Annotated in this window: 57 protein-coding genes, 2 pseudogenes and 1 riboswitch (1 of these 60 running past the window's edge); of the genes and pseudogenes, 18 read left to right on the forward strand and 41 right to left on the reverse strand. The window is 37.4% G+C overall.

Annotated elements, in window-relative coordinates; genetic code table 11:
• The first annotated feature begins 235 nt into the window (after window positions 1-235).
• Window positions 236-1,288: an alpha/beta fold hydrolase gene (locus ACLIBG_RS09005; RefSeq protein ID WP_439312435.1), complete on the forward strand. Its 1,053-nt coding sequence runs from the start codon at window positions 236-238 to the stop codon at window positions 1,286-1,288.
• Between the two features lie 157 nt (window positions 1,289-1,445).
• Here ACLIBG_RS09005 and ACLIBG_RS09010 read toward each other — a convergent pair whose 3' ends face one another.
• Genes ACLIBG_RS09010 through ACLIBG_RS09020 form a run of 3 tightly spaced genes read right to left on the reverse strand, consistent with a single transcriptional unit; the run spans window position 1,446 to window position 3,599 of the window.
• The gene (locus ACLIBG_RS09010; protein WP_439312436.1) at window positions 1,446-1,790 is read right to left on the reverse strand and encodes a DsrE family protein; all 345 of its coding nucleotides are present in this window, start codon (window positions 1,788-1,790) and stop codon (window positions 1,446-1,448) included.
• A gap of 32 nt (window positions 1,791-1,822) precedes the next feature.
• Complete coding sequence (locus tag ACLIBG_RS09015; protein WP_439312437.1) at window positions 1,823-1,966, reverse strand: hypothetical protein; 144 nt, start codon at window positions 1,964-1,966, stop codon at window positions 1,823-1,825.
• A gap of 46 nt (window positions 1,967-2,012) precedes the next feature.
• Window positions 2,013-3,599, reverse strand: coding sequence for an RNA-guided endonuclease TnpB family protein (locus ACLIBG_RS09020; protein ID WP_439312438.1), 1,587 nt, complete (start codon window positions 3,597-3,599; stop codon window positions 2,013-2,015).
• Window positions 3,600-3,765: 166 nt separating this feature from the next.
• Between ACLIBG_RS09020 and ACLIBG_RS09025 the strand changes: the two genes are divergently transcribed.
• A complete protein-coding gene (locus tag ACLIBG_RS09025; RefSeq protein ID WP_439312439.1) occupies window positions 3,766-3,891 on the forward strand; it encodes a hypothetical protein in 126 nt (41 codons plus the stop codon).
• Between the two features lie 87 nt (window positions 3,892-3,978).
• Here the strand turns inward: ACLIBG_RS09025 and mscL are convergent, their stop codons facing one another.
• Together mscL and ACLIBG_RS09035 are read right to left on the reverse strand one after the other, a co-directional pair.
• Window positions 3,979-4,467: a large conductance mechanosensitive channel protein MscL gene (mscL, locus tag ACLIBG_RS09030; protein WP_439312440.1), complete on the reverse strand. Its 489-nt coding sequence runs from the start codon at window positions 4,465-4,467 to the stop codon at window positions 3,979-3,981.
• Between the two features lie 346 nt (window positions 4,468-4,813).
• Entirely contained in the window at window positions 4,814-5,410 is a 597-nt protein-coding gene (locus ACLIBG_RS09035) for a TetR/AcrR family transcriptional regulator (protein WP_439312441.1), read from the reverse strand.
• A gap of 147 nt (window positions 5,411-5,557) precedes the next feature.
• Here ACLIBG_RS09035 and ACLIBG_RS09040 point away from each other — a divergent pair.
• Both ACLIBG_RS09040 and ACLIBG_RS09045 read left to right on the forward strand, forming a co-directional pair.
• Window positions 5,558-6,448, forward strand: a pseudogene (locus ACLIBG_RS09040) (ABC transporter ATP-binding protein).
• Window positions 6,445-7,254: an ABC transporter permease subunit gene (locus tag ACLIBG_RS09045; protein WP_439312442.1), complete on the forward strand. Its 810-nt coding sequence runs from the start codon at window positions 6,445-6,447 to the stop codon at window positions 7,252-7,254. The pseudogene ACLIBG_RS09040 and the gene ACLIBG_RS09045 overlap by 4 nt, the downstream one beginning before the upstream one ends.
• 78 nt (window positions 7,255-7,332) lie before the next feature.
• On the opposite strand, the gene ACLIBG_RS09050 is transcribed toward ACLIBG_RS09045, so the two are convergent.
• On the reverse strand, window positions 7,333-8,346 hold the full coding sequence (locus ACLIBG_RS09050; RefSeq protein ID WP_439312443.1) for an NADP-dependent oxidoreductase: 1,014 nt from the start codon (window positions 8,344-8,346) through the stop codon (window positions 7,333-7,335).
• 115 nt (window positions 8,347-8,461) lie between these two features.
• A complete protein-coding gene (locus ACLIBG_RS09055; protein ID WP_439312444.1) occupies window positions 8,462-9,112 on the reverse strand; it encodes an SDR family oxidoreductase in 651 nt (216 codons plus the stop codon).
• A gap of 214 nt (window positions 9,113-9,326) precedes the next feature.
• Here ACLIBG_RS09055 and ACLIBG_RS09060 point away from each other — a divergent pair, with 214 nt between their 5' ends.
• A complete protein-coding gene (locus tag ACLIBG_RS09060; RefSeq protein WP_439312445.1) occupies window positions 9,327-9,704 on the forward strand; it encodes a PH domain-containing protein in 378 nt (125 codons plus the stop codon).
• Between the two features lie 149 nt (window positions 9,705-9,853).
• On the opposite strand, the gene ACLIBG_RS09065 is transcribed toward ACLIBG_RS09060, so the two are convergent.
• On the reverse strand, window positions 9,854-10,192 hold the full coding sequence (locus ACLIBG_RS09065; RefSeq protein ID WP_439312446.1) for a hypothetical protein: 339 nt from the start codon (window positions 10,190-10,192) through the stop codon (window positions 9,854-9,856).
• Between the two features lie 125 nt (window positions 10,193-10,317).
• Here ACLIBG_RS09065 and ACLIBG_RS09070 point away from each other — a divergent pair, with 125 nt between their 5' ends.
• From ACLIBG_RS09070 to yedF, 3 genes are all read left to right on the forward strand, one after another.
• Complete coding sequence (locus ACLIBG_RS09070; protein ID WP_439312447.1) at window positions 10,318-11,289, forward strand: IS30 family transposase; 972 nt, start codon at window positions 10,318-10,320, stop codon at window positions 11,287-11,289.
• A gap of 63 nt (window positions 11,290-11,352) precedes the next feature.
• Window positions 11,353-11,444, reverse strand: a riboswitch (SAM riboswitch).
• A gap of 723 nt (window positions 11,445-12,167) precedes the next feature.
• On the forward strand, window positions 12,168-13,361 hold the full coding sequence (gene yedE, locus ACLIBG_RS09075; protein ID WP_439312448.1) for a selenium metabolism membrane protein YedE/FdhT: 1,194 nt from the start codon (window positions 12,168-12,170) through the stop codon (window positions 13,359-13,361).
• 2 nt (window positions 13,362-13,363) lie between these two features.
• Complete coding sequence (gene yedF, locus ACLIBG_RS09080; RefSeq protein ID WP_439312449.1) at window positions 13,364-13,594, forward strand: sulfurtransferase-like selenium metabolism protein YedF; 231 nt, start codon at window positions 13,364-13,366, stop codon at window positions 13,592-13,594.
• Window positions 13,595-13,981: 387 nt separating this feature from the next.
• Here the strand turns inward: yedF and speB are convergent, their stop codons facing one another.
• The 5 genes from speB to ACLIBG_RS09105 all read right to left on the reverse strand — a co-directional run bounded on the left by speB (window position 13,982) and on the right by ACLIBG_RS09105 (window position 19,300).
• A complete protein-coding gene (speB, locus tag ACLIBG_RS09085; protein WP_439312450.1) occupies window positions 13,982-14,941 on the reverse strand; it encodes an agmatinase in 960 nt (319 codons plus the stop codon).
• Between the two features lie 101 nt (window positions 14,942-15,042).
• Window positions 15,043-15,777, reverse strand: coding sequence for a hypothetical protein (locus ACLIBG_RS09090; protein ID WP_439312451.1), 735 nt, complete (start codon window positions 15,775-15,777; stop codon window positions 15,043-15,045).
• Between the two features lie 65 nt (window positions 15,778-15,842).
• A complete protein-coding gene (locus ACLIBG_RS09095) occupies window positions 15,843-16,811 on the reverse strand; it encodes a metallophosphoesterase family protein (RefSeq protein WP_439312452.1) in 969 nt (322 codons plus the stop codon).
• A gap of 36 nt (window positions 16,812-16,847) precedes the next feature.
• Window positions 16,848-18,464 (reverse strand): APC family permease, encoded by a 1,617-nt coding sequence (locus ACLIBG_RS09100; RefSeq protein ID WP_439312453.1) that lies wholly within the window; start codon window positions 18,462-18,464, stop codon window positions 16,848-16,850.
• Window positions 18,465-18,508: 44 nt separating this feature from the next.
• A complete protein-coding gene (locus tag ACLIBG_RS09105; protein WP_439312454.1) occupies window positions 18,509-19,300 on the reverse strand; it encodes a carbon-nitrogen hydrolase family protein in 792 nt (263 codons plus the stop codon).
• Between the two features lie 171 nt (window positions 19,301-19,471).
• Here ACLIBG_RS09105 and ACLIBG_RS09110 point away from each other — a divergent pair, with 171 nt between their 5' ends.
• Window positions 19,472-19,648 (forward strand): sulfurtransferase TusA family protein, encoded by a 177-nt coding sequence (locus ACLIBG_RS09110; protein WP_439312498.1) that lies wholly within the window; start codon window positions 19,472-19,474, stop codon window positions 19,646-19,648.
• Window positions 19,649-19,940: 292 nt separating this feature from the next.
• Here ACLIBG_RS09110 and ltrA read toward each other — a convergent pair whose 3' ends face one another.
• The 3 genes and pseudogenes from ltrA to ACLIBG_RS09125 form a co-directional block, all read right to left on the reverse strand.
• Window positions 19,941-21,302, reverse strand: coding sequence for a group II intron reverse transcriptase/maturase (gene ltrA, locus ACLIBG_RS09115; RefSeq protein ID WP_439312455.1), 1,362 nt, complete (start codon window positions 21,300-21,302; stop codon window positions 19,941-19,943).
• Between the two features lie 607 nt (window positions 21,303-21,909).
• Complete coding sequence (locus ACLIBG_RS09120; RefSeq protein ID WP_439312499.1) at window positions 21,910-22,284, reverse strand: TIGR02328 family protein; 375 nt, start codon at window positions 22,282-22,284, stop codon at window positions 21,910-21,912.
• 438 nt (window positions 22,285-22,722) lie between these two features.
• Window positions 22,723-23,749, reverse strand: a pseudogene (locus ACLIBG_RS09125) (IS30 family transposase).
• 195 nt (window positions 23,750-23,944) lie between these two features.
• Between ACLIBG_RS09125 and ACLIBG_RS09130 the strand changes: the two are divergent.
• On the forward strand, window positions 23,945-24,178 hold the full coding sequence (locus ACLIBG_RS09130) for a hexameric tyrosine-coordinated heme protein (RefSeq protein WP_439312456.1): 234 nt from the start codon (window positions 23,945-23,947) through the stop codon (window positions 24,176-24,178).
• 209 nt (window positions 24,179-24,387) lie between these two features.
• Here the strand turns inward: ACLIBG_RS09130 and ACLIBG_RS09135 are convergent, their stop codons facing one another.
• The 6 genes from ACLIBG_RS09135 to ACLIBG_RS09160 form a co-directional block, all read right to left on the reverse strand.
• Window positions 24,388-25,260 carry a DMT family transporter gene (locus ACLIBG_RS09135; protein WP_439312457.1) on the reverse strand — a complete coding sequence of 291 codons (873 nt, stop codon included), beginning with the start codon at window positions 25,258-25,260 and terminating at the stop codon, window positions 24,388-24,390.
• A gap of 302 nt (window positions 25,261-25,562) precedes the next feature.
• Window positions 25,563-25,643, reverse strand: a complete 81-nt coding sequence (locus ACLIBG_RS09140) for a putative holin-like toxin (protein ID WP_439312500.1) — start codon at window positions 25,641-25,643, stop codon at window positions 25,563-25,565.
• Window positions 25,644-25,809: 166 nt separating this feature from the next.
• On the reverse strand, window positions 25,810-27,327 hold the full coding sequence (locus ACLIBG_RS09145; RefSeq protein WP_439312458.1) for an FAD-dependent oxidoreductase: 1,518 nt from the start codon (window positions 27,325-27,327) through the stop codon (window positions 25,810-25,812).
• Between the two features lie 135 nt (window positions 27,328-27,462).
• Window positions 27,463-28,431 carry a DUF6612 family protein gene (locus ACLIBG_RS09150; RefSeq protein WP_439312459.1) on the reverse strand — a complete coding sequence of 323 codons (969 nt, stop codon included), beginning with the start codon at window positions 28,429-28,431 and terminating at the stop codon, window positions 27,463-27,465.
• Between the two features lie 170 nt (window positions 28,432-28,601).
• Window positions 28,602-29,201, reverse strand: coding sequence for a hypothetical protein (locus ACLIBG_RS09155; protein WP_439312460.1), 600 nt, complete (start codon window positions 29,199-29,201; stop codon window positions 28,602-28,604).
• A 356-nt stretch (window positions 29,202-29,557) separates the two neighbouring features.
• Complete coding sequence (locus ACLIBG_RS09160) at window positions 29,558-29,968, reverse strand: carboxymuconolactone decarboxylase family protein (protein ID WP_439312461.1); 411 nt, start codon at window positions 29,966-29,968, stop codon at window positions 29,558-29,560.
• Window positions 29,969-30,204: 236 nt separating this feature from the next.
• On the opposite strand from ACLIBG_RS09160, the gene ACLIBG_RS09165 reads away from it, so the two are divergent.
• A complete protein-coding gene (locus ACLIBG_RS09165) occupies window positions 30,205-30,702 on the forward strand; it encodes a hypothetical protein (RefSeq protein WP_439312462.1) in 498 nt (165 codons plus the stop codon).
• Here ACLIBG_RS09165 and ACLIBG_RS09170 read toward each other — a convergent pair.
• Window positions 30,674-31,642 (reverse strand): tRNA dihydrouridine synthase, encoded by a 969-nt coding sequence (locus ACLIBG_RS09170; RefSeq protein WP_439312463.1) that lies wholly within the window; start codon window positions 31,640-31,642, stop codon window positions 30,674-30,676. The two genes, ACLIBG_RS09165 and ACLIBG_RS09170, sit on opposite strands and share 29 nt — an antisense overlap.
• Before the next feature lie 497 nt (window positions 31,643-32,139).
• Here ACLIBG_RS09170 and ytxJ point away from each other — a divergent pair, with 497 nt between their 5' ends.
• From ytxJ to ACLIBG_RS09185, 3 genes are all read left to right on the forward strand, one after another.
• Complete coding sequence (gene ytxJ / locus ACLIBG_RS09175) at window positions 32,140-32,478, forward strand: bacillithiol system redox-active protein YtxJ (RefSeq protein ID WP_439312464.1); 339 nt, start codon at window positions 32,140-32,142, stop codon at window positions 32,476-32,478.
• A gap of 430 nt (window positions 32,479-32,908) precedes the next feature.
• Entirely contained in the window at window positions 32,909-33,799 is an 891-nt protein-coding gene (locus tag ACLIBG_RS09180; RefSeq protein WP_439312465.1) for a glycine betaine ABC transporter substrate-binding protein, read from the forward strand.
• 19 nt (window positions 33,800-33,818) lie between these two features.
• Window positions 33,819-34,076 carry a monothiol bacilliredoxin BrxC family protein gene (locus ACLIBG_RS09185; protein ID WP_439312501.1) on the forward strand — a complete coding sequence of 86 codons (258 nt, stop codon included), beginning with the start codon at window positions 33,819-33,821 and terminating at the stop codon, window positions 34,074-34,076.
• A 121-nt stretch (window positions 34,077-34,197) separates the two neighbouring features.
• Here the strand turns inward: ACLIBG_RS09185 and ACLIBG_RS09190 are convergent, their stop codons facing one another.
• Window positions 34,198-34,389, reverse strand: a complete 192-nt coding sequence (locus tag ACLIBG_RS09190) for a hypothetical protein (protein WP_439312466.1) — start codon at window positions 34,387-34,389, stop codon at window positions 34,198-34,200.
• A 315-nt stretch (window positions 34,390-34,704) separates the two neighbouring features.
• On the opposite strand from ACLIBG_RS09190, the gene ACLIBG_RS09195 reads away from it, so the two are divergent.
• Window positions 34,705-35,511: an ABC transporter ATP-binding protein gene (locus tag ACLIBG_RS09195; protein WP_439312502.1), complete on the forward strand. Its 807-nt coding sequence runs from the start codon at window positions 34,705-34,707 to the stop codon at window positions 35,509-35,511.
• Window positions 35,504-37,126, forward strand: a complete 1,623-nt coding sequence (locus tag ACLIBG_RS09200; protein WP_439312467.1) for a hypothetical protein — start codon at window positions 35,504-35,506, stop codon at window positions 37,124-37,126. The genes ACLIBG_RS09195 and ACLIBG_RS09200 overlap by 8 nt, the downstream gene beginning before the upstream one ends.
• A gap of 48 nt (window positions 37,127-37,174) precedes the next feature.
• Here ACLIBG_RS09200 and ACLIBG_RS09205 read toward each other — a convergent pair whose 3' ends face one another.
• The 13 genes from ACLIBG_RS09205 to ACLIBG_RS09265 all read right to left on the reverse strand — a co-directional run bounded on the left by ACLIBG_RS09205 (window position 37,175) and on the right by ACLIBG_RS09265 (window position 48,027).
• Window positions 37,175-37,603: a hypothetical protein gene (locus ACLIBG_RS09205; protein ID WP_439312468.1), complete on the reverse strand. Its 429-nt coding sequence runs from the start codon at window positions 37,601-37,603 to the stop codon at window positions 37,175-37,177.
• A gap of 375 nt (window positions 37,604-37,978) precedes the next feature.
• Window positions 37,979-38,377 (reverse strand): globin domain-containing protein, encoded by a 399-nt coding sequence (locus ACLIBG_RS09210; RefSeq protein ID WP_439312469.1) that lies wholly within the window; start codon window positions 38,375-38,377, stop codon window positions 37,979-37,981.
• A gap of 723 nt (window positions 38,378-39,100) precedes the next feature.
• On the reverse strand, window positions 39,101-40,006 hold the full coding sequence (locus ACLIBG_RS09215) for a sensor histidine kinase (RefSeq protein WP_439312470.1): 906 nt from the start codon (window positions 40,004-40,006) through the stop codon (window positions 39,101-39,103).
• Window positions 40,007-40,024: 18 nt separating this feature from the next.
• Window positions 40,025-40,774 carry an ABC transporter permease gene (locus tag ACLIBG_RS09220; protein ID WP_439312471.1) on the reverse strand — a complete coding sequence of 250 codons (750 nt, stop codon included), beginning with the start codon at window positions 40,772-40,774 and terminating at the stop codon, window positions 40,025-40,027.
• Window positions 40,767-41,684, reverse strand: coding sequence for an ABC transporter ATP-binding protein (locus tag ACLIBG_RS09225; protein WP_439312472.1), 918 nt, complete (start codon window positions 41,682-41,684; stop codon window positions 40,767-40,769). The genes ACLIBG_RS09220 and ACLIBG_RS09225 overlap by 8 nt, the downstream gene beginning before the upstream one ends.
• Window positions 41,685-41,779: 95 nt before the next feature.
• Window positions 41,780-42,463 (reverse strand): response regulator transcription factor, encoded by a 684-nt coding sequence (locus tag ACLIBG_RS09230; protein WP_439312473.1) that lies wholly within the window; start codon window positions 42,461-42,463, stop codon window positions 41,780-41,782.
• 298 nt (window positions 42,464-42,761) lie between these two features.
• Window positions 42,762-43,292 carry a YceI family protein gene (locus ACLIBG_RS09235; RefSeq protein ID WP_439312474.1) on the reverse strand — a complete coding sequence of 177 codons (531 nt, stop codon included), beginning with the start codon at window positions 43,290-43,292 and terminating at the stop codon, window positions 42,762-42,764.
• Window positions 43,293-43,535: 243 nt separating this feature from the next.
• On the reverse strand, window positions 43,536-44,135 hold the full coding sequence (locus tag ACLIBG_RS09240) for an alpha/beta hydrolase (protein WP_439312475.1): 600 nt from the start codon (window positions 44,133-44,135) through the stop codon (window positions 43,536-43,538).
• Window positions 44,136-44,157: 22 nt separating this feature from the next.
• The gene (locus ACLIBG_RS09245) at window positions 44,158-44,769 is read right to left on the reverse strand and encodes a flavin reductase family protein (RefSeq protein ID WP_439312503.1); all 612 of its coding nucleotides are present in this window, start codon (window positions 44,767-44,769) and stop codon (window positions 44,158-44,160) included.
• 12 nt (window positions 44,770-44,781) lie between these two features.
• Entirely contained in the window at window positions 44,782-45,675 is an 894-nt protein-coding gene (locus ACLIBG_RS09250) for a VOC family protein (RefSeq protein ID WP_439312476.1), read from the reverse strand.
• 23 nt (window positions 45,676-45,698) lie between these two features.
• Window positions 45,699-46,652, reverse strand: a complete 954-nt coding sequence (mhqE, locus tag ACLIBG_RS09255) for a ring-cleaving dioxygenase MhqE (RefSeq protein WP_439312477.1) — start codon at window positions 46,650-46,652, stop codon at window positions 45,699-45,701.
• 93 nt (window positions 46,653-46,745) lie between these two features.
• Complete coding sequence (locus ACLIBG_RS09260; RefSeq protein ID WP_439312478.1) at window positions 46,746-47,186, reverse strand: MarR family winged helix-turn-helix transcriptional regulator; 441 nt, start codon at window positions 47,184-47,186, stop codon at window positions 46,746-46,748.
• Between the two features lie 262 nt (window positions 47,187-47,448).
• Window positions 47,449-48,027, reverse strand: coding sequence for a TetR/AcrR family transcriptional regulator (locus ACLIBG_RS09265; RefSeq protein WP_439312479.1), 579 nt, complete (start codon window positions 48,025-48,027; stop codon window positions 47,449-47,451).
• 148 nt (window positions 48,028-48,175) lie between these two features.
• Here ACLIBG_RS09265 and ACLIBG_RS09270 point away from each other — a divergent pair, with 148 nt between their 5' ends.
• Complete coding sequence (locus ACLIBG_RS09270) at window positions 48,176-49,102, forward strand: DsbA family protein (RefSeq protein WP_439312480.1); 927 nt, start codon at window positions 48,176-48,178, stop codon at window positions 49,100-49,102.
• Between the two features lie 16 nt (window positions 49,103-49,118).
• Window positions 49,119-49,424, forward strand: coding sequence for a monooxygenase (locus tag ACLIBG_RS09275; protein WP_439312481.1), 306 nt, complete (start codon window positions 49,119-49,121; stop codon window positions 49,422-49,424).
• Window positions 49,425-49,657: 233 nt separating this feature from the next.
• On the opposite strand, the gene ACLIBG_RS09280 is transcribed toward ACLIBG_RS09275, so the two are convergent.
• The 4 genes from ACLIBG_RS09280 to ACLIBG_RS09295 all read right to left on the reverse strand — a co-directional run.
• Entirely contained in the window at window positions 49,658-50,863 is a 1,206-nt protein-coding gene (locus tag ACLIBG_RS09280) for a M24 family metallopeptidase (protein WP_439312482.1), read from the reverse strand.
• Window positions 50,864-51,592: 729 nt separating this feature from the next.
• Entirely contained in the window at window positions 51,593-55,639 is a 4,047-nt protein-coding gene (locus ACLIBG_RS09285; protein WP_439312483.1) for an InlB B-repeat-containing protein, read from the reverse strand.
• A gap of 252 nt (window positions 55,640-55,891) precedes the next feature.
• A complete protein-coding gene (locus ACLIBG_RS09290; RefSeq protein ID WP_439312484.1) occupies window positions 55,892-57,022 on the reverse strand; it encodes a response regulator in 1,131 nt (376 codons plus the stop codon).
• Window positions 57,000-57,671: the final stretch of a sensor histidine kinase gene (locus ACLIBG_RS09295; RefSeq protein WP_439312485.1), read on the reverse strand. 1,290 nt of this gene lie beyond the right edge of the window; 672 of the gene's 1,962 nt are visible here — the last part of the coding sequence; its start codon lies beyond the right edge, outside the window; its stop codon occupies window positions 57,000-57,002. Before ACLIBG_RS09295 ends, ACLIBG_RS09290 begins: the two co-directional genes overlap by 23 nt.

The raw sequence follows: 57,671 nt of genomic DNA on the forward strand, positions 1-57,671 counted from the left end.
CCCAAGTATTAAATGTATAATTTTACCAAATGGACAGTGCCACCTTTATTAGGTTGTTATCTTTTTTGTCTTATAGAGAAATAAATAATTTACCGAATAATTAAAATACATTTATGCAACGCTAGTGTATAACTATAAAATCTCAAAATTTCATTTGTTCTATTCCAAATATTCATATAATATAGATATAAGTACAAGTACTTAATACTAGAAATAGAAAGGTAGGAGATAACAAATGATACATAATGATTTTTATACACAAGAAAATCACGGCCCTTATGAGTTTTATAGTCTAGGAAATTTCACACTTGAAGAGGGAGGTACAATTCCAGATTGTCAGTTGGCTTATCGAACATTAGGCAACTTAAACGAAAGAAAAGATAACGTTATTGTAATACCTACGTGGTATTCTGGAACAAGTAAAGATTTGGAAGCTTATATTGGCGAAGATCGCGCACTGAATCCGGAAAAATATTTTATTATCATTATTAACCAAATTGGAAATGGATTGTCTTCCTCACCACACAATAGTCCGGAGCCCATTTCGATGAGCAACTTTCCGCATGTTCGTATTTCAGATGATGTACGGGCACAGCATCAAATGGTCATAGAAAAATATGGGATCTCTGAAATAGCTCTTGTAGTCGGGGGCTCGATGGGTGCTCAGCAAACATACGAATGGGCTGTCAGGTATCCTGATATGGTAAAACGTGCCGCACCGATTGCCGGAACCGCCAAAAATACAGACCACGACTTTCTCTTTACACAAACTTTGATGGATGCTATCACCTCTGACCCAGGCTTTAACGAAGGAAAATATACATCAAGCACCGAAGTTGCAGGGGGGTTACAGAGACATGCGGATATTTGGTCCGTGATGGGATTAAGTACAGAGTTTTACAAGCAGGAAAAATGGAGATTATTTGGAGTAGAGTCGCTGGAGGAATTTACAAAAGGATTTTTACAGCCTTTATTTCAAGCGATGGATCCGAACGCATTGCTAACAATGGCGTGGAAGTGGCAACGCGGAGACGTTAGCAGATTAACAAATGGCGATTTAAAAAAAGCGCTTGGTGGCGTGAAAGCAAAAGTATTTGTTATGCCAATTAATGAAGATATGTTTTTCCCTCCAAGAGATTGCGAAGAAGAACAAAAAATGATACCTAACAGTGAATTGCGTATGATTAATAGTATTTGCGGCCATTTTGGATTATTCGGCGCGGAAGGTCCCGATTTTCATGATCAAGTCGATAAACATTTACATGATTTATTGAACGCATTTGTATAAATATACGTAATATTATTTATAAATAAAACAATCCAGTTTCCGGCGAATAGTAACTATTCACCAGAAACTGGATAAAGACATGTCTACAGTGCTGAAATGCACCATAAAGTGAAACTTCATTTAGTGGGGACCCTTTAATGGGTGATAAAGATCCATTTTAATTCAACTGCAACGTTCTTTCTGCATCCATAATCGCATCGACAACATATTCAGCTTCTATGACATCGGACCCTTTAATTAAGTCTTCCTCAGAGACGTTATTATGTTCCATACAGGAAGAGCATACTTTCAGTTTTTCACCATTCTCCAAATAAGCTGGCAATACATCTTTTATTGGCTTAAACGGCGCTCCAATATCAATCTTATCCGCGTAGCCTTTTTCTGCTAAATGTATCGCATTGGAGAGCAGCATAATTTCCACCTTATGCCCCTTCTCTAATGCTTTCACCCCCATTGTAAAGGCAATCGTCACATTATTCTCATCATTTTCATGTGCTGTCAATCTGATACTCCCACAGCTAACACAGTGGGGTTCTAAAGTCCATTTGCCTTCTCCCGACCGGCAGCCACAGTTGTATGTGCATACACTCGGCATTTGGGGCAGTTCAGGGCACTGGACAAATGTCCTTCAGAACGTTCGACGGCCAAAGCAACCTCCGTTGCCATTAACGACTGCATCTTTTGGCTCTCACAAGCCCGGTGGCATCACACCGCCTAAACGATTCTAATTGGTTAGGATTGGTTGAAACCGTATTCCCGAGTTGAAAATTACTTTTTGCTGATTGACAATTTGTCGGATTTCCTGATCATGCAGGCGTTTAAAAGAGTCAAATGTTGCCAGACATTTCTTTCGGTCTGCTTTAGTTCCCTTAGCATTGGAATTCATCAACAGAAAAGCAGCGTATAGATCGCGTTGAATCCGGTTGCCTCCATCTATTCTATGCCACCGCTCGGATAATGGCTTTTTAATATATGTATGACGTTGATGGCAGTATTGACTTGCTTTAAATCGGTGCGTATTCACCTTGACTAACGAGCCGCCCAATCGCTTGGCCTTCTCCTCCAGTATGCTTACAAACATGGCGGGTGCCCGGTGGACAATTGTTTTGCCGAAACGTTTCTTGCGGATATATTTACCCGTCTTTTCGGAGATCGTTGTTTCCTTTTTTCGCAGGTGCAATGCCTTGAAGTTCATCGTCTCGATATTAAATTGATTCCCGAGACTGAGTATTTCATTGGCCAATCGCTGGTGGGACTGTTTTCGAATCACCGCCTGTTTGCGGTGCAATGCTTTTAAGCTTGACCGGTGGATGTGATAACGTTTGGAAAATACCCATGTTTTCTTTCCTCTTTTGATTGTTCCATCCGCATGAAAATTTTCTGGATTCATCGCCCGTTTCGAGCGGTCCATTTTCCGTTGCAGCAACCTGATTTTGTCGGAAACTGGCTGAACGTCTTCCGCCAAATTAACGAGTGATACATGAGATAAAGAAGAGACGGCAAGGGATGATGTACCAATATCCAGACCTACGCTACCCTTTCCAATGGCCTTTCCTTTTGAGGGTGGGTATCCACTGACAACCAGATCAGCAAAATAACGGATCTTGCCTCTAATTTCTTTTTGAACAATACGAACATATTTGATCCTTGTGTGATCATCAATCGTTTTCGTTTTATCTTTATCCCGGATTGTATAGGAAAACGGCTCTTTTTCCTCGATCGCTGCTATAACTTGCTGTGCATAGGCATCATGCTTCTTGATGATCAGAGGCGTACGCAGATCTTTATATACGATATGCCTGTCGATATATCGCCAGCCGGTGTCATTTGTTTTCCCTTCAAAACTCTTCATCTTCCCTTTTTGAATGAAGTGAACTTGTTGTGCTTTGCCGAATAGCTTCTCGCGAGAGGCAACCCACGCCCTTGAAGCCGTTTTTTGGGCAACGGCGGCGTTGACCCTGTTTCCGAAATGTTGCCGAACGGGTTTCACCCACTGATGGGAGGCATATTCTGTGAGCTGATATTTTTTCCGCAAATCACTTAATTGCGCTTCAATATGTTTTTTATCCTGTATCAATGATGGATTTTTATGATCCTGTCCCAGTTTTTTGGATACAGCCTTCCACTGTCGGATGTATTTCTTATAATTTTTTTCACGTTTCATTTGGGTTTCCAATTTAAGGTATGTGCCAAGGACGGTATTGTACATGACACGGCAGATTTCCAGGTTGTCGGCAATAACGGAGAAAAGCGCCGGATCCTTTCTTAATTCCAGGGACAGAACAAAGCTTGGGGAACGCCTTTTAGCCATTTGAAAACCTCCAATAGGAACATTTGTTCTTATTATAACTTATTAAAGGTGACAAGACAAGCATTTTTCTAATATTTTTTCATTTTTATCGATGACAATTTGTTTACTGGACAGCTTTGGGCGTCCTCACTCTCATCCCATGTCTAAAGACGGGCTCCGTCCTGGATTGGCTTTCTCGTTCGGAAAAACTGTAAATACATCAGAAGCATATGAAGGAACAACCAGAGTGGAAAAAGATACGATGTTGTTGGAAATTACGGCCGTTGGTGATTGGTCAATTACATTGGAATAATCATTACAAAAGTTTCCCTTCTATTGGATTATAGTGGGGAAATTTTGCTTGTGGAATGCGCGCCGCGTGAAGTATGACTTTTAATTATTATTTAATCCGCAGTTTTGGTCTCGACTGATGCAGAGGCTCCTCTTTTTTTAACGAAGAGGAACAATTCGGGCAAATAATAGCCTGTAAAGGGATTGGTGTACAGCAATATGGGCATTCTTTTTTCGCCATGGAATCGCTTGGATGCTGGTGTGGCTTTTTCCAGCGATTGATCTGTCGGACGACTACGAACACAGCAAATAATACAATTATGAAGCGGATAGATGTCGTAATAAACAGTCCATAGTTTATCGTTACCGCGCCAGCTTCTTTTGCCCTGTCCAACGATGGATATGTAGCACCGGTCAAGCTGATATACAAGTCCTGGAAGTTTATTTTAGAATATAAAAGCCCTATCGGTGGCAGAAGAATATCCTTAACGAGTGAATCAATAAATCCACTAAATGCCGCTCCTAAAACAACCCCAACCCCAATATCAACCGCACTTCCCTTGATCGCAAATTGGCGAAATTCATGAAAAATGCCCATACACTAAAAGCCCCCTCTGTCCCCTATACTATGAGTAAATTGGACGAACTAGAACAAAATAGCTTAACAGTGTGCGTTTCAGTTCCGGTATCGGAATTGCACCAATCATTCCTATCGCTTCATGGATCAATGCTTACTATTTAACAAAAATCAAACAATAATATTACGGACACATAGTGAGTAGGTGTAGCATTCATTTTAAAAGGGCTCTCTGAGCACATGCGCCCTCACCCATTCCCCGCTTGGGATCTCATATGTCTTTCTTCCCAAGGTTCTTCGTCGTTTCCAGCGATTTTTCCTGCTTTTTTAAGCACCTCATAATAGCAACTCTACCTTTAGCGGTTCCCTATGACTTTCCGGCAACACCGTAAAAAAACAACTGCATCATATCTTCTATAAAAGCATCTTCGTCACCATAATTCTTGGCATAATCTGTAAGAGCTTCTGCCTTTTCCATAAACAAATTTAAGTAAAACATAATAAGTGACGAAGGAAAATTATGGTGGATTGCACCTTCTTTTCTGCCTTGTTCAATTAATTCAAGGGTAAGGGGAAGCGCTTGATTATGATAGATTTCTTCCACGAAATTCTTCATCTCATCATCCTGCCAAATGAGTGTATCCAGTTTGGATATGCTGAACTGGTGCAGAGTGGTTTTTTTGTTAAAGATAATAAAAGCTACTTTGTCTTGAAAACTTTTGGTGTCATCTTGCAGATAGGCTCGGGTGGCTTCTAAAATTTCGATATACCAACTTTGTACCGATTCACGTATAAGCTTCTCTTTACTACCAAAGTGGTTGTAAATAGTGACCTGTGAAACGTTCGCACGTGCGACGACGTCCGCAATTCTTAGTGTGCGGGGATCCATATCCATCAATAATTCAAGAGTTGCTTGTTTTATACGCTGTTTAATTTTCGCTGTTCTTCTTTCAAATCCATTCATATGTCATCTACTCCTAGAGTATAATTAATGTAATAAAACTGTTTATATATTTCATTATATCATTGACTTTCCATTTCTATAAGTTTAACATTAAAATAAATGTAATGAAATGTTCTATATATTTCATAATTTAAGAGGTGAAACTTAGTGATTCATATAGAAAATCTGACCCAACAATTTTCTAATGGGCGAGGTATTTTTGATGTTTCTTTTCATGTCGAAAAAGGCGAAGTATTTGGTTTTCTTGGTCCCAATGGAAGTGGAAAGTCAACGACGATACGACATTTAATGGGGTATATGAAAGCACAAAAAGGTCATGCTGCAATTAACTGATTGGATGCGTGGGAGGAACAAGCGGAAGCCAGGCGCCATATCGGGTACCTTCCTGGCGAAATTGCTTTTCTCGACGATATGACTGGAAGCGATTTCCTGCATATGCTTGCAGGTATGCAAGGGGTTAATAGCAAAATGCGGAGAGCAGACCTTATTGATAAATTACAATTCAATCTGAAAACACCAATCCGTAAAATGTCCAAAGGAATGAAGCAAAAAGTAGGAATCGTCGCCACCTTTATGCATGATCCGGATATTTACATACTCGATGAGCCAACATCAGGGCTGGATCCGCTCATGCAAAAGCTATTCATCGACCTTGTGCTTGAAGAGAAGGAAAAAGGAAAAACATTCCTTATGTCTTCCCATAGCTTTTCCGAAATTGAACGAACGTGTGACAGGGCCGCAATTATTCGTGAAGGGAAAATAGTCACCGTCAGAAACATTCATGAACTTCAAACGATGCAGCGGAAAGCCTTTAACGTGACGTTAACGAAAGAATCTGATGTAAAAGAACTTCTCGCATCCAATTTAAATGTCGAAAAAACGGACGATTTTGTTGTGCAAGTTGAAATTCAAGGAAATTATGATGCCTTTATCGAAACCTTATCTCATATTCATGTGAAAAACATCAGTGCAGCCGATCAAAGCCTTGAGCAAATTTTTATGGATTATTATAACGTAGAGGAGACGACAGAATCATGAATCTATCACTCTATACCCAAATGATGAAAACCCATATGAAAACATTTTTAGGTTTTGGTGTTGCTTCGGCTGCCTATGTCACACTCATGACATCTCTTTTCCCAATGCTTGATGATAATATGGAGGAAATAGAAGGGCTGATCGACATGTTCCCGGATGCCCTGCTGCGTGCACTCGGACTAGAATCTTTCAGCAGCTATGGACAGTTCATATCAGCGGAATACTACGGTCTGTTTTATTTACTTATTTTAGGTGTTTTTTCGGTCATCATCGCCGTCCACTTGCTTGCAAGGCTTGTAGATCGCGGGTCAATGGCTTACTTGCTCTCCACTCGAGTTTCACGCGTTCAAATCGCTGTCACTCAAGTGATCGTCATGGTTAGCGGTCTTATCATCATTCACGTATTAACATTTGGAGGCGGGTTTCTCGCTGCGGAGTTTTTAATCGATACCGAGAGTACGATCGCGTTTAACGAATTTTTCCAAATTAACTTTGTCGGGTTTTTGCTGTTCTTTACAATAGGCGGCTATTCCTTGCTAATCTCTTCCTTATTGAACGATGAAAAAATCGCATTTGCGTTGGCTGGCGGACTAACCTTTTTATTCTATGGTATGGACATGATGGGGAAAATTGTAACGGATATCGATTGGATTCGTAACTTTACCGTCTTTTCTCTATATGAACCGGGTAAAATAGCGAGCAATAGCGCTGATGTCTGGATGTCATCCATTATTCTTGCTGCAATAGGAGTTTTAACGTGTGTTGTAGCGGTGTTAATTTTCCGGAAACGTAATTTGCCATTATAGCATCATTTATTATTCATCATTTTTCATAAGTATTCCCGCCTATTAAAATGTTTCATCAATAGGCGGGATTTTTTACTTCTATGTCGGATCAGCTACTTTAATCAACTGTTTACCAATGTTTTCCCCAGTAAATAAACCGATAAAAGCATCGGGAATGTTATGAAAACCATCCTTTATCGTTTCTTCAAATTGGATCTCACCATTAGCAACGCTTCTAGCAAGAAATGAATAAGCTTCACCGAAATGATTACTGAAGTCGCCGAATAAAAACCCTTGCATCTTGACACGAGATTTGATCAGAAAAGGCTGTACACGTAAACCGATGTCCTTCTCTCCTTCCTTCAAATTATAGGACGAAATTGCACCACACACAGGAACGCGGGCAAACGTGTTTAATAGTGGCAAGACGGCGTCGCCAATCTCACCACCGACATTTTCGTAATACACGTCGATTCCGTCCGGGCATGTATCTTTTAACTGTTGATGTACATCCCCTTTTTTGTATTGCACTACATCGTCATAGCCTAGCTTATTGATAATATAATTTGCTTTCTCCTCCGATCCTACAATACCGATAACACGAGCACCGACTTGCTTAGCCAACTGACCGGCGACTTGACCGACCGCACCAGCTGCGCTTGAAACTACGACCGTTTCACCCTTTTTCGGCTGACCGATATGCATCATTCCGAAATAGGCCGTTAATCCCGGCATACCGAGTACCCCCAGTGCAGTACTTGGGCTGAGTCCATTTGTGTCAACCTTACTCACGTCCTCAGATTTTCTTACATGATATTCCTGAAAAGGCAAATTCCCTCGTACGATATCTCCCTTTTTCAATTGGTCACTTTCTCCATCGATGACTACGGAAACTACGCCACCATCAAGAGGTTCACCAACCTGAAAAGGCGCAACGTATGAGTCCCTATCTGACATTCTGCCGCGCATATATGGGTCAACAGAAACATAGAGCGTTTTTAGCAGTACTTCATTTGCTCCGGGTTTTTGAATACCCACTTCTTTTAACTGAAAGGTGCTGTCGTCCGGCATACCGTTCGGACGTTTATTTAAAATTAATTGTTTTTGTTTCATCATTTTCCTCCTTCATTTTTATGGCAGTCCATTTTCAAATTGATAAGTGGACCGTACTAAACGGAAAGCATGGCTCGACGGTGGACTCGACCACAAACGTCGCCATGCTTGTTATTTATAGACTTTTTATAGCTTCTTGAATTGGTGTGTGACCATTAATCACTTTGAATTCTTTGCCGATTGTTACATCGTTTTTTAGTGACTCAAAAATAACATTGGCAATATCTTCACGGGAAACATTAGCCACCTTTACAGACGTTCCTACATCTACGTTCCCCGTTCCTGAATCATTTGTCAACATTCCCGGATGAATCATTGTATAATCAAGATCTGCTGCTCTTAACCATTCATCTGCATAATGCTTGGCGATGACATATGGAGCAAAGGATTCTGGTGCTTCTTGGATAGCTTTGCGGCTTGTATCGAATGAACTAATCATAACAAAACGATTGACTCCGGCCTTTTTAGCACCTTCAATCGTTTTCACTGCTCCATCGAGGTCGACCATGATTGTCTTATCTTTCCCGGTTTTCGGTCCAGAACCAGCTGTAAACACCACTGCATCAACGTCTTCAGCAGCTCGAGCAATATCCTCTATTTCACCTTCAAGGTTCGCAATGACCGTCTCCGCACCGAGGTCTTCAAAATAAGCTTTTTGTTCCACTTTACGTAACATCGCTTTTGCAACATGTTCTCCGCTACCCTGAATGGATTTAACCAAGTGTTTTCCGATTTGTCCATTGGCTCCTACAACTAAGATTTTCATGTACTCACCCTTTCTTAAAAAACGTCTTCCATATTGAAAGACACTTATACACTTTACCCTTAAATAAGAGTTTTTAATCTGAAGTTTTTGTATGATTAACATGTTGATATTCGTTCTAAAAACTACTACACAATACAAAAACAAAGATATACATAAAAATGTATATCTTAAATGGTACAATGGTTTTACATTACTTATTAAGGGAGGAACTCGTATGGGATTTTTAAGTGGCGTTTTAGGAAACGCTTCTACAGCAAACGAAAAAGATGTTGAAAAAGAAATTGGACAGCTTTTGATAGACGATGAAGAAATAGAAGTTGCTTTTAAATTAATCAGGGATTTAATTGTCTTTACGAACAATCGTCTCATTTCCGTAGATAAACAAGGGCTAACTGGTAAGAAGGTTGAATATCACTCTATCCCTTACAAAAGCGTTACCCATTTCAGTGTAGAAACGGCCGGAACTTTTGATTTAGATGCTGAATTAAAAGTATGGATATCTGGAGCTGAAACCCCTGCTCTTGCAAAGCAATTTAAAAAAGACAATAGTATCTACGACATCCAAAAAGTACTGGCTACAATGTGTAGTTAATTTCACACGATCGAAATGTGGATAAGGGAAGTACACCTGGATTTTGTAGCATGCTTTTCGATGTAAAGTGGATGATTTTTTACACAGTTCACATCTATTAGGTATAGGCAACGACTATTTAAACGGGACAGGGCACTTGTCCCGTTCCATCAAGTAATCGACGCGCGTTCATCGTCTGTAAATTCCTCCATGCAATAACGAATATACTGACTGCGATCAACTGCATAAGACAGCCCCTGTTCTTCAAACACTTCCAGAAGAAAACGATCCAATGTGTACGCCCCGTGTGACTGCAGTTCTTCCAGTGTCACGCTTGAAACCAACGCTTGATAAGACCCTAACTTTATTAGAGCACGCCCGTCTTCTCGCCACGTCACACTTGACGAAAGTTCAAATTCCATGCCAAGTACTTTTACCACAAACGACACAAACTTCTCATTGTTATAATTTTTTGCTATCAAACCTCTAATCCATCCTTGAGAATTCAATTCCATTCACTCCTTAATAGTATTTATTAAAACCTAGATTGTAAAATTAAGCGAGACACAAAAAACGGACATGTCATGATAAACTCAATCTGTAACCTACCAAAGTTAAGGAGAGTGTATCTGACATGTCCTACACCCATCTTACCAAAACAGAACTGGTATTCATAGAAGAATATCATGCCTTTGGCCTAAAAGGCCGGAAAATAGCTGAAAAGCTAGGCCGCGGCCATGAAGCAATTTACCGTGTCATCAGACAGCTTAAAAAAGGACTAACTGCGTTAGACATTTACTTGCAGTATCGTACAAACAAATCTAAGTGTGGCCGCAAAAGCATTCAATTAACAACTGATGAAGTGGACTATATCACCGATAAAGTCCGTAATGGTTGGACGCCTGATGTTATAATCGGACGGAATGAAAAAGCCATTTCTTGCAGCATGCGCACACTTTATCGAAAGTTTCAATTAGGCGAGTTTGACCTAAAAGATTTACCCATGCAAGGTAAGCGCAAACCAAATGGGCACAAGGAAAAAAGAGGTAAACAAGCCTTCAGACGCACGATTCAGGATCGAGAGAATGAACATCCAAATTACCAAGAAGAGTTTGGTCATCTCGAAGGTGATACCATTGTCGGACGCCATCATAAAAGTGCTGTCATTACACTTGTCGAACGTTTAACAAAATGCATCATTGCTATAAAGCCAGCCGGAAGGCGGGCTTCCAACATCGAAACATCAATGAACCAATGGATGAGTCAGTTGCCACCACACTTATTTAAGTCAATTATTTTTGATTGTGGCAAGGAATTCTCTAACTGGAAATCCATCAGCAATGAACATGACATCGACATTTACTTTGCAGATCCAGGCACACCTTCACAAAGAGGATTGAATGAACATTCCAACGGGCTTCTGCGAAAAAACGGGCTACCTAAGGAAATGGATTTCAACCCTGTGTCACAGGAATATATCGCTTCTGTTGCCTACAGAAGAAACAACGTGCCAAGGAAATCCTTGAATTATCAAACACCGATTGAGTGTTTCATGAATCATGTCAGTCAAGATTTTGATATAGGGATGTTGTCTCGCTTAAATTGACAAATCAAAAAACAAAAAAACTTCCTATCCTAGATAAGAAGTTTCATAAAAGAACCGGTCACCTCCTTATCGATATTTAGCAGGACCACCTTGCCTCTAGAGCAGGTTGGTGCGGGATCATAGAGCTAAACCTCTCCTCCGACTCTTGATAAAGCTTTATTTAATTGTTGCTATATTATAGCACAGTTTTTTTATAAATGTTTGGCAGCAAGAAGCGTCTGTTATACATTTAATGGAATTTCTTCGTCTAAATAACCGCCCTCAACGTGACACTCAGTAGAATTATAAAATTCAGTTTGGCACGAAGACTTATGCAGGCATGAATTTGCTAGATATACAAACTGCACCTCCAAATGTTAGTTAACAGCTAAAATTTGGGGTGCAGTTCATTCATGCGAGATTCTTATTCATTATAACTTATAGCGGTATGTGGCTTACGAATTGTTTAACATTAGTTGCTAATATTGCATGATCATCTACTACGCTTGATAGAAATCTAAAGTGAGACGATCTACCAATCATAATTATAGCGACAAAAAGAACGACCGTAAATGCCACTAATAACCATAAAATAGTGTCTAACATTTTCCCCAACTTTTAACTCACCTCACCAATGAGTATATATACCGGATTGATTAAACTCAAATTATCTACACACCAAAATACCGTTTATGACTAACTTGTGGCCGCATTCTGAAAAATTAAGTACAAAGTTATTATTCTAGCTTTCTACACTTGACAAAAATCAGTTATTTTCACTAAATACAAGGGGCAATAGTCTTCTTGACATCATAGAAAATACTTTTTCTTTCCGTCGATTCTGTTATAATTAATGATGTAACGTTTAAGCAGACTTTTGGGTTAGGGGTTTTTTAGAATTGAAAAATTTCATAGATAAATTGATTAACGAATATTGGAGCCCTTATATCGCTATTGGCATTGCCGGTGTATTAAGTGCAATCTACTTTGGGATAACAAATAGCGTGTGGGCAGTTACCGGAGAGTTTACTAGATTCGGGGGGCATATTCTGTCGGGTCTGGGCATAGATATATCTGATTGGGATTATTTTAATATGATCAATATGGATGGAACAACTCTGTCGCGAACGGACGGCTGGATTATTTGGGGGATGTTTATTGGCGCCTTCATCATGGTCCTATTAGGAAATAATTTCAAAATCCGAAAACCGAATCAAAAAAGACGATATTTCCAAGCACTTATCGGCGGAGTTATTGCCGGGTTCGGTGCGAGACTCGCACTAGGGTGTAACTTAGCAGCGTTTTTCACTGGAGTTCCCCAATTTTCTTTTCATGCGTGGATTTTTATGGTCGCTACAGCGATCGGTACTTATTTCGGTTTCAAAATTATTAACATGAAATGGTGGAAAGGGAAACCGCTGCTAAAAAGAGGCAATGTGACCCAGCCATCCGCCGAAGCACGAGTTATTCAGCCATACATTGGCGGAATTATTGCAGTCGTTTACTTAGGCCTTGTCTTTTACTTTTTCTTTACCGGAAAGCCAATGCTAGGTGTAGCAGCACTATTCGGATGCGCCTTTGGTATCTTGATCGAGAGAGGACAAATCTGTTTCACGTCAGCATTTCGCGATTTATGGGTGAGCGGTAGAGCGACAATGGCAAAAGCAATTGGTGTTGGAATGGCAATAAGTACCGTCTTAACGTTTATCGTTATTATGTACTACGGTTTAGAACCGATCACAAAAATTACGGCACCAAGTACATTGATTGGCGGAATTTTATTCGGACTTGGAATTGTATTAGCCGGCAGTTGTGAAACAGGAATGATGTACCGAATGATGGAAGGGCAAATCGTATTTCTGCCTGTGTTCGCTGGAAATGTTATCGGGGCTACCTTTTTAGCCTATGCATGGGATCACATGGCTGTATATAACATTTTTGTCAAAAGCGGTTCAACGATCAACTTGCTTACAACGATGAAGCCTGCTTACGCACTTATCATCACATTAATCATGCTGGCAGCATGGTACTTAATCGCCAACTATTGGCAAAAAAATTACCGATTTGGCGTTGGATTTAAGAAAGGAGCATAATTATGGACATTAATTTATCATTGGATGTTAGAGGCGAATCTTGCCCATATCCTGTCATTTATACGTTGGAAGCATTAGAAGATATGGAAAAAGGGGAAATTTTACAAGTTGTAGCAGACTGCCCAGCTTCATTTAAAAATGTGCCTGAAGAAGTTGTGAAACACGGGTATAAACTCATGAAAGATCCGGAGAAAAAGGGTCGTGATTTGTACTTCTATTTTTTAGCCGGGTAAATAGGCTGAACAAAGAAAAGCGCAAGCGCCCTGCCTAGAAACGTAGCGACTGGACTGAAGCAACTAAGATAAAGGAATCACGATGAGCACCGCGAATCGATGATGACTTTCACCCAAGGGCATAAGGGCGACTAAGCCTCTGTCTAAGCCAATCGGCAAGTCTTCTTTATCGCAAGGCGCTGCAGGAAGTCGCCTAGTTTCTGGGCGCTTAAGCTAGACAGCTATGCACAAAATTATATACATTCTTATCTTTTTAAAAAAACGGCTATACCACAGCAGGAAACATTGTGGTATAGCCATTTTTATTATTTTGTTGCAACTCTTGACTATAGATTTTGCTATAATCACGGTGAAAACCAGTACTTGTGTCCTTTGCTCAACTGCAATTTATTTCTGGTACCTTGCTAATGATCCTAACATATCAGCTACAAATCTTGCTGCAGTAATCGCTGTAATATCGCTATGATCATACGGAGGTGCGATTTCCACCACATCAAAGCCAACAACATCTAATTTCCCTAACATGTCAATAGCAAGAATCATTTCCCTTGTTTGGATTCCACCAGGTGTTGGTGCACATGTGCCCGGCGTTTGCGAAGCTTCTAAAGAATCCATATCAAACGAAATATAAACTCCATCTGTTCCATCTGTTGCAACTTCAATAGCCTCTTTCATTACTTCTTCAATCCCTTTAGAGTATATATCCCTCATTGTGTGTAAAGAAATATTGTTTTTCTTTACATATTCGTATTCCGCTTTAGGATTCATTGCGCCATGCGGTCCAATAATTACAGCGTTCTTAGGGTCAAAACAGCTTAATTCCATCGTTCTTGGCACAGGACAACAGTGATTCCATTTATCTCCCCCTACATCCTCTGCTGTATCAAGGTGGGCGTCAAATAATATAAATCCATATTTACCCGAAGGATTGAACTTCTCTACTGCTCTTGTTCCGCCAATGGTTATTGCGTGATCCCCTCCAATAGTGATTGGGATAGCACCACCATGTAGTATTTCCAATATATCCTCTTTACTTCGTTCGATAGTTGTAAAAGCATCTCCAATTTTTACATTCACATCTCCAAAGTCATGAACATTAAAAACATCATTGATATCAACATCATAATCAAAATGATAAGGGATTAAACTGGATGATACATCTCTAAATTTCCGTGGACCCATTGTAGAACCGGTTCTAGTAATTGTAGTTCCGTCAAACGGTACACCTATAATACCAGCTTTCACATTATTTTTTTCAATTAATTCTCTCTTAGGTTCCATAATAGGTCTTTTCATAAATGTAGCAATTCCAGCGTGTAATACTGAATTCCAAACATCATTTGACATTTAATATATCCTCCCTGTATTAAATAATTTTATTAGAATCTTCGTTTTAAGAGAGCCTATTTATTTATAATAGATTATATGAACAATATTCTATTACTTTATTAACCGTGCTCTTCTTCAGCTGGCAGCTCGTACCACCTTACTCTTTCACCTACATAGCTACGTAGTTTCCACTTAAAAGACTTAGGCTCTTTCTCGATTGCTTTATTAAGTATATTTATACGATCAACAACTTCATTTTGTAGATTCATTTCCTTAGCATGATATTTAAGTTTTTCTAAATTACCTGTAATCGTCCTCCAAAAACCCCAATCTTTAGAAAGTATTGATGAAATATAAGATATGTTTATTTCTTCGTCATTATCCCCAACTTCATGATCTTTAAATACGGCAAGTGCATCTGTAATATCTTTTTTATTTACTTCTATAATTTGAAGTTTTGTTAGGATCAAATCAGAAAGCGAAAGTGTATAAGCTTCTGTTTCAAGTCTTTCTCTAAGATCAATCGTATGACAAAGCTTCATTTTATCTAAAAAAACATCTACTTGCCTATGATTTTCTTCGTCCCAAAAGAATAATCTTTCGTGACCATACATTGTATTAAATTCATGATCACCTATATATCCAGCATCCATAAATAACGTTTGAATAGAACTAGATGACTTGCTGTATCCGATAACGTCTATATCGCTATACTCTCTTTTAAACGGAGATTGAGCAGCGGATGGGCATTTTAAATAAATCGCTAAACCTCCCAATAGTTTTAAAGGCAAGTTATTTTTTTCTGCCAAGTCAATAATTCGTTCAGCTTCCTCTCTAATATCTTTTTTAATCACTACTTCACCTCACTATTTATCTGTTTTTATCTGACTTGCCAATTTATAGAAATACTAACTATGAACTATCCAGTAACGAGTTGATGTGCTAGAACCCCATCCTCACTAACCGTAATTAAAGCACCATCCAAAACTCCTTCTCCATACCGACTTCCTGGATTTATACATATGGTTTTTCCTATTGTGGTAGAACCTTTAGATTCATGTATATGACCATGAAGAGATAATATCGGCTGAAATTCCTCGATAACTTGTCTTACTGCCTTGCTCCCAACAGGAACCATATTTGGTGCTCCCCCATTAAACACCATCGAAAGATCACCTTTAAGTTCCGCTGCAATATCCAGCGAAGAATTATATGGCGGTACATGAAAATTAAATATTGACGGGCGGTCATTATCGAGAGTTTTAGCCAATGTGCTTAACCGTTCATAAAGTTTTTCTTCCGATAATTCACGGGGACTATTAAATGGCGTTTCATTTGCATAACTACTGCCAATTATCTGACACGGCCCAATGTCTGCCACTTTGTTTTCAATGTAAGTGACAAATTCGGATTCTATAAAAACGTCATCAATATACCATTCATCATCATTTCCACCAATTGCATATAAATCGATCCCAATAGGTTCTAATCTTTCTTTAGCAATTTCCATCCATCTTGTTACACTGTCTTTCATCAATTTATCAAAGACTTGCTTTTTCAATATTTCATCATTGTTTATCTGTTCTACTTCATCTTGTGTTGTGCGATATGGATAAAATCCATTAAACCGTATCGTTTTTTCTAATTGCTCCACTTCGGACTCTGTATGCAATTCATGATCTTTATTAAGAAAACTTGCGCTCCATGTACTTCCGTTTGAAACAATTGGAATTACTGCTTTTCCGGTTAGATCCCCACCTAAAACCAGGGCTTGGGCATCATAAAATTTTGCTGCATTAATAAATTTCATAAAACACCTTTCCGACCCATGAACATCCCCAGCATAAAATATCTTAAATCCCTTTTTTCTTTTTTTGAAAAATAACATGCCCTTCCCCCTCTATATAGAAATATTATACTTAAATCACTCAGGCGGAATTTCTTTATAGGAAAGAGAAATATCTACTCCTTTAGAGCGTTGAATCCATTTCGATATAAAATAAAATGGAATAGAACCTAAGTATATAATTAATACGATATAAACCATTTTTCGATCAGTGATCCAACTAGTACCTGAATTAGGATCCATTAATAGAACCCCTACAATGAACAGCATAGCAATTAAGCTTAATGCGCCAACTACAGAAATAGTCGGGAATCCAAAAACCTTTCCGTTAAAGGCAGATCCTTTCCACGTATCCGGTTGTTTATATGGGAAGAAAATTCCTGCTATCGATACAAATACTAATACCATAGTTACTCCGAGTAAACCTGTTAACAAAGTCAAACCTGGGACAAAGGCTGATAATGCTACACTAAAACACGATAAAATTCCGATAATCGATACTGCTACAACTGGACTTCTTGTCTTTTCATTAACACTACTAACCTTTCGAGAAACGAGACCATCAAAGGACCAAGCAAACAAACTTCTACTTACAGATATAATTGTTTGTGGAACCCATAAGGCAAACTGGACAACTAGTCCTAATGCGATAATGATAGCGATTAACATATTGCCGGAACTTATAGCTGCCATTTCAACATACGTAGGCATAAATGAATACCCGACATCATTAACCGGTGCTAGTGTTGCAGAGCCTAAAAATAGTTTCCCTATACTTTTTTCATAGGCAAATATTAGAAGAAGTACAATAACAACTGATATTCCAAGAGCACCAGGCATGGCCCACGTGTGTATTCCCTTTCCCCTTTTTATTTCCCCTGAGAAGTATGCTGACTGAAATATATTACCGAAAATGAATAACGGAAGAGTCATTGCTAGAATAGTTTGTTTTGTGCTCGTCACCTCAGGAACAACAAATGCACCAGATTCAATAACCTTATCGTAAGCGTTATCAATGTTTAAAGCACTCATGTAACTATTAAAGGCTTCTGGAAAGCCACGACTCATAATGAATATAACAATGATCGGCAATATTATTGCCCCTATTAGGTATAGCGCAAACCCCCAACGTTGAATCCGCATAAATGTTTTTAAGCCAGTTCCAAAAATAAACATTGCACCGGAAAGCAGTACGAGCGTGATCCCTATAATAAAAATTCCTAAAGGTTGTACACTGTATTCTGCCAATGCTAGAATGTTAGGTGAACCTGTAAATGCTGCTAACACTCTGAACAATGTAGATAAACCAAATTCCGCAAGATAGGTACTATAAAGTCCTATAAAAAATAGCATCCAAACAACAAAATTCCAATTACTCATAAAACCAAACAATGGGTGTACACTTCTTGAACCCCAAACATAGTCAGCTCCTGAACGCGGCATTGCACTACTCATCATTGCGTATAAAAACGCTGTCGGTAAACAAAGTATTCCACATAACAGGGTGGTCAAATAAAGATTTGCCCCAACGTAATATGCATACCCATAACTTAAAATAAAAATAGTAGCAAGAGGTATGGAAGACCAAAGTAAATTATAAAATGCAGAGTCAAATCCTGAAGCATCTCTAACTAAACCAGTTGCATTTCTTGTGAAAACGGTTGTTGCTTGCTGTTTCGGCATGCTTTTTGACATAATTTTATCCTCCTTATATACCTGCTTTTTAAGTGATTTTATTATCATTCAGATAATATGGAATACAAGTTATTTTGCCTGTTTATAACGTAACTGAGTTTGGGGTCGCCACTTTTAGATATGTCAAGCTCGACCGTTTTAACCCCGCTAAATTTCCTCATATTAAGCACTTCATTACCTAACGCATCAATAACCATGCTATCACCACAAAATTTCAAATCATTTTCTATACCTAATCGGTTACAAATGACTACTGGAATTTCATTTTCCATTGCCCTTGATTTAGCATATATATAATGAAATTCTTCATAAGGATCCATATTCGCATTGATTATGATAATTAAATCTGCTTCCATCAATTTAAGTGCTCTTGCTATTTCAGGAAATTCCACGTCAAAACAAATCATAAGACCAATTTTACCTAATGAAGTATTGATAACTTTAAATTGAGAACCAGCAACAAAGTACTTTTTTTCATCGTGAAATAAATGTGTTTTTCTGTATACGCCCAAAAGCTCTCCAAATGAATTTATAATAGCTGATGAAATATAATATTGATTATCATCTCCCTTTTCAGCAAATCCGAATACTGTATATATCGAATTGTTTTTGCAGTATTGTTTGATTGCATTAATGCTTGGCCCATCTATCCTCTCCGCCAAATTTTCCACTTCATCCCCCACAGAATAACCAGTTAAAAACAGCTCTGGGAAGACAACAATCTGTGATTGCTCTTCTTTTGCCTTTAGAAAACCCTTTTTCATTAAGTTAAGATTAAATGACTTATCTCCTAACTTTGGTGTTTCCTGAGCTAAAGATATTTTTATTTGTTTCAATATAAAACCTCCTTGTAATTTACTTATATGCTATAAGTCTATTTAATAGGACTTATACATTATTAAAATATGTTTTATAAAAGTTTTATAAATCATCTTATGCATTCGTAGACATTTTTATTTCAGGATATTTTTGTAAGTCGAATAGGAGATGACGGATAACACCGACATATTTATACTTTAGAATCATTTGAAGATATGGAAAAAGGGGACATTTTACAAGTTGTAGCAGACTGCCCAGCTTCAGTTAAAAATGTGCCTGAAGAAGTTGTGAAACACGGGTATAAACTCATGAAAGATCCAGAGAAAAAGGGCCGGGATTTGTACTTCTATTTTTTAGCAGGGTAAATAGGCTTTTCAGTTTATTATTTCATAAAAATAAGGTATACTAACATTAGAAATTCATAATATAATAAAAGACCACCCATGCTGTAAATGGATGGTCTATCGTGTAATAGCCCTTCAAAGGGGCGACTCGCAAAATAGAGTTGAAAATAACTACCCTATTCGCTTGACAGGCACAAGGGTGGTTATTTTCTTTTTTCTGACAATACGGCAACGATAAGTGCTCCAAAAGTGAGCATTATAATCATTGACTGTCGAGTAAACATACACCTCACGATGCATGCTCCTCATACCATTATTCACATAATAAGTCATCTCGAAAAGTAGTCATTACCCTTGGTCTTATTATGGGGTGTTTCTTTAGCACTTTATTAAAGTTTCCCCATGTGTAGCTTCTTCTTTGACTTCTCCTGTTTAGCCATTTGAACATCAATTGGATAACGTCTTCTCTGAACCTTGCAACCATTTTGGAGTTACCAGCGACACAGTAATAGTTGTAGTAACCTCGCAATATACGATTTAGCTTATCGATTAGTACTTTTGTATCAGCCACATATACCGCTTTCTTAAACCACATTTTCAATCCTTTTAGTTTATCCTTGTATTTCTTGGCGCTTGTTTTGACCTCTACTGTAAAATACCCATTTCGTGCTATTTTACAATAGTGTGTGAAGCCTAGGAAATCAAAAGTTTCTGGTTTATTTCTCCTGTGTGGTAACTTTTCATTGGCATATTTCCCAAATGCAATTGTTTTTGTTTTATTCTCCGCAAGTTCTAGGCCGAATTTATTCATTCTTTCTTTTAGGCTTTTGAGAAATCTTCTACTGTCTCCTTGATATTTAAAACAGCACACAAAATCATCGGCATATCTTATAATTTCGCATGCGCCATCACTTACATGCTTCACTCGATATTCAAACCATAAATCTAGTACATAGTGTAGATATATATTAGAAAGTATTGGGGACACTATCGATCCCTGTGGCATTCCTTTTGTAGTGAATACAAATTTATCGTCCTCTATGATTCCGGCATTTAGCATCTTCTTGATAAGCTTGATTATGTTTGGGTCTTTTATTCTATGTTTTATAAATTCTATGACCCAGTTGTGGTCTACGTTATTGAAGAACCCTTTTATATCTGCATCTACAATGTGATTTATAGGTTTATAGCGTATAACCGTATTTAGCTTCCTGAGTGCATGATGACAGCTACGTTTGGGTCTAAACCCATATGAGCTATCAAGAAAGTTCGGCTCATAAATGGCTTCCAAGATTTTACTTAACCCTAGTTGAACCAACTTATCTTCAAAACATGGTATTCCTAATGGTCTAAAGTCTCTATTTCCCTTCGGAATATACGTGCGTTTAGCTGGTTGTGGTTTATATTGGTTTGTTTTCAATTTTTCCACTAAGATTTCGATATTTTCATTTAAGTTCGTTTCGTATTCATCTTTGGTAACTCTGTCAATGCCATACGCCTTATATCTGTCCACTTCTGCAAAACATCGTTTGAGCATTTCTTCATTCAGTAAGTGATATAGAGATGTAAAGGCTTGATTCTTGTTTTGAGCTGATTTATTAGCTATCCTATTTAATTGCGTTCCCACATATCCCCTGCCCCTGTGTACAGTATGTGTTTCCTGTAAATAGGTCAATGTTATGTAACCTCCTTTTCTCCTCTAGAATTACCTAGTATCATCAATACTATGAGGTTATCCGACTCCCACTGGGCCATTTGATGTCCTTCCTTTGTATCGGTTGTATATCATACTCTAAAAAAAAAATAGAGAGCCTAGTGGGTCTCGCAGGTTTCCACTTATTCATTGTGTATCATGCTTGGCTCTTAGACCCCTGAAAAGTTATTTCATCCTTGCTGATAGGCGTTTGAAATAATGTTGCTTTCCCACTATTCGAATTGGTCAGCCTTTCCGATTGACATTAAGAGGCTCAATCACATTCAAGCCTAATACCTAACTGTCTACGCTTAAACATTAGAATTGCTCCTAATGCTCCAAGACTCGCTACTGATTTCTCAGCCAGATTTATCAGATGGGATTTCCACCCATTAAAATAAGTGCAATTGCCTGCACGCACCAAATACTGTCATCAAGCATCACCTCCTTTCCTTGAAATGAAAAAGGAAAGAAAGCGAGCCACCACCCATGAAAGCCTTATTACACTATTTCTAGTGTACCACACACGAACATTTGTTTCTATTAATTTCCACCTATACAATCTTTTTATCCCCAGTAAAGTAAAATTCTACAAATGCAAATGAATTCCTTTTGATGCTAGGTTGCTTAAGCATTCTTCCATATAAGCATCATCATGCTCCGGATAGATCGGAAAACGCCTATCTTCTTCAAAAATTTCATCTTTTTTGTACATAGGACAAATTTTGCCGCGATATGCCGGATCTTCCCATAAAGGATCGTTGCGATAACCGCGATTTTTCATTTCATTTATCACCTTCATATGATACTGATACAATTTATAAGGCGAATGCTGAAACACATAATTAACAGTTGCATGTTTTTTATTCCATCCGTGGCCGCGCAGTGCACAACATTCCCGGTGCTGCCCTAGTAACTGCTGCCTCGGCAATTTAGGAATAAGCAATTCATGCCATAAACGCATTTCGTTCACCTACTTTCTCCTGTATTTTACAAAGTAATATCTGTTAGAACGGGATGGACAACCCATGAAAATTAGCTGTATAGTAAGATTTTACCCTAGCCCTCTTCGATTAATAATAAAATGATAAAACTAAAATTAGGTATACCACTATGCTATACATGGATGGTCAGCTAGTCTTTCAAGGGACGGATCGCAAAACAGAACTGAAAATTGCTTAATATGCTCCCCTTAAAGTAGACAGATTAAAAAATAAAAATCTGTTTATTTTAAGGGGAGTATTTTCATAAGCAAAAAAGAAGTAGACCTTTAAAGGTAAAAATTATAACTTCTCTTATTATCATAATGAATAATATTACTTCCTAAATTGCAATATTAAATGCAACACTTTATGTGAAACCACTATATAAGATTTGTATGTCTATTTGTTGATTGTGTGGCCTAGGCCACACAATCAACAAATTGCGCGAAATTTTCCTCCGGGGTCTCGTAGTTTAATATTTTCCGGGGGAATGTGTTCATCCAATTGGTGACTTCTGTAATGTGCTGGTCGGAGTATGCATGAATCGGTTGCCCTTTCTTTATAAAGCGTCTGAGCAGTCCATTATGGCGTTCATTCGTCCCTCTTTCCCAAGATGCATATGGATGCGCAAAATAAACATCTATTTCCTTTACTCCTCCTTGCTCGCTAAGTTCACTAAATTCGGCCCCGTTATCAGCTGTTATGCTTTTAAAAATTTGTTGAACATCTGGATATTCCTGAAATATACCTTGTATAGCATGCTGGCGCACTCTTACTTGATATGCGTTGGACAATGGCCATGCGCGTCTTTCTTTCTACAAGCGTTAGGAGTGCTTGATCTTTAGATTTGTGACCAAGAACGGTATCGATTTCCCAATGACCAAATTCCTCACGAGCTTCAATTGATTTGGGTCTTTCTTCGATGCTGGTACCAAGGATTTTCTTATTATTCCTTGATTTTGAAGACTTTGTATTTCTTCGTAGTTTCAAAACCAAATCTATATTTTTCACTTTTAAATCACCGTTATCAATCCAGTTATATAGCGTTTTAGTGCAAGGTATGGAATTGAATTTATTTTCCTTTTTTGCATGACCAACAACAACATCAGGTGACCAATCGTCTTTCAGTATTTTTTCTTCTGCGTATGAAATGAAATCCCAGGAAGCCATCAAGATGGTGGGAGCACCACAGTTCTTTCGATTTCCCTCGTATACTCGCACACCGGCATCTGGGAAGTATTTCTTGTAAGGTTGGCGATTGGTATCAAGTTGCTCAACTGTACCTCGTTTTAGTTCACGTGATATGGTACTATGATCTCGCCCGATTTTATTTGCGATATCCCTTAAAGAAAGCCCTTGTTCCGAGTACGCAGCTATTTGTCCTCTTTCAATTTCAGTTAAATGTGTATAGCATCGTTTTTCCGTGTTAGAATGAGAGTGAGTCATCGTGAATTACCTCCGTATGTTTATGGTCTTAGTCAACTTTAACTATACGTGGTTTCACGATGGCTTTCTATTTATTCAGCTGTTGCATTTCATTTTACAATGAAGCAATAATATTACTTTACTAAAAATTCATAAATATAGGATTTATCAGTTGAAATTGATTTGTAAAGCATTTATATTGAAGAAAAGAAGGAGATGAGATCAGTGGCTGATTGGCTTACAAGCTTGCAGACAGACACACCACAAGAAGGTTTTGAGTTGGCTATTACACTTGCAAGAAAGGGTGTGGCATATACACAAACCTCAGCAGAAACACGTGAAAAACTCAGACCGGTTTATGCGGATGATGCAGACAGCCTTACCATGGCTTCTCAAGTAATTGCCATCCATTATCAAACGGTTGCCGCCGCAAATAATTATTGGAAGTAGTATTACAAAAAAAGGCCGTATCAACCAAAAACATGATAGATTACATACGGTTGAAATGGCCTTTATAGTAATTGTGATACTGTTCATTAATTTTAAGGTAATATATTTTTGATATATACTCTATTCTTCATGCTTAAAATCATCGTTCCATTCAAATATGATTTCAAATATCTGCTTTCTTCTCCATTTTAAAAACCTGGGTGAAAATTTCACTTCATTTTTGCAAGCTTTTTATCCCCTTGATTGTTTTTCAAAAACACATAGAAAGATGCGCCGAATATAGCAATATAGCCAATAATGCTCCACATATCTGGAATCTGTCCGAACAGTACGATACTGATTAGTGCAGAATATACAACAGTGGAATAGAAAAAGATCGATATCTCTTTAGCAGGAGCGTATTTATAAGCAACTGTTATACCAAATTGTCCTACTGTTGCAAACACCCCTGCAGCTAAGAGGTAAATCCATTGCTTTAAAGTCATCGGTTCATAAAAAAGCACGACAAACGGTAGCAGACCCATCGTCGTAAAAAAAGAAAAATAAAAAACAACCGTATAAAATTGTTCTTTATTTCCGAGCACTCGCAGGACTGTATAGGCACCTGCAGCAAAAAAGGCAGATAGAAATCCGAGTAAATACGGAACAACTTCCACGTTGAAAGCAGGCTTTATAATAAAAAAGGTACCGATAAAAGCGATCACAATTGCAATAACTTGAAATCGTCTTACATGCTCTTTCAGAAAGAGAGCTGCAAAAATCATCGTTAAAAACGGGCTCATTTTGTTAAGCATATCCGCATCCGAAAGAACGAGGTGATCAATAGCATAAAAATTTAAAAGGATTCCAACTGCACCAAGTGCAGAGCGCAGCAATAAAAACTTTTGGTTTTCCTTCTTGCCAAACAGACGCTCTTTAAAATATTTAACAAACCCAAACGCAATGACCATCGAAACAGCATTACGGAATAATGTTTTTTGCACGGTAGGCACATCTCCTGATAGCTTCACAAACGCTGCCATAAGAGAAAACCCAAATGCCGACAATAACAATAAAATAATTCCTTTATTTCTGTCACTCACAGGCTTCTCTAACCTCCAACTCAATAAATCGTTATCACCTTCCCTATCTTAATATAAATGGTTTTATTTTGACAGAAAAGCACTTGATAGTATTTACTCAGCTCGTTTTCCATTAAAATTAGCATGCTAAAGTGTTTATTTTATATATGAAATAAGGTATACTCTAAGTAGAAAACCATACGATAATAAAAGACCGCCCATGCAGTTACATGGAACGGTCTGGCGTGTGATAGCCCTTCAAAGGGGCGACTCGCAAACGAATTAGAAATAACCACTCTATTGCTAGTCAGGCTCAAGGGTGGTTATTTTCTCTTTTCTGACAGAATAGCCACGACGACTGCTCCAAAAGTGAGCATTACAATCATTGACTCAAATACTGTCATCAGGCATCACCTCCCTTCCTTTAAAAAAGGAAAGAAAGCGAGCCACCACCCATGAAAGCCTTATCACACTGCTTAAAGTATATCACACAAGAACGTTTGTTTCTATGTGTGATTTTAAAATTTTAAAACGAGGCCTGCCGGTTGGGCAAACCTCGTTTTTTCGTCTTTACTTTTCATTTTCCGAGAATTTTTCAAGCGGTTCGGTAGCAGGGCCTGCAACAACTTCTCCTGTGGCATGAAAACGGGATCCATGGCAAGGACAGTCCCAAGTTTTATCTCCGTCATTCCAATTGACGTCACACCCCAAATGAGTGCAACTTATATTCAAGTAATGGAGTTTTCCCTCATTGTCTTTAAAGACACCAAATTTTTCTTCATCATCTTTTTCAATGATCGTCCCTTCTCCATTTTTGAGTTTTTCTATTTCTTTTGTATGCACAGAATTTCCATGGTTGCTCTCAGCGCTTTCTGTCTGTTGCAGCTCTTTGGCATCCGGTATATCTCGATGAGGATGAAACAATTCTGCATATGGATTTTCTCTTTTCATTACGAAATCTGTTAGAAGTTGCGCACCAATCGCTGCATTGGCTAGTCCCCACTTACTAAAGCCTGTTGCTACAAGGACATTTTCTTCCTCTGGATGAATTCGCCCAATCATCGGCATGCGATCTTTTGTTATCATATCATGGGAAGACCAATGGGCAACTACTTTTTGTGTGTGAAAAGTCTCCTCGGCAACTTTTAATAATGTTTGATACCGTTCAATGTCAGAACTCCCGTCTCCAACCGGGTGACTTTCCCCGCCGACAAGCATAAATTCCTTACCGTTTGATCGCATCGTACGAAACGTTCGCTTTGGATCATCACAATTGATATACATGCCATCCGGAAAGTCCTTTTCTCCTTCACATGCTAAGGCAAAAGAAATTTCCGGTTTCGTATTTTTCGCATAAAAATTGTCAGGATCATGTGCTGGATAATGAGAAGCACAAATAGCTTGGCCGCACTGAATTGTATGGCCTGAGGCTGTTTTCACTGTTACGGGGTTGCCGTCATCTACTTCGGTAACAGCTGTTTGCTCATAAATTTTTACGTTCATTTTGTCCAGTTGCTCAACAATTCCAGCTAAAAAAGCAACCGGATGAAATTCATATTGTTCATGCATCACAACTGCAGCTTCTATGTCCATATTAACCGGCATATCTGTCGTGAACTTGCCATCAATCGATAATTGTTTATATGCTTCCGCTTCTTTTTTTACATATTCTGCTTGCTTTTTGGATTGTGTGTACACGTAAGCATCTTGTTTACGCAAGTCACAATCAATGTTATGTTTCTCGGCCATTTCCTTAATGATATTAATACCTTGCATATTAGCTTGATAATATAAATGTGCTTTTTCTTTACCGTGTCTTCGAATCAATTCATCATAGATAAGGTTATGCTGTGCGCTTAATTTTGCTGTCGTAAACCCGGTCGTTCCATGCAACAATTCACGTGCCTCCACTAAAGCAACGCGTTTATTCGTTTTCGCTAATTCATAAGCAGTCATAATACCAGCGATGCCTCCACCTATGATGGCAACATCGACGCCAAGATTTTGGTCAAGTTTAGGGAAATTTGGCACCTCTTGCGTCTGATGCCAAAATGACGCCGTACTTTCAGGTAATTTCGCTTCAGACATCTTTAAAACCCTCCTACATGTTTTATTCGTCTATTCCCATACTGTTGTGCGAATAAAACATGAGAGGGTTCATAAAAAATTAAAATTTTTAATGTTGTTGGATTATCGGTGTGGGGTGGCAAATGGTTTGAATACCTACTCCCCTATCAACGGATTTCCTGCATTATCAACCATAGTGACTGCTTCATCAAGAACTTCTTGGGGTACAATAATTTCATTATGTTCATTATATTCATCTACTGTCACAGCGCCATCGATTCCAACGAAATATCCTAAGTCACCGTCTGATACTTGCCCTTCGTAATGGATATTATAATATTTTACATAAAACGTGTCTTTATCAATGGTGATCTTATAGGAATTGATCACATCTTCCAGTTCCATCGGAAATTCTTTGCCTATTTTTTGCAACATCTCGACTGCTCCACCGTATACAGATGTCATAAACTGATCATAAGCTCCTGAAAAAGTAAGCACGTATTCGTTCCCATCCTCCGACACTTCAAAATTCGAACTAAACGCTAAATGATTATCAAGAGTTGCTTCAACGACAAAAGGTGAAGGTTGCTGGGACCCATTCGGATTGGGAATCGTACCCCAAGCTACATCGTGAACGGATGAATGAATATAATGAGAATCTGGCAACTCATAAACTTCCGATATAATTGGCTCATTACTATTACTTTGAATTTCGAGGGCAAAATGCTTTGAATACGGTTCTTGCAGAAGCATCGTCATATCTATCGTTTTTTCCTCAATCACTTCTCTATCATCGATTTTTTCATGGATATCCATACTTGCGTTCATATGAACACTTGTCAGTTCAGACATCGCTTCAAATGACTTTTGTAAAATATGTGCAGCATCAACTTCACTGTCATCCTGTACGTCAGGCGCAACTGCTGCTTCTGACTCTTCATTTGCATCTGATTCTTCTGCTTCCCCCGTATCCTCTTTTTCTCCTGACTCATTATCTTCTTCAAGTGCAACCACTGCTTCTTCCTCTGGCTCAGCCTTAATTCCTTCTGTACCGTCCGTCGATTCATTTTGACCACATGCCGCTAAAAGCCATGCAAAAAACAGACATACAATTACCTTTTTCAAGTTGGTTCCCCTCTCTCTTGTTCCTCAATACTTTAAAAAATAATGAACACTTCTACAAAACAGACTGGATGCACTTTCTTATTATTTCATAAGGAGAAACAGTGGTTTCTTATAATGAGAATTGCTACAGTAATAAGCTCATTGCAGAATCACAATCTTTTTTTATGCCTTTACTTCGAAGGTAAACCATAAGTGATCGAGGCACTTTTCTCTTCAAGAGTACCTATATTGAATGAAAAGTATTCCGGTTCGTCGGATCCTGAGTCTCCTGCACCTAGCATATAACGCTTGCTACCATCCATTTCCGTTATATTTTCCAAATTGATCTCCAAACCTTTACTTTCAGCATAGTCTTTTACCGCATTATATACACTTTCAGAATCCTCTTTAAATGTAAATTGAACCGAATAGGAAGTTATATCATCCTCCGTTATTGTAGACGCCATTTGTAATGCAGCACTATCGGGAATCGGAAAATCCGTTGGAAAGCCTTCGGGGATTTCCGTACCTTCTCCTGACTTTGATTCGAACTGTCCGTCATCTGTATCCATTTTCATCGTCATATTTCCTTCTTCATCAGATTCAATGCTCATACCGCCTTCTTCGCCATCTGTTCCTTCTACATCAACGTTGACTTTGCCATCTTTTAAATCTCCAACATCAATCGTTGTCTTTTCCCCGTCTTCCCCGTCAATAGTGAATTTTCCGCATCCCATGAGTAATACTCCTAAAACACCTATCATCAACAGCTTCATTGCATATCGCTTCATTATCTTGCATCCTCCTTTTTAATGCTCTAATCAGCTCCCTACATTATAAAGACACAAGGTTAACTCAACGTTAACTAATAAGAAATAGTTTTTTGGACCAGAAAACTTCATTCGTAATTATTTTCCAAAACCTACCTTCCCCCGAATATGTACATACACTTGATGAAAAAAAGACCTCCCGTAAGTTAAGGAAGCTTGTAATTAAACAATTTAAGATCGGATTAAAAAAATGCATAACAAAACAAAATAGCTCCAACCACCAAAAATACAGATGATTGAAGCCATTATAATGTAAACTGTCTCAATTCAGCTCTTTATTTTCTATCTATTTCAGCCACTCACTTTTGATAACAACCTTACTTATCAGCCGTTTTAACAGATACTCCTTCTTCTGCAAACACTTCCTTAGCAACTTTTAACGCATTGAGTACGCTCGGAAATCCGGTATACGGAATGAGGTGCATGATGCAACCGACAATCTCTTTCGGTGTCAAGCCTACGGAAAGTCCAGTTTTCACATGCATGCCAATCTGCGGTTTACCTTGAGCCACAAGGGCTGTGATCGTAGTAAGTACTTTTTGCTTGTTATCCAGTCCCGGACGTGCGTAAATGTCTCCAAAAGCAAACTCAACAACATATTTGCTTAAGTCCGGAGCGATATCTTTAAATGCTTCACCTATGTCCATAAAGCCAGTTGGGTTTTCATCGTCTGCTTGTGTCAGCTCCTGGATTTTATCTATCCCTTTTTGATAACGATCTTCTGCCATGTTAAAATCCCCCTTGATTTAATTGTTTTCCATTTTGATTCATAAAATGATTAGAATCATCCCGAGAAATTCCATACTCCATAAAGCCCCAATGACCTTAAAAACTATGCTAGCATATAACTTTCGTAAAGATAAGTAAAATGACTAATGGACGATTTCAAGGCTGCGCTCTGTTAAACAATCGGTTATTTGTAGCATAGAATACATTATTCTTATAATATAGGGGGATTTAAAAAATGATACAATTTAACGGATTTCAAGGAACAGTAACAGCGATACACGACCTAGAGTCAGGAGATTACGGGAAAGGATGCGTAAAAATGGTATCTTTGCAAAACGAAGAAGGTGCACAAGTGAATTTCATTTTATCGCCTGACACCTATGTCGTTAATCAGGAAACGATTACCTTAGGCGACATCGTGACGGGATATTATGATGCAAATGCACCCGCTATTCTAATTTATCCGCCACAATATCCAGCGCTTGTGATGGTTAAAGAACGTGTCAACCTCAATGTAAAAGTAAGCTACTTTGATAATAATCTTCTAAGTCAAGACGGCCAACTAAAAATAAACATACATCCCAATACACAAATCATTACAACAAACGGTCAAATATTCACCGGTACGCTCACTAACCGAAACCTAATCGTCATTTACGGACCTTCTACGAAAAGCATCCCTGCACAAACGACACCTTATCAAGTTAGTGTGTTATGCTCTTATAATCGTTAAGCACTGCACGCACTTCATCGGTAGATTCTGTCATCATTAATTGATTCCTTAACTCACTCGCACCCGGAAAGCCTTTGACATATACCTTAAAAAAACGACGAAGTGGCTTAAATGGACGCGGATCCAATTCTTGTGAATATTTATCATGCAGGTCAAGCTGCAGCTTTAAAAGATCGAGCAATTCCTCGCTGGAATGATCCCTTGGTTGTTTTTCAAAGGCGAAAGGGTTCTTAAAAACACCTCGTCCAATCATAACCCCGTCAACACCATATTGATTTACAAGTTCCATACCAGTTTGCCGGTCAGGTATATCTCCATTAATCGTCAAAAGCGTATCTGGTGCAATATCATCGCGAAGTTTTTTAATCTCCGGAATGAGCTCCCAATGAGCATCTACATTGCTCATTTCTTTTTTTGTGCGAAGGTGAATGGAAAGATTAACGATGTCTTGCTCCAATATGTGCGTTAACCATTCACGCCACTCATCCACACGAGTATATCCAAGTCTTGTTTTCACACTTACAGGCAACCCCCCAGCTTTTGCTGCCTGTACGATGTTTGCTGCTGTTTCAGGGTGACGAATCAATCCGCTTCCTTTACCTTGTGATGCCACATTCGCTACAGGGCACCCCATATTGATATCCACCCCTTTAAATCCCATCTCTGCCATTCCAATACTCATTTCTCGAAAGTGATCCGGTTTATCACCCCATATATGTGCAACAATCGGTTGTTCATCTTCTGTAAAAGTCAAACGTCCGCGCACACTAAAAATACCTTCCGGGTGGCAAAAACTCTCCGTGTTAGTAAACTCTGTAAAGAAAACATCCGGCCTGGCTGCTTCACTAATTACATGACGAAAAACGACATTCGTTACATCTTCCATTGGTGCCAGTATAAAAAACGGTCGTGGTAGATCACGCCAAAAATTACTTTTCATATTCAAACGCTATCCTTTCATATGGGATACCAGAATAAATGATGATCCCGAACCCTTTATGTGAAACCAAAGATTTATTGGATTAAATTTAAAAATCATAATGTCCTTAAAAAAGTAGCTTCTCATTTGCTATTTTACTTTTTAACAAAACGAGTGAACTTATTCCCATGAACAACTGTACCATTTTCTAGCCATTTTCGGAACTCAAATTTATCGAAGCATGAATAGTTTACATTATAAGTGGAAGATATTCCGTACAAAAGTTTATTAAACTTACGAAAGGAACTTCTTGCCGGGCTTTTTTATTATTGTTTCTAACTTTATGACAAGCGTCGCACTGCCTGTGATGCGCGTTTCTATCCCTGGTACACCAGCAGCATCACTATTGCTTTTATGGTTTCAACACTAATGAAGCATTACTTTTGAATTCGTTCTATTCTTAACGTAAAGTTAAATTAGTATAAATACACAACTATTACTCAAAGGAGACATTGAAAATGAATTGGAAGGAAATTACGACAATCGAAGAATGGGACGAGATTTTAAACAATTCGACCAGTAAAGATCAAATCATTCTTAAGCACAGCACTACATGTCCAGTCAGTACGAATGCTCTAGATGAATACAATGCTTATTTAGAAGATCAGCCGAACGAAAATATAGATTATACGTTAGTGAAGGTGAGAGAATCACGTCCTGTTTCCAACAAAATTGAAGAGGACTTAGGCGTTAAACACGAATCTCCACAAATCATTTATATAAAAGATCAAAAGAAATATTGGTCTACTACACATTGGTCCATTACAAAGGCTCATATGAAGGCAGTAATTGACTAAGTGCAATCTAACCTACAGTACAATATTTTCAAAGAAGCAACTATTCGCTATGATTGCTTCTTTGAAAATTTTTGTTTTAATGGATAATATAGTGGAAAAATAACAGGTAAATTATCATTCTCGTATTCAGGATCAGTGATGAACTTCCTCGCTACACGGCAGCTATTGGAATTGCAAATATGTTTTTAAATTAATATTTATCTTAGCGTTTAACTGCTTAACAAACGGGTAATTAGTAATTAAAAGTAATCAAAATAATTTGAAATCTTCATGCCATTTTAGGCGTGAATAATGTTATGTTAAGATTTTTGAAGTCTATTTAATAATATAGGTTCAGTAGCAATTAATTATTAGGGAAGATCCTTTTTTTAAAAGTAAATTTTTGTATAGGTATTATAGGAAAGTAATAAAAATTAGCGGGAGGTCAAATGTGAAGAAATTAACAGCAACGTTATTAGCAGTAATATTAGGGATGGTGCTCACTGCATGTAGTTCGACGAATGATACTAGCGAAGGTGAAAATGGTGAAACGGAACTTAAGCTAGATGAGATTATCGGAATTGAGCCAGGTTCCGGTACGATGAATATGGCAGAAGAGACGGTTGAAGAATATAATCTGGATATGGAATTAATCCCTAGTTCAGAACCAGCGATGATAACAGAACTAGAACAAGCAATTAGCGAAGAAAAGCCGATTGTTGTTACACTATGGCAACCACATTGGACGTTTGATGAATATGATTTGAAGATTTTGGACGATCCTAAAGAAATAATAGGTGTAGAACAACAAATACACACTATTGTTCGTCAAGGTCTAGAAGAGGAACACCCATCGGCATACCAATTCTTGGATAACTTTCATTGGGAAGTAGACGACATGAACACAGTGATGGCAATGTTCGGACAAGATGATGATGTTAAACCTCGCGATGCCGCTGAAGTGTGGATTGAAGAAAACCGGGAAAAAGCTGATTCTTGGATGGAAGGAATTGAACCTGTTGAGAATGAGTCAATTAAATTAGCATATATTGAGTGGGATACAGAGCTTTCATCAACGAATGTCGTTGCACTTTTGCTTGAAGAAATAGGTTATGATGTCGACTTAACACCCCTTGATATGGGCATTGCATTTGAATCTATAGCCCAAGGAGAAGTCGACGGAACGTTAATTGCATGGCTTCCTGGTGGAGCGTCTACATATATGGAGCAATATGAGGGTGATATTGATGATCTAGGACCAAATTTGGAGGGCGCCAAACAAGGTTTCGTTGTACCAGCATATATGGATATAGACAGCAATGAGGACTTACCAACAAAATAATGATTACAGCGACCGAAAAATGAGAGCGAATCATCTTAAGCACAGTACTACATTTCCAGTCAGTACAAATGCTATAGATGAATATAATGCATATTTAGAAGATCTTCCGAACGCAAATATATATTATACGTTAGTGAAGGTGAGAGAATCACGTCCTGTTTCCAACAAAATTGAAAAGGACTTAGGCGTTAAACACGAATATGCTGCGGTGGCAGAGCCAGATTCCGTAATATCTGGCTCTCTGTCCCATCATATTATCCACATAGGCTATTCGTAACATGACAAATACACGCACCATCTTTTAATTAAACACAATTGATTTTTGGATACAAAAAGAATTTATATTACTTATATTATTTGTTCAGTTTACTGAGTAAATTCAAAGTTGATACAGTCTGTCAATCGTCATCTTTCCCCTTTTCCTGTGATGCTTCGTTTCTATTATTTGTTGCTTCATTGTCTTTTTGCTTACCTTTAGTAATTTCATAATACTTATCCGCTCCCAAGCCACCTTCATCAATCATCCGTGAAATATCCTTCGTCCGCATTTCATTTTTCTTCTTGATTTTCAAACGCTCCTTATCGGACATTTGAAGTCACCTCCCTTAACAAAGGCTGTTGGTATTATCCAAATTTTATCATATTTACAGGTTTATTACATCGTTGTGTTTCGAAATATTCCATTTTATCATGGAAGAAAAAAGCTTACTCACCGCCACCGTTTGCCGCTTGTTCAACTGGTACATCTTGGTGCAGTCTGTTACATTAAAAATATCGACGAACCTCATATTTTAAATTCTTATTAGCAACATCATGCCATATTACATTTAGAAGAAGAAATTCAAATAAATGAATGAAAAAGTGTAAGCTATTTTAATAATGCAAAAGAGAGTTGATAAATCTTGGTGAAAAAGGAAAGGGTTATTACATTACATGAACTTAAAATGAATTATGGCAATCACCAAGTTTTGAAAGGAATTAATTTGAATGTGTATCGTGGAGATATTGTCGGTTATATAGGTTCTAATGGAGCTGGTAAAAGTACAACAATTAAGATTATTCTTGGCTTATTGGATGGTTATACAGGAATGGTAGAAATCTTTGGCAAGCCGCTTCAGAAAGATAACTTAGAATATAAAAGAAGAATAGGGTATGTCCCCGAAAGTGCCAACATGTATGAACAGTTAACATCCAGTGAATATTTATCCTTCATTGGGACGCTATATGGGATAAATGAAAAAACAGCACGGGAAAAGGCATACCAATTACTACGTTTACTAAACATGGAAAAAGCGTTTCATCAACGTATAGACAGTTTTTCCAAAGGGATGCGTCAAAAAGTACTTATCGTATCAAGTTTACTGCATAACCCTGACATTATACTTATGGATGAACCATTAAATGGCCTTGACACAAATAGTGCTTCTATTATTAAGCAAATTTTTAAAAGATTAGCTGATAAAGGGAAAACAATCTTTTTTTCCTCCCATATTATGGAGGTTGTCGAGAATATGAGTGATCGAATTATTTTACTTTCCGATGGGAAAATTGCTGCGGACGGAGACTTTACTGAATTAAAAAGTGGGAGTGGTCTAGGATCTCTAGAGGAAATTTTTAATCAAATGACAGGCTTTAATAATCAAGCGATTATTGTAAACGATTTTGTGGACTACGTATTAAATGCAGACACAGGGAAATCGCAAAATGCCTAATTTCCGTGTACTAAAGATGCTGGATATTTTCCAAGCCTTATTTGAGAAGTTTAATATTAATTATCCAATACTACGGCACATTCTCGCTATTAAATTATTAATGGATCAAAGGCGTGTACCGACGATTTTCGAGGATACAAAAGATGAGAAGAAAAGCTCGTTTATTAAGTCTCTTTGGATATACGTCTTGTACGGGTTTATTTTAGTGTTTTTTCTATTCGGAAATGTGTATATGCTGCAAATGAGTATCATATTTGGTATCGCCTTATTTATTTTAATGACCGCGCTGATTGCTGACTTTTCACCTGTGATGCTGGATGTTCGAGACAGAACAATTATCGGCACTAAACCAATTGATAACCGAACAATTGGTGTGGCAAAATTTATTCATGTATTAATTTACATGATACAACTTACGGGTGCTTTTACCATCATTCCGATTATTTTCATGCTTTTTGTACAAGGCATTGTTTTTACAATGCTATTTATAGTCATGCTCGTTTTATTTATGTTATTTATTATCGCACTTACTTCACTGACATATATATTTGTACTGAAATTATTCAGTGGGGAACAATTGAAGAGTATGATCAATTACATTCAAATTATTTTTGCTATAGGGATTATTATTGGGTATCAAATCATTATTCGTGCCTATGGGGTTATTGATTTAAATGCTGCTTATTTGCTTAAATGGTGGCATATATTACTTCCACCAATGTGGTTCGCAGCCCCTTTTGAACTAATTATAAATAAAAACATCAGTACAGAAATTATCGTTTTATCTCTTTTATCAGCGATTGTTCCTGTAATCACATTTGCCCTGTATTATTGGTTCATTCCTGCTTTTGAAAGCAATTTACAAAAGTTACTTGAAACAGCGAGTAGCAAAAAGAGAAAGAAATTTTCTGCTGAAAGCCTTTGGAAAGGCTTATTATGCAGAACCGAGAAAAGTCGCGCTTATTTTCAATTCGTTTATAAAATAGTTGATCGTGAACGGGAATTTAAATTAAAAGTGTACCCATCGCTCGGAATTGGACTTGTATTACCTTTTATTTTCATCTTTTCTGAAGTAGGGTTTCGTACATTTGCCGAGGTCGCAGCAAGTAACCTATATTTATGTATTTATTTGATGCACATTTTTATAGGAGTTGCTATTTACACATTTCAGTTTTCTGGCAATTTTAAAGGGGCTTGGATTTTTACTGCCGTATCAACAGGTGACACGATTTCACCCCAATTATATGGGGCAGTGATGAAAGTATTTTTAGCGAAGTTGTATTTCCCTATGTTTATTCTAGTCGGCATTCCATATTATTTTCTCTTTGACAAACTTCATGTCATCGATTTAACAATTGTATTTGTCAGTGCAGTTGTACAAGCATTACTTTCCTATCAAATGACTGTAGAAAGCAAATATCCTTTTTCATTGCCTTTTGACCGATCCGATAACGAAAGTATGACGAAAGCCTTTTTGCTCATGCTTTTGACCGTCCCTTTCGTCATTTTGCATTTTCTTAGTGCATTTTTTCCATTTATTTTATATATTTACTTTGTACTCTTGTGCATCGCTGCAACTTTTCTGTGGAGGAAATCCTTTGTAAATACGAAATAACTTATTATTGTAAAGGCGGCCGATTCCTCATAAAAAATCGCTACATTCTTAACAATGAGACAGGAGAAGGAACATTTCTAACAGCTCATCTTGTTCGATTGTCCCATTTCTTATACTGTATGTCTTATGGCTAATGAATACCTCGTTTCCATATGGAATAATGAAGTCTATATCATCACCAGTGTCAAAGTTGATCGTCATTGTTCTTTTAGGCATGAAAGCCGTTTGGTCATTCCGAAGCCGCTTATATTGAAATTGATTAAAATAATTTACAAAGGCTTTAATATGCTTAGGATCCTTTGTACAACGTTGTTCCCCCGATAAATCGATCATTGAAATTTCGGTAATATTGTCCAACTGTACAGTCATTATTTCATTAAAGTCTTTTGCACTATGCTCATTATTTTGAATGCCATATACTGTGAGCTGGAAAATCGTAATAATTAGTACAGCTAGAAAGGGAATTCTAATATGCATGTCAGATCCACCTTTGCTATCTCACTTACTTCAGAGTGTCGTGTCACTTAACTCTAGCATAAAGAAACGTACGTTTACACAGTTAAAAGTTACGATATAAAGTAATTTGATGCAATGAATTAGCAACACATCACAACAGGTGGTCACATCAAAATAAAAAGTCTGCCCATTTCCCTCTTAGGCAGACTTTTCATTCAACTAATACACCCATTTTGTGTCTTGCCAGATGATAGATCGTTTAGCTTGTATAAGATAAACCATGGTGTTGTAAGCTCCTATATACTAGACGAGAGCCTGAACAGCATTTTTATTTTTAACTTTCACGGTAGGATTTACCTCTTTTTAACCTCATAAAAAAACTTTTCCCTCAAAGGGTCAACTGTTCTTTGTAGTTGGTTCTTCCGTATTCACGATTCTGTGTGCCGGCACCATTAATCGCCCCATAATATCCGAAAAATGTGGCTCCTCTACTCCAGCTTCGGTAAGCGCTTGATGCATACATTGCAACCAAGCATCCCGGCGTGCTGGTGTTATTTCAAACGGTGCATGCCGATGCGGTAGTAAGGGACGTCCCCGCTCCTGTGAATATAGCGGTGGCCCTCCAAAGAACTGTGTCAAAAATAGCCGTTGTTTTCTTGCTGATTCCTCAAGATCATCGGGGAAAATTGGCAACAGCGTTTCGTTCACACCAATATGCTTGTATAAAGAATCAATAATCCGATCAACGACAGGTTGTCCGCCAATCGTATCATAAAGTGTTTCAAGTTTAGCCAATTGCCTTCACCTTCTTTATCATAGTATCTTACCCATTATAACAACACATCTGCATGTTCTCTGTGTTATAAATCACAGGACCGGAATCCTGAACTGCACATGGATGGAAGCTATGGAATGGAATTCACTCTGAAAAGGTTCCTGGTCTGAAAAAGATCAGTCTTTTATACCTGAATTGTATAATTAAAATATATGCTATTCAATAAAGCAAATCACTTCAAATGTTTATTTTGAACAGAAAATGAGGTATACTATAAATAGAAAGTCATATGATAATAAAAGACCGCCCATGCTGGTACATGGAACGGTCTCATGTGTAAAAGCCCTTCAAGGGGGTAGCTCACATTATTTATTGGAAAAAGTAACCAACCCAAATGCTTGCTAGGCGTTCAATGGGTGGTTACTTTTTTTGTTCTGACAGTATAGCTACAGTTAATGTTGTGTACGAAATCATTATAATCAATGACTCGAATACTATCATAGTATCCACCCATGAACGCCCTAATACACTTACAATGAGTATTACAAACTGATTAGGCTTCCACATCATTTTTTATTTTAATTTCAATCAACCATTTTGTCTTGTCTTTCATATTCAAGCAAAAGCATATAAACATTACCATAATGACTTTGGTGTGTTTGCTTGAACAGTAAATACATGTGACTTTTTGAAGAAAAACTCATTGTTACACTATTATAAATACGCCTATAATTCTGCCGTTGCTAGTCCCACTTCCTAAAAAACACATCCATACTAAATTCATTATTATGTACGACGGAAGCTACTTTCCCACCCTGCTTGTGAATGAGCTGCTTGACAATATGTAATCCCAACCCAAGTTGTCCATCAGATCGGCTCGTGTCTAGCCTATATGTTCGATCAAATATGCGATGAAGTTCGGATTGGTCAAACGCATCGATGTCATTTGTTATCCTTAGCCCAACATATTCGTCTTGCTCTATGAACTTCATTGTGACATAGCTTTTGGCATAACGTAACGCATTTTGAATGATGTTCATGACAATCCGATTTGTTGCTTTTGAGTCAGCCAAAATTGGGGGGATATTACTCTCGTCTACATGTATCTTTAACTTACTTTTCTCGAAATCATCGTAGAACATGAACATCGCTTCTACAACGATTTGGTCCAAAAACTGCTTTTCCATTATCATTTGATTGTCGGATGAGTTTATTTGTGAAAGCTCATAAAATAAATCGACCATCATGGTGAGGTTGTCAATTTTCTTTTGAATAATAGACAATGATTCTTTTTTTTCTTTTTCAGATAAAGACGGATCCGTTAACAATTCGGAAAACCCCTTAATCGATGTTAAAGGGGTTCTCAAATCATGTGAGATATTTGTAATCTCTTGTTTTAATTCCTTTTCTCTTTTTTCTTTATGTTGCTGGTCTTCCTTGAATAAATGAATAAGCCGGTTGATTTTTGTAATAAAACGCTTCAAGGTTTTACTATGCGTATTTGTTCGAACCAATTCATTTGTACCGAAATTTTCAATGATAGCTTCCAGTTGATTTGTCATTTTTTTAATATCCCAATGAAAAACGAGAAGCATTCCGGTACTAATCAGCAACAGAATAATTAAAACAATAATAATCAACCAGCCCACTTCATTCACCCCTTCGCATCAATCGATATTTTGTTTGGCAAATTTCCTCGCTCCTATGAGTAAAGAAAGCACTGAGATCACGATACCGGTAACCCAATAACGATAGTCGAACCCGGCTGCCATATCCATAAAGTTCATTAGGTTTTCGTCTAATTGTGTACTTGGTGCATATTTAAAGACTTCATCTATTCCTGGAATTCCCCGCAGCAACACTCGTAATAAATCACCAGAAAATATATAGAAGAAAAATAAGATGACAACGACATACACATCTCCTACTTTTATCATTTTAAGCATATGGATCATAAAAAAGCCACTAAGCACAATTGGAAGCATATTGAAGCTGGCTATCAGGAAATTACTAATCGATTTTTCTTCACTGGCCAAAAGGTTCTCTCCCAATGCAATCATTAAAAATAGACCAATACAACATATGAACAGGAAATAACTTAAAGTTAAGATGAGCTTTGACCAAAAAATTGTACTCCTGGAAATACCAAAGGAGATCGATTGTTTAATTAGAGATATATCCTTGCCTGTGAGCGCTAAATTAAACAAGAAGGCTATAAGCAGAATGAGGATATTACTGCCAATAACATTTGCATAAAAAAAAGCGCTTGTCGCATAAGGGAAATTCTGTTCATACTCACCAAAAAGATGCAAGACAAGTGCTGCTGCAGTAATTAACAAAAGACCAATAGCACTTGTCATATAAAGTCCTTTTTTACGCAGCAAACGATAATTTTCGCTTTTCATATAATTAATCATTTTTATTCTCCCCCACTAACCCTAAGAAGTACTCCTCTAAATTCAATGCTTCTATACGAAACTCCATCACTGACACCCCATTGTCAATTAAGAGACGATTAATTTCAGGCCCATCTTCTACATAATTATGGATCGTTATGACATGATCCGGCAATGTTTTATATTCGATATCCGCATAGGTTTGTTCTAACAATCGTGCTGTTTTTGCTGGATCATCGACTTTCAGCTGAAGTTGCTTTCTGCTTTTATTGTCTAAGGCTTCTTTACTTAAATCTTCGACAATAACACCGTTTTCGATAAACAGAAAACGTTTTGCCAGCAATTGCAGCTCCGTTAAAATATGGCTGGAGACTAAAATGGTTATTTGTTTTTCTTGATTTAGCTTCAATAATAAGTTGCGAATTTCCATAATTCCTTCCGCATCCAAACCATTGATTGGCTCATCCAGTACTAAACAATCTGGACTACTTAACAAGCAAAGTGCAATACCTAGTCGTTGCTTCATTCCCATGGAGTATTCTTTAAACCGCTTCTTCTTTTGATGAGCGAGGCCTACAATTTGCAGCACCTCATAAATGCGCTTCTTCTCAACGACACCTCGCTGAATTCGAAAGTATTCCAAGTTTTGGACTGCCGTAAAATCTGGAAAAAACTCCGGTGTCTCGATCATAAAACCCATTCTTTTTTTCGTTTGTTCCATTTCCTTACCAGATTTACCAAATAAGGAAATATCCCCTGAAGTCGGCATGAGTTGTCCGGCAAGCATTTTAAAAAATGTTGATTTTCCAGCACCATTTTTACCAATTAACGCACAAATTTCCCCTTTTCTTAATGAGAAATCGAGCGGTTTGATGGCTTCCTCTGCTTTAAATAATTTTGTTAATCGATTCGTTTGAATAATGGTATCCATTTGATTGACTCCTTCACTAAAAGTCTTAATATATGTAGTATAGTTCAGGAGCTTTTAATTTCCTCTAAGCAAAACATAAAGAAATCGTAAAGAAATTACACCAACATGAAGCCTACTCCCCAAATGGTTTTTATATACTCCTCATCGGTAACCTCAGCCATTTTCCTGCGAAGATTGGAGACATGTACACTAATTGTATTGTCATCACCCAAATAAGGGCCCGTCCATATATTTTCATAAATTTTTCTTTTAGAAAAAGCGTGCTCTGGATGACTGATAAATAAAGATAAAATATCAAATTCTGCCTTTGTTAACTGCAATTCATTGTCTTCTAAAGTTACAGATTGTTTTTCCGGATTAATTTTTAGTCCGCGCCAAGATTTCACGCTCGTTTGTGATGATTGAACACTTGATTTACGTAATTGAACTTCTACCCTTGCCATTACTTCTTGCTGATTAAACGGCTTCGTTATATAATCATCTGCGCCCATTTTTAATACGTTAACTTTATCTTCTATGTCCACTTTGGCAGAGATTACAATAATCGGAATTGAACTCTTTTCCCTAATCTTGCTTATGAACTCTTCCCCGCTCATTCCCGGTAACATCAAGTCCAATATAATTAAATCATATGTATGATTCTGCAATTGCAAAATACCTTCCGTGCCAGAGTAAGCCGGAACAGCAACCTTGCCTGATTTTGTTAAAATCATGTTCAATAACTTATTAATTTCTTGATCGTCTTCAATGACTAGAATTCTTTTACCTTCAAACACCATCGTCACCCGCCTGAATAACATTATCACTGTAATTATTTTTTCCGTCTAAGTCTAATATTATCATAATAAAAATCTTGACTATAATTAAAGCGTTTCTTGAAAGTCTGTTTTGCTTTCCCGAAATCTAGTTGCATTTTTCCTAGATTGTAAAATTTAGCGAGACACACAAAAACGAGGTTTCCCATAAGGAAAACCCCGTCGTATCAAGCATTATTAAAGTAAGCAACCTGAGCTAAAACCGTAACTATGCTCATTCCACTGAAAAAAGTTCTTTCAATTCTTATCTTTGTAAAAGGACTTATTTACGCAGTTGTATTTCGATATTGATTTTTACGTCATCACCGACTACAAAACCGCCTGTTTCAAGTGCCGCGTTCCATGTTAAACCAAAGTCTTTACGGCTGATCTTCGTGTGGCCTGTAAATCCGGCAGCTTCATCTCCACTCATTGGATCTTTAGCCACACCTTCGAAAGTAATATCAAATGTTACTGGTTTTGTTGTGCCTCTAATTGTAAAATCACCAGTCATATCATAGTGATCTTCAGACTTTTTCTCAATGTTTGTTGCTTTAAATGTTAAAATCGGATGATTCTCCACATCGAAGAAGTCGGCGGAGCGTAAATGATCGTCTCTATCCGACATGCGTGTGTCAACACTGTTTGCGTCAATTTTAAAATCAACGGATGCATCTGTTAAGTCATTGGGATCTCCTTCAACAGTACCCTCAAAATCGTTAAAAGTCCCTTTAACGTTCGATATCATCATATGTTTTACTGTAAATCCTATTGTACTGTGTACCTTGTCAACGTTCCATATTGCTTTAGTCATGTAAATCTCCTCCAATAATTTTTAATTTATTTACTACAATTAGTTCAAAATATAAGTTAGGTTAATCTACGTAACTGCTCGTTTTCAATCAACCCCTTTAATAATTTTTTAAGTTTCTTATATATATCAATACTTTAAAAAACAGCTACTTTCCAAGCTTCACTATCCCATTTACATAGTGGGATGTTCCGAAATAGACATCCATTTCATCTGAAGTGTACGTTTTCTTCATAAATACTTTCCTCAGCTATTATTTTTTAACCAGTTTTTCGCTTCTAGAGCGACTTCCTGAGTCAGGCTGTGTCCGTTAACCCAAGCGGTTGTGACGTCGGCGCCTCTTTCTTTAAAAAGGTTGATGACTCGCTTGCTTTCGGATTCTGGAACAATTGGATCGCCTTTACCAAGTGATAGGAATATATCCACGTCACTGAAATCCTGTTTTTCTGCAACTTCTGCCGGATACAGCGGTGCGAATAAAGCCGCCTTTTTGAACGTAGTAGGGTGTTGGAGCATCATTTGTATTGCAATGTTAGATCCATTTGAGAATCCAACAAAAACGACATCTTCAAGCTGAAAATCGTATTCTTTTGATTTTTCCACAATAAACTCATAAAGTTCATTCCCGCGGAATTCTAGGTCTTCCCAGTCGTACTGACCTTCCCCGTGGCGTTTGAAATATCTGTTCATACCGTTTTCCTGCACATTTCCTCTAATGCCTAAAACGTTATACTCTGGACTAAGCAATTCAGCAAGAGAGACTAAATCTGTTTCTGTGCCACCTGTGCCATGGAGCAGTATAAATACAGGTGCTCCTTTTTTATTTTCATTATAAATATATTTCATCTATTTCTAACTCCTTTATTTTTTATTCAGGACGTTCTATTGTAAATAACCTGCCTATTTCAGCGTAATCATTACCGGCCAGTCTGCTTACAGCTCTTAGTTTCAGCGGGTCTATATATCCATCGCGGTAAATTTCTCCATCTATATGATAGTGTTTTACTCTCAGTAATAAAACATCTGCTGTCGGGATATTGTCATCATTTGAAATGACGATTGAATCATATAATTCTGTTTCAAATCTTACTTTGGTTTCTTTTAATCCCGGAACGTTGACAGCTTTTGATTCCACTGAAGTAAAACTTGATATATCGAGCTCACTTTCATCAGGTCCCAAAGGTGCTGAAGTTGTATTCGCCGCCTCTACGTTATCTGTATCAACAACTTGGACAACCGCCTCTTTATTCTTAACTATATTTCTAGCAGTATCTTTTCGCTCTCCCCCTGCACGCTGCACTGCGATGGACAGCATGGGTGGGTTGTAAGTGACGATGTTGAAGTAACTGAACGGTGCGACATTGACAACACCTGAGTCAGACATTGTTGAGACTAATGCAATCGGCCTTGGAATGACTGATCCAATCAAAAATTTTTTCTTCTCTTTTGCCGTCAGTTCTTGCGGTGAAAAATTTAACATTTTTTTCATAAACTATACGTCCAATTTTGGCAGCAAAGTTTCATATTCCTGCCTTTTATGTTCATATTGTTTCGGTAATTTCAGTGCTGTCCCTAGTGATTCCCTATCTTCATCTACGTCAAACCCCGGACCATCTGTAGCAAATTCGAATACAACATTTCCTTTTTCTCCAATATAGATGGAGTTGAAGTAATTTCTGTCTTTTACTACGGTGACACCGAACCCTTCTTTTTTAAGTTTCGACTGCCATTCTTTCAACACTTCCATATCCGGCACAGACCAAGCGATATGGTGAACCGTTCCGATACCGAATCTACCAGCAGGCTGCGGCGGAATAGAAGTAATGATGTGATGCTTTTCTTCACCTACTGTTTCATAGTGATGATTTTGATCATCACGATCCAGTTCATTTAACCCCATAAGGCCCGTAAGCAGTTCTTTCGTCCCTTCAGGATTTCCGGACAATAATACCGATCCATGAAACCCAAGAATGTCATTATTATCTGCAGCAGCTTCGCCCTCGACTATGGCAAGCTCAAGTCCATGAACATCATCGAACTCAAGGGTGTTTTTACCAAAAAGTTGTGTTACTTCTACTTGAATGTTTTGGGCATTTAGATGCTTCTCCCAATCGTTCAAGCTATCTTTTGGCACTCTAAAAGCAATTCTTCCGACCTGGCCGCTACCCTTCTTACCGTAGTTATTGTTCGTCCACGGAAAGAAAGTAATGACTGTTCCTGGGGACTCGTTGTGATCCCCGAAGTACAGGTGATAGACACCTGGATCATCAAAATTTACTGTTTGCTTAATTAGACGAAGTCCTAATACATCCCTGTAAAATTTTAAATTTTCATTCGGATCTCCTACAATAGCAGTTATGTGGTGGATTCTATTAATTGCTTCCATGCCATCTTCTCCTTTTTAAATGATTAAGAACGCGTTGTATCGAATGGACGGATCTGCGCCTCTATTTTTTCACGTTTCGGCTCGAGAAATGGAGGAAGTGCAAGACTTTCTCCCAACGTTTCGTATGGTTCATCGCCCATGAAACCTGGCCCATCTGTTGATAGCTCGATCAGAATATGTCCGACACGTGTATAAAGTGCTTCAAAGTAGAAGCGGTCTACAATACCAGAATGTTGTATTCCCATTTTGTCGTACTTCGCTTCCCACTGTTTAATCGTGTCGTGATCTTTCACTCTAAACGATACATGGTGAACCTGTCCGTATCCTTGACGGCTTGGTGTTGTGTCATCATTTCTCAAAATGACCTGTCCCCCGTTGCCGCCTTTTCCTACATCAAATAGCATTACATTCTCTTCTTCAAGAATCGGTTTCATGTCATAAACTTTAGTGAGCATTTTTTTGAAATCCTCGAAATAGCTTACGGTAATTTCAACTGGTCCCAAACCGTATATTGCTTTATCTTCAGGTACCGGTCCATTTTTCCAAGGTATCCCTGGAGCAACACCTTTATTATTTTCATCAGAGAACAATTGATACCTCTGGCCATCAGATTCCTCAAAAGGCAAAACTTTTTTGCCAAATAGCTCTTGAATACCTTCGTTTTTCACATCGAACTCTTTAAAACGTTCCAAGTAATATTCTAGCGCTGCATCGTCAGGCACTCTTAACCCTGTTCTGGAAATCGAATTCGTTCCTGGTTTTCCTTTTATAATGTTCGGGAAGTCAAAGAATGTCATATCTGTACCTGGTGAACCGACATCATCTGCGAAAAATGTATGATAGGTATGAATATCATCCTGATTCACTGTTTTCTTAACCAATCTCATTCCGAGTACTTCTGTGAAAAACGTATAGTTTCTCATTGCATTATCTGTCATTGCCGTAACGTGGTGAATTCCCAATAGTTGGTTTGTCATTTTAATAAACTCCTTTGTATTAGCTTTATAATTACCTCTAATTCGAGATATTTGTTTATTTTAAAGCTCATGCACTTTAGATGCACAAGCATATTATCTTAATAAACTTTCGGCGTGTATACCGATGCGTTTAAGAAGGTTGATTGCATCTTCAACTTCGTCATCATCCCACTCATCAAAAATGGTGTTGATCAATGCCTCTTGTTCTTCAACGCGTGTATCCATATATTGTTTACCCGCTGCAGTGATGCAGGCAAACATTTTACGTCGATCTTCTTCACATGGCTTTCTGTATAAAAAACCTTTATCCTCAAGCTTATCTATCACATAAGTAATACTGCCCCCACCCATGAGTACTCTTTTTCCGATCGATTGAATCGGTTGGTCACCCCTATGGTACAGAAGCTCCATCACAGCGTACTCATTCAAATTGATTTCTTTTTTCAGGAAATCCTGCTTAATCAGTTTCTGGACAGATTGTGACGATTTGATAAAAACGGTGAATGCTTTAATACGTGGATCTTGTTCTTCCATGTCCCTGCACACCCTTTATATTGATTAAAATTAATTATATTAAATTTAATGTAATTACATTGTATAACGGAAATCAGGATAATGCAACCCTAAAAACTGATTTATATTAAATTTAATATACTTAAGTCAAAATTGACTATAAAGAAGCGAGAAGTGAAGTATAAAGGGTGCGATTATTAGTAATGTCTATCTCGGTGTATTTGGAGCTCTTCCGCGTTAACTAAAACATTATCTTCCCTAATCCCCATTAAAATGGAACAATTCATATCTGTTTGTTTGCTGACATAAAATCTATCCCAGAAACGAGATAAGGAATCGCTAATTTAATAAATTCTTCTGGTGGTATCTTCACACTACTTCTATTCCATTCTACAGAAACTCCGTAAATTCCCCAGCTTAATATAACAGCAGTAATTTTTAGAGCTTCATCCTCTTCAGAATTATTTTGTTTTAAGAGCATTGTATAAAAAATGACTTCAAGCTGTTCTCTAATAATCCGAGCAATGGTATCCTCGTATCCTCTATGACAACGATTGGATAATGACTTTTGGAAGTTCGTTATCGCGATAAATGTTCTAACTATTGCTTCTTCATTTAATTCATTATTTTGATAGTTAGTACAATCCAAATTAACTAATAATACTTCTGATAATACCTTTTCCAATAAATCATATATATCTTCAAAATGATAATAAAATGTGGCTCGATTAATCATAGCCTCAGTTGCAATATCCTTAACGGTTATATCCTTAAATTCTTTTTTACTTGAAAGTTCCATAAACGAATCCATAATTAATTTACGGGTACGTCGGATTCGAAGGTCCATCTTTGGTTCATTCATGTTAATAGCTCACCTGCTTTTTAAACATTATGTTCAATATGTTGTATAACCAACAAAACGAACAAACTATTGGTGTTGATAATTTTCATTATGTTATACAATTCAATTGCAAGCAAATAATTAACTTACCGAAATGAGGCACAATAAAATGACCTATAAAAATATGAGATGTGATGTAGAAGCAGGTGTATGTGGTGTAGCTGGAGACGAAGAAATGGAAATTATCGATTTCAATCGACCTAAAAAGTCCATAAACATTTATTATGTAACGGATCCTATTTGTTCGCATTGTTGGGCAATTGAACCTGTACTTCGTCGGTTTATAGAGCAGTATGGTCATTATTTTAACTTTCATACAGTAATGGGCGGATTGCTGGAAAAATGGCATGACGGACCAATAGATCCTGCGAATGGAATTTATAAGCCAGCTGACGTTGCTGGTCACTGGAGAGAAGTTGGAGAACATTCTAGAATGCCTATTGATGGCTCATTAATGATTGATAATCCTGTTCAATCTTCTTACCCGCCTTCTCGTGTGTTTAAAGTAATTCAAAACAATCATAACGAGAGCCTAGCATCTGATTATTTACGCCGTGCAAGAGAAGCACTTTTCGTATTTAATCAAAACATTTCGGATAAGTCTGTTTTAATTGAAATTGTAAATAAACTAGATCTCGATGGGGAATCTATTGTAAATGAAGCAGAACAACCAATCGGACAACAATTACTAAATGAAGATTTTAGTCTGGCTGGAAACCTAGGTGCCAGAGGGTTTCCTAGCATTATCATGATTAATGAGGAAAATAAAGGGGTAAAAATTGTTGGTGGTCGTCCATTTGAATCCTACGTTGACGGATTGAAACAAGTTTTAAATCTAGAAGCATTGCAACCAAGACAACAAATTTCCCTTTCTAACCTACTTGAAAAAGAAAAACTGCTATTTTCAAAAGAAATTGAAGAGATGTATGAAGTTGAACAATCAGATGTACTCTCTTTCATTGAAAAAAATCTTTCATCAGATCATTATGAAACAAAGGAATTTCTAGGGGAGTCTTACTTCACAATTACTAAATAAGAGGAGGAGAATGACCATGGTATACGTATTACAAGTGGATTTTAAAATGAATGGACCGTTTGGAGATGAAATGGCGGAAGCGTTTACTGATTTAGCAAAAAGTATCAATGATGAAGATGGATTTATTTGGAAGGTTTGGACAGAGAATCCCGAAACGAATGAAGCCGGTGGAATTTACAGTTTCGAAACAAAAGAAACAGCCGAAAAGTATTTAGACATGCATTCTAAAAGATTAGGCGGATTTGGAATTACAGACATCAACGCCAAAATCTTTGCAGTAAACACTAAACTTACGGAAATTAATAAAGGGCCTATAAAGTAACAAAAACATACTCGTCAGATGCATATTTAGACATTAAAATCCTTTAATGAAAATTGTATTCAAGTAAAGTAATCAATATAAAATCGACTTCCTTTTGGACAGTCGATTTTATGATATGCTGTGAATTTGGAGGGGATTTTTAAGTTTGTGTTGTTCTTCTTTAAAAATTAATCTTCATATTCCCATACCGACTGTAACGTTTATTGGAATATATAGATGGATCACTCCTTAATTTAGTAACCATGGTAAATGTTATTTTTATTTTCCTGTTTCACAATCAACTCACGAGGAAAATTAGCAAGTGCTTCGCAACCGTTTTTCGTCACTACAAACGTTTCACTACATTCTGCGCCATTATTTTTCTCCCATAATCCAGAAATTAAATGAAACGTCATATTTGGTTGTAAAACAGTTTCATCTCCTAGACGAATACTTGCGGTTTCCTCTCCCCAATTGGGTGGATAACTTAACCCAACCGAATAGCCAAGACGGTCATCTTTTTCAAAACCGTGTTTTTTCACTTCATCAACCCAAACCTGTGCCACTTCACCACACGTCTTACCTGGTTGAACAAAGTCAAGTGCTTGATTAAGCCCCTCTCGTGCAGCAGTTTCTAGACGTTGTTCCTCAGCAGTTGGTTGACCAAGCTTGATTGACCTTGCAAGAGGTGAATGATAGCGCTTATGAACTCCCGCAAGCTCAAGGGTAATAAACTCATTTCCTTGAAAAACTTCACCGCCCCATGTTAAATGTGGACTCGAAGTTTTTACTCCAGAAAGTAATAATGGAACAATAGCTGGATAATCACCATCTATGCCTTCTCCACCTTTTATTTGCGCGTGATAAATATCTGCAGCAACCTGATTTTCAGCCACACCTTTCTGTATGGAATTTACAGCTGTTTGCATGGCATACTCAGCATTTCTAGCGGCATTTTTCATATATTGTAGTTCCTGGTTCGATTTAATCATCCGTACATTGCTAACCATTGTTGTGGCATCGTAAAATTCTACATCAGGCAATTCATTTTTTAATGTTACATAATCCTTTGCTGAAAAATAATGTTGGTCCATTTCAACACCGACTCGACATCGATGTTTGTTCATCTTTTTAAACAAGTTCGCTACTATCTCCATTGGATGTTTATCTCTCGCATGGAGATAATCATCTGTATAATAATGGATGTTATCATTATCAATCCATGTTGTTAGCTTAGCACCGTTCGCATCATGCTTTCTCCCAATCCAATGTGGTTCATTTTGCTCCTTAATAACGATGAGCCCTTGTGGAACATAAAAGGAATACGCATCATAACCAGATAAATAATTCATACTAGATGGATTTGAAACGAAAAGAGCATCTATACCTTCATCTTCCATCTTCGTTTTCACCTTTTTCAGTCTCTGTTTGTACTCCTTTAGGCTGAATCGTTTCTGCATTACTACTTGCTCCTCTCTTTCCTTTCGTCTTCATTTAACGTCTCATTAAAACGAGCTATACCCGACTTAACAAGTGGATTAAACATGAGGAGTTCAATATGTTTTAAAATCATTCACATGTACAGAACAGTGATTATACGTCTCAAAAAGTAATTAAAGGAATGTAAAACATCATCAAAAACTCGCGCATTTCTATCTTTATCTAGTGCCGATTTTTTAAATCACTTGTAATATGATCGAAAAGTTCCTTAATTGATTAGTCGACAAATGAGAACGAAAGTGGGACTTATTGAAAAGCAGAACATACGTACATAACTATCATGTAGTGTGACTAAAATCAAATTAAGGATAGCTAAAAGTTTTAATTTAATTATATCAATGAAAACAATTAAAAGAATAGGGCTTATCCCGGCTTCCTTAAACATACAACCAATAAAAATAGGTCAATCAGGAAGTGTAAAATGCACTCTATAGAGTAAACACTTTAAATAACTGATTGACCATATAATTATGAACTGGAAAAATTGTGACAATAGAAGCGTAAATGAATTAATCTAAGCTGCCAAACGACAAGCTTGCTCGCTTCAACTATAATTTATGAGCTATGTTCTATCTACTTGTGGGTGAACTAATAAACATATTAATAATATTCACCGTAACTATCTTCTTTTGGCTTACATACCCCTTAGTGGATATGTTTTTTGTAAGTTGCAAAAGCTAAAGTCTCATTTAACCATTCTTTCTGAATCGTCTATAATAATAGATTGATAGACCTGCAATTAATAGAAGTAAACCAACGAACAAGTATGAGAACATATTAGATGCTGTCATAGGTAACGATTCCCCTTGCTCGTTATTTTCTTGACTTTCTACATCTACATTATTATCATTTATTGAAACTTGATTACCATTTGAGTTATCATGATCGGCAGTTGGCTCTTGTCCATCTACTCCATTATTCCCCTCATTTGCATCAGAACTTGCATCTTCCGGTACTTCTATTTCTAATAATGTAAATGTACTAAATTTATCGATAGCAAATTTAAATCCAACAGGAGTGTCCTTATCATACGTGATTGTACCTTCTTGAATATCAATCGTTCCATCACTATGCTCAATATAAACACGAATGTTATCTAAATCCATGCCCTCATGATAGAACTCTGTGATTGGTAAGATTACTTCTGTACGATAACCAGAATAATTTGTTTCAATTTCTTTTGGTGTTCCTAGCATTTTTGCAATCGCATCTTTATGAATAGAATTCAAGAGTGATTGTAAGGAAGAGTCTGCTGAGATACCTTTTTTAATATCCTCTTTAGTTTGCTCATTACGTACTGGAACCACTCGGAAATATAAATCTAATATGCTTTTGTTCAAGCGGTTTATTTCCTCTTTACTTAATAAAATCGTCGCTTGATCTGTTTTGACTTCTAAATCACCTTTGATTTTCTGTAAGGCTGCAGAGTTAATTTCAATTGCTAATTCATCTGCGGGATCACTCAGATCATCAGATAAATATACAGAAAAACGGTTATTCAAATTTGATGTGATCATTTGCTCGTTAACAATAATTTTATCTATCTTATTAATAAGAAGATTATTGTTGTCATACAAATTGATACGCTCAATTAAGTTCAATGTTGTATTTTTCTTACCATACTTAATTCCAGCTTTACGTTTTATTGATTCACTTGCTTTGTTCTTAACGAGGTTACTTTTTACGATTAAAAGAAATGTTTTCTTGATCGAATAATCTCCTTTAGAAACCGTTGCTGTTAAGATAACTGATTTGCCTTTTTTCTGTCTGTAAGTAGTAGCACTATGACCATCAATTGAAATTACATCTGGATTACTAGACGTCCATTCAATCGTTGTATCATGTTTACCTTCCGTTAACATAAAGAACGGCAATGTAATACTTTCCCATGTATCTTCCTTACTAAATGTAAAGGCTGTTTCGAGCGTTAAAAAGTTAGCTGCTTCTTCTAACTGCTCTTTAATTTCTTCTTCTGTTAAATTTTTATACACTGCTTCAACTATCACAGCTTCTGAAGGCATTTTAAAGGTTGCTTCCGCTGACGTGGTTTGCTTTAAGTCAACTACTCCTTTGGTTACTTTCCATGATTTGAATCGCTGGCCTTCAGAAGCCTCTTCTGCAGTAATAGTGACTGTCGTTCCTGGAGTATATTCTCCATCCCCTATGCCATTCTTCACTGTTACTTCATAAGGAATTACTTCGTATGTTGCTTTTAGTTCTACTGGGTTAGCTGGCATTGTGAACGTAGTAGATGACTCTTTAGCATTTGCTAATGTCACATCTCCACTTGTTACTTCCCAGGATTTAAACCGCTGGCCCTCAGGAGCTTCTTCTGCCGTGATAGTGACTGTCGTTCCTGGAGTGTACGCTCCATCCCCTATGCCATTCTCCACTGTTACTTCATAAGGAATCACTTCGTATGTTGCTTTTAGTTCTACTGGGTTAGCAGGCATTGTGAACGTAGTAGATGACTCTTTAGCATTTGTTAATGTCACATCTCCACTTGTTACTTCCCATGCTTTAAACCGCTGGCCTTCAGGAGCTTCTTCTGCCGTAATACTTACTTTAGCACTTGGGGTGTATTCCCCACCTCCTGTGCCATTCTCCACTGTTACCTCATAAGGAATAACTTCATACGTCGCTTTTACCTCTACTGGACCAGATGGCATGGTGAACGTAGTAATTGACTCTTTTTCATTTGTTAACGTCAAATCACCACTTAGTACTTCCCATGCTTTAAAACGTTGGCCTTCGAAAGCCTTTCCTGCTGTAATTGTTACTGTGTCTCCCTCTGCATACGCACCTGTCCCAGTTCCATTTTCCACCGTCATTGCATAAATAGATTCATATACTACTTTTACTTCTACTGGACCAGATGGCATGATGAAAGTAGTAGTGGACGCTTTAATATCTGCTAGTGTCACATCCCCATTTGTTACTTCCCAGGATTTAAATCGCTGGCCTTCAGAAGCCTCTTCTGCAGTAATAGTGACTGTCGTTCCTAGAGTATATTCTCCATCCCCTATGCCATTCTTCACTGTTACTTCATAAGGAATTACTTCGTATGTTGCTTTTAGTTCTACTGGGTTAGCTGGCATTGTGAACGTAGTAGATGACTCTTTAGCATTTGCTAATGTCACATCTCCACTTGTTACTTCCCAGGATTTAAACCGCTGGTCCTCAGGAGCTTCTTCTGCCGTAATACTTACTTTAGTACCTGAAGTGTACTCTCCGTCCCCACTTCCATGAATTACTTGAGCAGAATATTTAGCTTTTTTCATAGTTTTCTTATCTGACATGTTTACATCATTTGGTGAAATGGTAAACGTAATTTCTCGTTCTGCTGCACTAGTAGAAATAGTTGAAAATGTAACAGACCTTAAAGCTGCTTGATATTCCTCAACAGTTGCCTCTCCATTAAGTGTTAATACACCATTTTCATCATTATACGATCCAGATATACCACCCTGATTCGTAAATGAAAGCATATCACCAATCTTGAAATTGTCAATAACAACACTTGCCTGGTCCAACGTTGGAATAGAGTAAATATCAATAGTGATATTCTCATCAATTATTTCAGGGTTGCCAGTTTCAAAAGTTGTTGACCCTTCAGAAGTGGAAATACCTTTATCTTCCATTAAAACTTCAATCGGAGCCCGGTCACTTTGCACACCATTTTCAACGATTGAATAGTAATATTTTTTTCCATTTGTATTCATACTTGGTTCAATGACCAATTCAGTTCCAGAGGAGATTGGCTTCACGTCTTCTTTGTTCTCGTAGAAAATATATGTTTTTCCTGCTTCAGGAGTTACCGTAACTTCTTGATCCTCTTGCTTTGTTATAGTCATTGCTGCAGGGGCATCAGGCTTTGGTGCTTGCACATAGTTATCATTTTCTTTAATTCCAGCTGACGTATACTCACTATCAAATAAAACACCTAGAATCTCGTGTTTGGAATAGGACCAACCTGTTGCTGATGAGAATCCAACAAAAACATCCCTCGTCTCACCAAAAATTTCTTTGAAATCAATTTCATGCGAGACATGAGGAGTTTCTGGTTTTGTAGCATTCCCACTATTATCCTCGGCAAAATATACCTTCATTTGACCATCACTATAATCAACCCAAACCGAATATAGATTATTATCGTGGTCAATGGTTTGTATGTTTTTCGAGGCTAAATGTTCCTTATAATTACCATTTTTCATAATCGCAATATGGCTTTCGGAAGGATCATCTTCATTTTCGTATGTATCTATTTCCACTACAACACTTGGTCCAATACCACTGTAGCCCATTGCACCACCTGGAGGACCAGCCGTATTACTTTTACTTTGAATAACAAAAGCAATCCCGTCGGCGCCATAGGTGTCAGACTCTGATATTTTAAATGTATACTTCGCATTAAAAGACAAATCTTCTCTTAAATGAATACTATTTTTCATATAGGCAAATCCCGTTTTATTCTTTCCTTTTGGTGTTAATACAATGCGGTCCCCTTCTAGGTCAGCATCCATACCAATATTCCAATAGTCTGGAGAAAAACCATCATTAAATCCTAAACCTCCATTCTCCGGTTCACCCTGAGCACCCTGTGCAATCGTAATTGGTTTAGATGTCCCTTCTGCCGATGCACTCATCGGCATTACCGGCAGCATCGGAATTAATAACATAACAATGACCCATATGGTTATCCCCTTATTCAATCTTCTAACATCTCGCTTCTTCATAAAACTCCTCCATCATTTTTTTATATAAACTCCATATTATATATAGGTAAGACTAAGCCTTATGTATCAGTTCCAGGTAGGATTCTACTTCTAATAATCGTATCCAAACATTCCCTTTAGTGATTTTTCTACATTTTCCTACAAAATTATATAGTACGACACTAAACATAGACTTAACATTAGAAAAAGCAGGGCTATATATCTAGTGAAATATACCCTGCTATTCTCAAAAAATATGTTAGAAAAAATGCTTCAATTTTTTTCTTTCCAATTTTTATACCATTGATTAATGGTCTTATTTAATGGTGCTTGCATTTCTTCTTGATAGAATTGTTTTAGTCTTTGATATAGTCGCTCAATATCCTGACTACGTTTTTTTAAAGCGTATAATTGAAATAGTTCTAACACAATCCCGTCGTCGTGAAAAAGAAGATCAGAAACTTTTTCATAATACATAATTGCTTCATCAAATTGCTGAGCTTTAGACAAACAACGTGAAATGTCGATTAATCGATTTCTATATAGATTTTGTAAATAAGTCTGCTCGTTATTTGCCCAAGTGTAGTCCAGGTTTTCCATGTAACGCCCTCTTACAAATGAAAGAGCTGAAATACAATCTCTAACATTTTCTTGTGTAACAGTTGGGTAATTTTTCAAATGCTCATACCACTGATCTACATCCGTTTTAATCATTTGACCTAACACCAATTGATACGAATCATTTTGAAACTTGATAGATATGTCCAGTTCATGTGCACGAATTAACTGACGCAAGCGATAAATCGTCATATGTAAATGGGTAGTAGCTTTTTTATCCGTAGAACCTGGCCAGATGATATCAATTATCTCAAACTTTGAAATCGCTCTTTCACGAAAATGCAATAATAGTAAAAATAATTCCTTTACTCTACCAGATCGCCACTTTAAATCAATTTCCTTGTTATTCACTTGAATAATTACGTTCCCCATCACATTTATCGTAGTGATTTCTAAAGATTTTTCGAAGCCTCTTTTTTCCTTTATCCTGCTTTCAATTCTATCTAATGTTTGTACTATTCTCTCTAACCGCACAGGCTTCAATAAATAATCAAGCGCATATTGTTCAAACGCCTCTACAGCATAATCCTTATAAGCAGTAATAAATACAATTTCAATTTGCGGTTGCACCATCTTCAATTTATCCGCAAAGGCTAAACCATTCATTTCAGGCATTTCAATATCAACAAAAGCAACATCAACCAGCTCTTTCTGTGCCCATGTTAATGCATCTGACGGTGAAACAAAAGTAGATATATTTTCTTTTTTTACTCGCTTACTCTTTTCAAAAATGTGCTTCATATGCTCTAGAGCCATTCTTTCATCATCTAGTAAGAGAAATTTCATTATCAACGCCCCCGCGATCAGGTATATTTAATGAAATCGTTGTACCTTTCCCTTGTACACTTTCAATTGATAAACCATAGCCAAATAACCGCTTCATTCTTTTTTGAATATTATGTAATCCAATCCCGTCACCATTCGAACGATTACTATGTAAAATATTTTGTAATTTTTCTTCTGAAATTCCTATGCCATCATCCGAAACAGAAATGTTATGACCTTCAGCTGTCTTTTCAATAGTAATAGTAACCGTGCCACCTTCTTTTTTCATATTAATCCCGTGACGCACTGCGTTCTCTACTATTGGTTGGATTATAAATGGTGGAACAACAAAATCTACACCATCCTCAATTGAGGCGATTACCTTTAGCCTATCTTCAAATCTAGCCTTTTCAATCTTAAGATAAGCATAAATAAAATCTAATTCCTCATGTACGCTAATCCACTGTTCTTTATTGTAAAAATCAAACTTCGCACGCAAATAATCACTTAATGATAATACTAACTCGTAAGCTTTGTCTCTATTGGTTAAAACCAGTGATGCAATCACGTTCAATGCATTAAATAAAAAATGCGGTTTAATTTGTGCCTGCAGAAAAGCTAGCTCTTTCTCATCGACCTGACTAGATTTCTCTGAAACTATGTTAAGTGT

Source organism: Virgibacillus sp. W0181 (genome assembly GCF_051846915.1).
Lineage (GTDB): Bacteria > Bacillota > Bacilli > Bacillales > Amphibacillaceae > JBPYCR01.

What these genes read in the sequence shown, in the direction of transcription:
- ACLIBG_RS09005 (WP_439312435.1), top strand. Translation starts at nt 236, where the DNA reads ATGATACATAATGATTTTTATACACAAGAAAATCACGGCCCTTATGAG.
- ACLIBG_RS09015 (WP_439312437.1), bottom strand. Translation starts at nt 1,966, where the DNA reads ATGCAGTCGTTAATGGCAACGGAGGTTGCTTTGGCCGTCGAACGTTCT.
- ACLIBG_RS09020 (WP_439312438.1), bottom strand. Translation starts at nt 3,599, where the DNA reads ATGGCTAAAAGGCGTTCCCCAAGCTTTGTTCTGTCCCTGGAATTAAGA.
- mscL (WP_439312440.1), bottom strand. Translation starts at nt 4,467, where the DNA reads ATGGGCATTTTTCATGAATTTCGCCAATTTGCGATCAAGGGAAGTGCG.
- ACLIBG_RS09035 (WP_439312441.1), bottom strand. Translation starts at nt 5,410, where the DNA reads ATGAATGGATTTGAAAGAAGAACAGCGAAAATTAAACAGCGTATAAAA.
- ACLIBG_RS09045 (WP_439312442.1), top strand. Translation starts at nt 6,445, where the DNA reads ATGAATCTATCACTCTATACCCAAATGATGAAAACCCATATGAAAACA.
- ACLIBG_RS09050 (WP_439312443.1), bottom strand. Translation starts at nt 8,346, where the DNA reads ATGAAACAAAAACAATTAATTTTAAATAAACGTCCGAACGGTATGCCG.
- ACLIBG_RS09055 (WP_439312444.1), bottom strand. Translation starts at nt 9,112, where the DNA reads ATGAAAATCTTAGTTGTAGGAGCCAATGGACAAATCGGAAAACACTTG.
- ACLIBG_RS09060 (WP_439312445.1), top strand. Translation starts at nt 9,327, where the DNA reads ATGGGATTTTTAAGTGGCGTTTTAGGAAACGCTTCTACAGCAAACGAA.
- ACLIBG_RS09070 (WP_439312447.1), top strand. Translation starts at nt 10,318, where the DNA reads ATGTCCTACACCCATCTTACCAAAACAGAACTGGTATTCATAGAAGAA.
- yedF (WP_439312449.1), top strand. Translation starts at nt 13,364, where the DNA reads ATGGACATTAATTTATCATTGGATGTTAGAGGCGAATCTTGCCCATAT.
- speB (WP_439312450.1), bottom strand. Translation starts at nt 14,941, where the DNA reads ATGTCAAATGATGTTTGGAATTCAGTATTACACGCTGGAATTGCTACA.
- ACLIBG_RS09095 (WP_439312452.1), bottom strand. Translation starts at nt 16,811, where the DNA reads ATGTTATTTTTCAAAAAAAGAAAAAAGGGATTTAAGATATTTTATGCT.
- ACLIBG_RS09100 (WP_439312453.1), bottom strand. Translation starts at nt 18,464, where the DNA reads ATGTCAAAAAGCATGCCGAAACAGCAAGCAACAACCGTTTTCACAAGA.
- ACLIBG_RS09120 (WP_439312499.1), bottom strand. Translation starts at nt 22,284, where the DNA reads ATGCGTTTATGGCATGAATTGCTTATTCCTAAATTGCCGAGGCAGCAG.
- ACLIBG_RS09130 (WP_439312456.1), top strand. Translation starts at nt 23,945, where the DNA reads ATGAGATCAGTGGCTGATTGGCTTACAAGCTTGCAGACAGACACACCA.
- ACLIBG_RS09140 (WP_439312500.1), bottom strand. Translation starts at nt 25,643, where the DNA reads ATGACAGTATTTGAGTCAATGATTGTAATGCTCACTTTTGGAGCAGTC.
- ACLIBG_RS09145 (WP_439312458.1), bottom strand. Translation starts at nt 27,327, where the DNA reads ATGTCTGAAGCGAAATTACCTGAAAGTACGGCGTCATTTTGGCATCAG.
- ACLIBG_RS09155 (WP_439312460.1), bottom strand. Translation starts at nt 29,201, where the DNA reads ATGAAGCGATATGCAATGAAGCTGTTGATGATAGGTGTTTTAGGAGTA.
- ACLIBG_RS09160 (WP_439312461.1), bottom strand. Translation starts at nt 29,968, where the DNA reads ATGGCAGAAGATCGTTATCAAAAAGGGATAGATAAAATCCAGGAGCTG.
- ACLIBG_RS09165 (WP_439312462.1), top strand. Translation starts at nt 30,205, where the DNA reads ATGATACAATTTAACGGATTTCAAGGAACAGTAACAGCGATACACGAC.
- ACLIBG_RS09170 (WP_439312463.1), bottom strand. Translation starts at nt 31,642, where the DNA reads ATGAAAAGTAATTTTTGGCGTGATCTACCACGACCGTTTTTTATACTG.
- ytxJ (WP_439312464.1), top strand. Translation starts at nt 32,140, where the DNA reads ATGAATTGGAAGGAAATTACGACAATCGAAGAATGGGACGAGATTTTA.
- ACLIBG_RS09185 (WP_439312501.1), top strand. Translation starts at nt 33,819, where the DNA reads ATGAGAGCGAATCATCTTAAGCACAGTACTACATTTCCAGTCAGTACA.
- ACLIBG_RS09190 (WP_439312466.1), bottom strand. Translation starts at nt 34,389, where the DNA reads ATGTCCGATAAGGAGCGTTTGAAAATCAAGAAGAAAAATGAAATGCGG.
- ACLIBG_RS09200 (WP_439312467.1), top strand. Translation starts at nt 35,504, where the DNA reads ATGCCTAATTTCCGTGTACTAAAGATGCTGGATATTTTCCAAGCCTTA.
- ACLIBG_RS09205 (WP_439312468.1), bottom strand. Translation starts at nt 37,603, where the DNA reads ATGCATATTAGAATTCCCTTTCTAGCTGTACTAATTATTACGATTTTC.
- ACLIBG_RS09220 (WP_439312471.1), bottom strand. Translation starts at nt 40,774, where the DNA reads ATGATTAATTATATGAAAAGCGAAAATTATCGTTTGCTGCGTAAAAAA.
- ACLIBG_RS09225 (WP_439312472.1), bottom strand. Translation starts at nt 41,684, where the DNA reads ATGGATACCATTATTCAAACGAATCGATTAACAAAATTATTTAAAGCA.
- ACLIBG_RS09230 (WP_439312473.1), bottom strand. Translation starts at nt 42,463, where the DNA reads ATGGTGTTTGAAGGTAAAAGAATTCTAGTCATTGAAGACGATCAAGAA.
- ACLIBG_RS09235 (WP_439312474.1), bottom strand. Translation starts at nt 43,292, where the DNA reads ATGACTAAAGCAATATGGAACGTTGACAAGGTACACAGTACAATAGGA.
- ACLIBG_RS09240 (WP_439312475.1), bottom strand. Translation starts at nt 44,135, where the DNA reads ATGAAATATATTTATAATGAAAATAAAAAAGGAGCACCTGTATTTATA.
- ACLIBG_RS09245 (WP_439312503.1), bottom strand. Translation starts at nt 44,769, where the DNA reads ATGTTAAATTTTTCACCGCAAGAACTGACGGCAAAAGAGAAGAAAAAA.
- ACLIBG_RS09250 (WP_439312476.1), bottom strand. Translation starts at nt 45,675, where the DNA reads ATGGAAGCAATTAATAGAATCCACCACATAACTGCTATTGTAGGAGAT.
- mhqE (WP_439312477.1), bottom strand. Translation starts at nt 46,652, where the DNA reads ATGACAAACCAACTATTGGGAATTCACCACGTTACGGCAATGACAGAT.
- ACLIBG_RS09260 (WP_439312478.1), bottom strand. Translation starts at nt 47,186, where the DNA reads ATGGAAGAACAAGATCCACGTATTAAAGCATTCACCGTTTTTATCAAA.
- ACLIBG_RS09265 (WP_439312479.1), bottom strand. Translation starts at nt 48,027, where the DNA reads ATGAATGAACCAAAGATGGACCTTCGAATCCGACGTACCCGTAAATTA.
- ACLIBG_RS09270 (WP_439312480.1), top strand. Translation starts at nt 48,176, where the DNA reads ATGACCTATAAAAATATGAGATGTGATGTAGAAGCAGGTGTATGTGGT.
- ACLIBG_RS09275 (WP_439312481.1), top strand. Translation starts at nt 49,119, where the DNA reads ATGGTATACGTATTACAAGTGGATTTTAAAATGAATGGACCGTTTGGA.
- ACLIBG_RS09280 (WP_439312482.1), bottom strand. Translation starts at nt 50,863, where the DNA reads ATGCAGAAACGATTCAGCCTAAAGGAGTACAAACAGAGACTGAAAAAG.
- ACLIBG_RS09285 (WP_439312483.1), bottom strand. Translation starts at nt 55,639, where the DNA reads ATGAAGAAGCGAGATGTTAGAAGATTGAATAAGGGGATAACCATATGG.
- ACLIBG_RS09290 (WP_439312484.1), bottom strand. Translation starts at nt 57,022, where the DNA reads ATGAAATTTCTCTTACTAGATGATGAAAGAATGGCTCTAGAGCATATG.